50 protein-coding genes (2 of these 50 cut by a window edge) are annotated in these 57,671 nt (G+C 39.5%); 46 read left to right on the forward strand and 4 right to left on the reverse strand.

Annotation, left to right across the window (positions count from 1 at the left end):
* On the forward strand, nucleotides 1–135 hold the 3' end of the coding sequence (locus FFM67_RS06235) for an ECF transporter S component (RefSeq protein WP_137613716.1). 459 nt of this gene lie to the left of the window's left edge; 135 of the gene's 594 nt are visible here — the last part of the coding sequence; its start codon lies off the left edge, out of view; the stop codon is at nucleotides 133–135.
* A 121-nt stretch (nucleotides 136–256) separates the two neighbouring features.
* On the opposite strand, the gene FFM67_RS06240 is transcribed toward FFM67_RS06235, so the two are convergent.
* Nucleotides 257–460, reverse strand: coding sequence for a ferredoxin (locus FFM67_RS06240; RefSeq protein ID WP_137613717.1), 204 nt, complete (start codon nucleotides 458–460; stop codon nucleotides 257–259).
* Between the two features lie 31 nt (nucleotides 461–491).
* On the opposite strand from FFM67_RS06240, the gene FFM67_RS06245 reads away from it, so the two are divergent.
* The 11 genes from FFM67_RS06245 (at nucleotide 492) to FFM67_RS06295 (ending at nucleotide 11,889) form a co-directional block, all read left to right on the forward strand.
* Nucleotides 492–1,475 carry a helix-turn-helix domain-containing protein gene (locus FFM67_RS06245; protein ID WP_137613718.1) on the forward strand — a complete coding sequence of 328 codons (984 nt, stop codon included), beginning with the start codon at nucleotides 492–494 and terminating at the stop codon, nucleotides 1,473–1,475.
* Nucleotides 1,462–2,856, forward strand: a complete 1,395-nt coding sequence (locus FFM67_RS06250) for a RecQ family ATP-dependent DNA helicase (protein ID WP_137613719.1) — start codon at nucleotides 1,462–1,464, stop codon at nucleotides 2,854–2,856. Before FFM67_RS06245 ends, FFM67_RS06250 begins: the two co-directional genes overlap by 14 nt.
* 68 nt (nucleotides 2,857–2,924) lie before the next feature.
* Nucleotides 2,925–3,596 carry a LysM peptidoglycan-binding domain-containing protein gene (locus FFM67_RS06255; protein WP_137613720.1) on the forward strand — a complete coding sequence of 224 codons (672 nt, stop codon included), beginning with the start codon at nucleotides 2,925–2,927 and terminating at the stop codon, nucleotides 3,594–3,596.
* A gap of 60 nt (nucleotides 3,597–3,656) precedes the next feature.
* Nucleotides 3,657–4,328: a (d)CMP kinase gene (gene cmk, locus FFM67_RS06260; protein ID WP_137613721.1), complete on the forward strand. Its 672-nt coding sequence runs from the start codon at nucleotides 3,657–3,659 to the stop codon at nucleotides 4,326–4,328.
* A 146-nt stretch (nucleotides 4,329–4,474) separates the two neighbouring features.
* Nucleotides 4,475–5,698, forward strand: a complete 1,224-nt coding sequence (gene rpsA / locus FFM67_RS06265) for a 30S ribosomal protein S1 (protein WP_137613722.1) — start codon at nucleotides 4,475–4,477, stop codon at nucleotides 5,696–5,698.
* 381 nt (nucleotides 5,699–6,079) lie between these two features.
* Nucleotides 6,080–7,390, forward strand: coding sequence for a ribosome biogenesis GTPase Der (gene der / locus FFM67_RS06270; protein ID WP_137613723.1), 1,311 nt, complete (start codon nucleotides 6,080–6,082; stop codon nucleotides 7,388–7,390).
* Between the two features lie 236 nt (nucleotides 7,391–7,626).
* Complete coding sequence (gene hbs, locus FFM67_RS06275; RefSeq protein WP_010739427.1) at nucleotides 7,627–7,902, forward strand: non-specific DNA-binding protein Hbs; 276 nt, start codon at nucleotides 7,627–7,629, stop codon at nucleotides 7,900–7,902.
* A gap of 292 nt (nucleotides 7,903–8,194) precedes the next feature.
* A complete protein-coding gene (locus tag FFM67_RS06280) occupies nucleotides 8,195–8,902 on the forward strand; it encodes a hypothetical protein (RefSeq protein WP_137613724.1) in 708 nt (235 codons plus the stop codon).
* Between the two features lie 125 nt (nucleotides 8,903–9,027).
* On the forward strand, nucleotides 9,028–10,080 hold the full coding sequence (locus tag FFM67_RS06285; protein WP_137613725.1) for a hypothetical protein: 1,053 nt from the start codon (nucleotides 9,028–9,030) through the stop codon (nucleotides 10,078–10,080).
* Complete coding sequence (locus tag FFM67_RS06290; protein ID WP_137613726.1) at nucleotides 10,081–11,328, forward strand: tetratricopeptide repeat protein; 1,248 nt, start codon at nucleotides 10,081–10,083, stop codon at nucleotides 11,326–11,328. It begins immediately after the preceding gene.
* A gap of 12 nt (nucleotides 11,329–11,340) precedes the next feature.
* On the forward strand, nucleotides 11,341–11,889 hold the full coding sequence (locus FFM67_RS06295) for a YpiB family protein (protein WP_137613727.1): 549 nt from the start codon (nucleotides 11,341–11,343) through the stop codon (nucleotides 11,887–11,889).
* A 254-nt stretch (nucleotides 11,890–12,143) separates the two neighbouring features.
* On the opposite strand, the gene FFM67_RS06300 is transcribed toward FFM67_RS06295, so the two are convergent.
* Nucleotides 12,144–13,034, reverse strand: coding sequence for a YitT family protein (locus FFM67_RS06300; RefSeq protein WP_137613728.1), 891 nt, complete (start codon nucleotides 13,032–13,034; stop codon nucleotides 12,144–12,146).
* A gap of 114 nt (nucleotides 13,035–13,148) precedes the next feature.
* Here FFM67_RS06300 and FFM67_RS06305 point away from each other — a divergent pair, with 114 nt between their 5' ends.
* The 25 genes from FFM67_RS06305 to FFM67_RS06425 all read left to right on the forward strand — a co-directional run bounded on the left by FFM67_RS06305 (nucleotide 13,149) and on the right by FFM67_RS06425 (nucleotide 42,609).
* Nucleotides 13,149–13,499 (forward strand): nucleotide pyrophosphohydrolase, encoded by a 351-nt coding sequence (locus FFM67_RS06305; RefSeq protein WP_137613729.1) that lies wholly within the window; start codon nucleotides 13,149–13,151, stop codon nucleotides 13,497–13,499.
* Nucleotides 13,496–14,713, forward strand: a complete 1,218-nt coding sequence (locus tag FFM67_RS06310) for a CCA tRNA nucleotidyltransferase (RefSeq protein WP_137613730.1) — start codon at nucleotides 13,496–13,498, stop codon at nucleotides 14,711–14,713. Before FFM67_RS06305 ends, FFM67_RS06310 begins: the two co-directional genes overlap by 4 nt.
* Nucleotides 14,710–15,072 (forward strand): thioesterase family protein, encoded by a 363-nt coding sequence (locus FFM67_RS06315; RefSeq protein ID WP_137613731.1) that lies wholly within the window; start codon nucleotides 14,710–14,712, stop codon nucleotides 15,070–15,072. Before FFM67_RS06310 ends, FFM67_RS06315 begins: the two co-directional genes overlap by 4 nt.
* Nucleotides 15,073–15,143: 71 nt before the next feature.
* Nucleotides 15,144–15,596, forward strand: coding sequence for a hypothetical protein (locus FFM67_RS06320; RefSeq protein WP_071861190.1), 453 nt, complete (start codon nucleotides 15,144–15,146; stop codon nucleotides 15,594–15,596).
* A gap of 196 nt (nucleotides 15,597–15,792) precedes the next feature.
* Complete coding sequence (locus FFM67_RS06325; protein WP_137613732.1) at nucleotides 15,793–16,374, forward strand: MarR family winged helix-turn-helix transcriptional regulator; 582 nt, start codon at nucleotides 15,793–15,795, stop codon at nucleotides 16,372–16,374.
* 114 nt (nucleotides 16,375–16,488) lie between these two features.
* Nucleotides 16,489–18,369, forward strand: a complete 1,881-nt coding sequence (locus FFM67_RS06330) for an ABC-F family ATP-binding cassette domain-containing protein (protein ID WP_137613733.1) — start codon at nucleotides 16,489–16,491, stop codon at nucleotides 18,367–18,369.
* A gap of 37 nt (nucleotides 18,370–18,406) precedes the next feature.
* The gene (locus FFM67_RS06335; RefSeq protein WP_137613734.1) at nucleotides 18,407–18,901 is read left to right on the forward strand and encodes a dihydrofolate reductase; all 495 of its coding nucleotides are present in this window, start codon (nucleotides 18,407–18,409) and stop codon (nucleotides 18,899–18,901) included.
* Nucleotides 18,902–19,012: 111 nt separating this feature from the next.
* Complete coding sequence (locus FFM67_RS06340) at nucleotides 19,013–19,852, forward strand: DegV family protein (RefSeq protein WP_137613735.1); 840 nt, start codon at nucleotides 19,013–19,015, stop codon at nucleotides 19,850–19,852.
* A 50-nt stretch (nucleotides 19,853–19,902) separates the two neighbouring features.
* The gene (locus FFM67_RS06345) at nucleotides 19,903–20,763 is read left to right on the forward strand and encodes an SGNH/GDSL hydrolase family protein (protein ID WP_137613736.1); all 861 of its coding nucleotides are present in this window, start codon (nucleotides 19,903–19,905) and stop codon (nucleotides 20,761–20,763) included.
* Nucleotides 20,763–21,413, forward strand: a complete 651-nt coding sequence (locus FFM67_RS06350) for a YpmS family protein (protein WP_174784465.1) — start codon at nucleotides 20,763–20,765, stop codon at nucleotides 21,411–21,413. The genes FFM67_RS06345 and FFM67_RS06350 overlap by 1 nt, the downstream gene beginning before the upstream one ends.
* A 42-nt stretch (nucleotides 21,414–21,455) precedes the next feature.
* Entirely contained in the window at nucleotides 21,456–21,677 is a 222-nt protein-coding gene (locus tag FFM67_RS06355) for a YozE family protein (protein ID WP_137613738.1), read from the forward strand.
* A gap of 82 nt (nucleotides 21,678–21,759) precedes the next feature.
* Nucleotides 21,760–23,178, forward strand: a complete 1,419-nt coding sequence (locus FFM67_RS06360) for a S41 family peptidase (RefSeq protein ID WP_137613739.1) — start codon at nucleotides 21,760–21,762, stop codon at nucleotides 23,176–23,178.
* Between the two features lie 56 nt (nucleotides 23,179–23,234).
* On the forward strand, nucleotides 23,235–23,774 hold the full coding sequence (gene lepB / locus FFM67_RS06365; protein ID WP_170178000.1) for a signal peptidase I: 540 nt from the start codon (nucleotides 23,235–23,237) through the stop codon (nucleotides 23,772–23,774).
* Nucleotides 23,775–24,762: 988 nt separating this feature from the next.
* Complete coding sequence (locus tag FFM67_RS06370; RefSeq protein ID WP_137613741.1) at nucleotides 24,763–29,565, forward strand: InlB B-repeat-containing protein; 4,803 nt, start codon at nucleotides 24,763–24,765, stop codon at nucleotides 29,563–29,565.
* 148 nt (nucleotides 29,566–29,713) lie between these two features.
* Nucleotides 29,714–30,175, forward strand: a complete 462-nt coding sequence (locus FFM67_RS06375; protein WP_137613742.1) for a hypothetical protein — start codon at nucleotides 29,714–29,716, stop codon at nucleotides 30,173–30,175.
* A gap of 1,290 nt (nucleotides 30,176–31,465) precedes the next feature.
* Nucleotides 31,466–32,317: a ribosome biogenesis GTPase YlqF gene (gene ylqF, locus FFM67_RS06380; protein ID WP_137613743.1), complete on the forward strand. Its 852-nt coding sequence runs from the start codon at nucleotides 31,466–31,468 to the stop codon at nucleotides 32,315–32,317.
* Nucleotides 32,317–33,087, forward strand: coding sequence for a ribonuclease HII (gene rnhB / locus FFM67_RS06385; protein WP_137613744.1), 771 nt, complete (start codon nucleotides 32,317–32,319; stop codon nucleotides 33,085–33,087). The genes ylqF and rnhB overlap by 1 nt, the downstream gene beginning before the upstream one ends.
* 53 nt (nucleotides 33,088–33,140) lie before the next feature.
* Nucleotides 33,141–33,995, forward strand: a complete 855-nt coding sequence (dprA, locus tag FFM67_RS06390; protein WP_246042945.1) for a DNA-processing protein DprA — start codon at nucleotides 33,141–33,143, stop codon at nucleotides 33,993–33,995.
* Between the two features lie 100 nt (nucleotides 33,996–34,095).
* Nucleotides 34,096–36,174, forward strand: coding sequence for a type I DNA topoisomerase (gene topA, locus FFM67_RS06395; RefSeq protein WP_137613746.1), 2,079 nt, complete (start codon nucleotides 34,096–34,098; stop codon nucleotides 36,172–36,174).
* Nucleotides 36,175–36,195: 21 nt separating this feature from the next.
* Nucleotides 36,196–37,494, forward strand: a complete 1,299-nt coding sequence (trmFO, locus tag FFM67_RS06400) for an FADH(2)-oxidizing methylenetetrahydrofolate--tRNA-(uracil(54)-C(5))-methyltransferase TrmFO (protein WP_137613747.1) — start codon at nucleotides 36,196–36,198, stop codon at nucleotides 37,492–37,494.
* Between the two features lie 202 nt (nucleotides 37,495–37,696).
* Nucleotides 37,697–38,596 carry a tyrosine recombinase XerC gene (xerC, locus tag FFM67_RS06405; RefSeq protein ID WP_137613748.1) on the forward strand — a complete coding sequence of 300 codons (900 nt, stop codon included), beginning with the start codon at nucleotides 37,697–37,699 and terminating at the stop codon, nucleotides 38,594–38,596.
* A 276-nt stretch (nucleotides 38,597–38,872) separates the two neighbouring features.
* Nucleotides 38,873–39,418 (forward strand): ATP-dependent protease subunit HslV, encoded by a 546-nt coding sequence (gene hslV, locus FFM67_RS06410; protein ID WP_071861206.1) that lies wholly within the window; start codon nucleotides 38,873–38,875, stop codon nucleotides 39,416–39,418.
* Nucleotides 39,419–39,528: 110 nt separating this feature from the next.
* Nucleotides 39,529–40,920: an ATP-dependent protease ATPase subunit HslU gene (gene hslU / locus FFM67_RS06415; protein WP_137613749.1), complete on the forward strand. Its 1,392-nt coding sequence runs from the start codon at nucleotides 39,529–39,531 to the stop codon at nucleotides 40,918–40,920.
* 16 nt (nucleotides 40,921–40,936) lie between these two features.
* A complete protein-coding gene (gene codY, locus FFM67_RS06420) occupies nucleotides 40,937–41,725 on the forward strand; it encodes a GTP-sensing pleiotropic transcriptional regulator CodY (protein ID WP_137613750.1) in 789 nt (262 codons plus the stop codon).
* Nucleotides 41,726–41,739: 14 nt separating this feature from the next.
* The gene (locus FFM67_RS06425) at nucleotides 41,740–42,609 is read left to right on the forward strand and encodes an aldose 1-epimerase family protein (protein WP_137613751.1); all 870 of its coding nucleotides are present in this window, start codon (nucleotides 41,740–41,742) and stop codon (nucleotides 42,607–42,609) included.
* 103 nt (nucleotides 42,610–42,712) lie between these two features.
* Here the strand turns inward: FFM67_RS06425 and plsY are convergent, their stop codons facing one another.
* Nucleotides 42,713–43,342 carry a glycerol-3-phosphate 1-O-acyltransferase PlsY gene (gene plsY / locus FFM67_RS06430; RefSeq protein ID WP_137613752.1) on the reverse strand — a complete coding sequence of 210 codons (630 nt, stop codon included), beginning with the start codon at nucleotides 43,340–43,342 and terminating at the stop codon, nucleotides 42,713–42,715.
* A 122-nt stretch (nucleotides 43,343–43,464) separates the two neighbouring features.
* Between plsY and FFM67_RS06435 the strand changes: the two genes are divergently transcribed.
* From FFM67_RS06435 to FFM67_RS06470, 8 genes are all read left to right on the forward strand, one after another.
* Nucleotides 43,465–43,887 carry a CoA-binding protein gene (locus FFM67_RS06435; RefSeq protein WP_137613753.1) on the forward strand — a complete coding sequence of 141 codons (423 nt, stop codon included), beginning with the start codon at nucleotides 43,465–43,467 and terminating at the stop codon, nucleotides 43,885–43,887.
* A gap of 131 nt (nucleotides 43,888–44,018) precedes the next feature.
* Nucleotides 44,019–46,049 carry a DNA topoisomerase IV subunit B gene (gene parE, locus FFM67_RS06440; protein WP_137613785.1) on the forward strand — a complete coding sequence of 677 codons (2,031 nt, stop codon included), beginning with the start codon at nucleotides 44,019–44,021 and terminating at the stop codon, nucleotides 46,047–46,049.
* A 14-nt stretch (nucleotides 46,050–46,063) separates the two neighbouring features.
* Complete coding sequence (parC, locus tag FFM67_RS06445; protein ID WP_137613754.1) at nucleotides 46,064–48,514, forward strand: DNA topoisomerase IV subunit A; 2,451 nt, start codon at nucleotides 46,064–46,066, stop codon at nucleotides 48,512–48,514.
* A gap of 281 nt (nucleotides 48,515–48,795) precedes the next feature.
* Nucleotides 48,796–51,087: a formate C-acetyltransferase gene (gene pflB / locus FFM67_RS06450; protein ID WP_137613755.1), complete on the forward strand. Its 2,292-nt coding sequence runs from the start codon at nucleotides 48,796–48,798 to the stop codon at nucleotides 51,085–51,087.
* A gap of 191 nt (nucleotides 51,088–51,278) precedes the next feature.
* Complete coding sequence (gene pflA, locus FFM67_RS06455) at nucleotides 51,279–52,058, forward strand: pyruvate formate-lyase-activating protein (RefSeq protein ID WP_137613756.1); 780 nt, start codon at nucleotides 51,279–51,281, stop codon at nucleotides 52,056–52,058.
* An 88-nt stretch (nucleotides 52,059–52,146) separates the two neighbouring features.
* The gene (locus FFM67_RS06460; protein WP_137613757.1) at nucleotides 52,147–53,076 is read left to right on the forward strand and encodes a manganese-dependent inorganic pyrophosphatase; all 930 of its coding nucleotides are present in this window, start codon (nucleotides 52,147–52,149) and stop codon (nucleotides 53,074–53,076) included.
* Between the two features lie 89 nt (nucleotides 53,077–53,165).
* Nucleotides 53,166–53,969, forward strand: coding sequence for a DUF1803 domain-containing protein (locus tag FFM67_RS06465; RefSeq protein ID WP_137613758.1), 804 nt, complete (start codon nucleotides 53,166–53,168; stop codon nucleotides 53,967–53,969).
* A 4-nt stretch (nucleotides 53,970–53,973) separates the two neighbouring features.
* Nucleotides 53,974–54,837, forward strand: a complete 864-nt coding sequence (locus FFM67_RS06470) for an alpha/beta hydrolase (RefSeq protein WP_137613759.1) — start codon at nucleotides 53,974–53,976, stop codon at nucleotides 54,835–54,837.
* A gap of 2 nt (nucleotides 54,838–54,839) precedes the next feature.
* On the opposite strand, the gene FFM67_RS06475 is transcribed toward FFM67_RS06470, so the two are convergent.
* Nucleotides 54,840–55,394 (reverse strand): DUF2179 domain-containing protein, encoded by a 555-nt coding sequence (locus FFM67_RS06475; RefSeq protein ID WP_137613760.1) that lies wholly within the window; start codon nucleotides 55,392–55,394, stop codon nucleotides 54,840–54,842.
* A 382-nt stretch (nucleotides 55,395–55,776) separates the two neighbouring features.
* On the opposite strand from FFM67_RS06475, the gene glgB reads away from it, so the two are divergent.
* On the forward strand, nucleotides 55,777–57,671 hold the 5' portion of the coding sequence (gene glgB / locus FFM67_RS06480) for a 1,4-alpha-glucan branching protein GlgB (protein ID WP_137613761.1). 7 nt of this gene lie beyond the right edge of the window; 1,895 of the gene's 1,902 nt are visible here — the first part of the coding sequence; the start codon lies at nucleotides 55,777–55,779; the stop codon falls past the right edge of the window.

Raw genomic sequence — 57,671 nt, forward strand, 5'->3', positions numbered from 1 at the left:
TATATTTTAGTTGGAATCGTACCATTTAATATCATTAAAGGTCTCGTTGTCAGCGGTGTATTCTTAGTGTTGCATGCGAAGTTGCTTCCTTGGTTATCTAAAAAAACATTGACTTCACAACACCATTCAGTTTAAAAGAAAAAATCTCAGACAAAATTGTCTGAGATTTTTTTAGTTCATTCAAGCGGGTAGGGACAAATTTCGTAAGAAAGTCGTCCGTTTGCGAAGCCGTGCTTAAAATATGTTATTATGAATTCTAATATAAAATTGCATGAGATGGGCAACGTTTAGCGGCCTGGATGACAGCATCTTGCTGCTTGGATGGGATAAATTCATGAGTGGCCTCCTTCTCTCCGACAAATAACACCAGTCCATCGTCTGTATAATCAAAAATTTCTGGCGCAATCGTTTGGCATAAGCCACAGGCAATACAGCGCTCAGGAATGATTTCGCATTTCATTTTTTTCACCTTCCACAGGAGAATTATTCTTATGACTTTATTTATTTTAACGTTATTTCAGACTGGCTACAAGTTAAGAATCTCTACTTTATACCATTTATTAGTTGGAAAACGAACCAGTTCGGTCTTGCTTCATGGATTTTTTTACGATAATTTAGCCTACTTAGGTTCTTTTCCGCAACTCAAGGAAGAAGTCTTTCAAAAGGAATTGCAGCAATTAATGAATCAGCAACTAATCACCGTGAATGAAGGCTATGGTCGGCTAACTGAAGCTGGGAAGCAGCATTTGGCTAAAGGCTCAATGGATCTAAGCGGGTTAAACAATTTGCGTTATGGTCGGATGCGAGACAATATTTGGCAGCTGATTTTATTTGCTGTGCAAGTAACGAGCCATTGGTCTTTTGGTGAAAAAGAGTATTTGCCAATCGAGAATCGTCCCTATTATTTACAGCAGTTAAAAAAATGGTTAAGCACCTCTGATACTGGACTGGTAGAAAGGGTTCAACAGGAGCTTACGGAGACCTTGCAGCAATTGCCAACGGAAAACGCTAATTTCTTAGCCAATCAATTTTCCGGCCATCAATTTCAAGGAAAAGCGGCGTTTCAATTGCTTACAGACCAGACTGAGCCGTGGCGATCGTTGTATAATCAGTGTTCCATTGATCTTTTTTTAGCAAAACTTGGTCAGGGGGAGCTGAGCCGCTTGATTGCCGCTTTAGATCAGCAAAACATCAATCAAAGTATGCTGAAAACACGTGAGTTTTTTCTAGCTGGAAAAAGTTTGTCGAAAATCTTGGACTTACGACACTTGAAACAAGGCACAATCAATGATCATTTTATTGAATGGGCATTACTGGACCCAATGTTTCCTTTTGAAAATTTTGAGCTAGTAGCGTTTGCAGCACTAGAGGAAGAGCAGGTGATTGACGCTTATTATCAGGATTATGAAGTATCTTATTTGAATTTCCGTCTCTCACAAATTCACTTTTTAAGGAGTAATCATGGAACTGACTAAACTATTAAAAGAGAAATTTAATTACGATCAGTTTCGACCAGGGCAAAGAGAAATTATTGAAACACTGTTAAGCGGGGAATCGGTTTTAGGAATGCTGCCGACAGGAACAGGTAAGTCGCTGTGTTATCAGCTCCCCGGTTATTTACTGGATGGTACAGTAGTCGTTATTTCTCCTTTAATTTCCTTGATGGAGGATCAAGTCACTCAACTGCAGCGATTTGGTGAAAAGCGGGCAGTTGCTTTGAACAGTTTGCTTTCAACTTGGGAGCAACAATGGGTGTTAAGCCGGTTGCACCAATACAAATATATTTTTATGAGTCCGGAAATGTTTTTGAATCCAAATGTCCAAAAGACTTTGCAAAAAGCGCAACTGGCCCTGATCGTCGTGGATGAAGCTCACTGTATCTCACAATGGGGGATCGATTTTCGACCAGAATATTTGAAGCTTTCGGAGGGGATCGCCTTTATTGGCGGGTCGCTGGTGTTAGCCTTAACGGCGACAGCGACCCATGAGGTGCGAAAAGATATTCAGCGCCTGCTATTTACCACAAAACAAGCGGCTGAATTTATTTATTCAGTGGACCGACCGAATATTCGTTTTTTTGTCTATCAAACAGAAAAATTCAAAAAACTACAAGAGTTAGTCACTAATTTATCAGGCGCAGGAATCATCTATTGCGCGACGCGGAAAAAAGTGGAGGAGCTGTATCAAGCCTTTAAAGGCCAACAGGCGATTGCCTATTATCATGGTGGTCTGACCGGACAAGAACGGCGAATGCTGCAGCAACAGTTTTTAGCGGGCGAGTTACGAATTCTGATTGCAACCAATGCTTTTGGGATGGGGATTAACAAAGACAATATTCGTTTTGTGATCCATTATGATCTACCTGATTCGCCAGAAAATTATTTACAAGAGGTCGGTCGAGCTGGTAGAGATGGCGGGCCAAGCCAGGCGATTTTGTTATATGAGGATGGGGATGAATACATTCATCATTTTTTGCAAGAGCAGACCAACCAATCGAAAAAACTTTTTGAGATTAAACAAAAAATCAATGATCTGGTCCTCGAAGACCCACTGATCAAAAAGTGGGAGCAGTTTTTTCCCAATGAAGAACAGGAATTAATGGGTTTATTGAATCAGCGAGGCATGACGAAAAAGATCCAATTGCAAAAAATGTTGGATTATATCGCGACGACCAACTGTCGCCGTGAATTTTTGGTGGCTTATTTCGACGAAACACTAAAGCAGAAAAATCCTGATTGCTGTGACAATGACGGCGCGATTCTAACATTCAAAGAGGTGACGACCAACAATAATGTGGGACGACTTGAGTGGCAGGAGATAATTCAAAAAATTTATAAAATTAGTGCGAAAAATTAAAAAATGCCGCAAAATTTTTTTATGCTATGATATAATACATGACGATAGCATTTAGGAGGTTAGAGAAATTGAGTAGAAAAGATCGCTATAATGATACGAACAACGAACCGTGGGATCAACATATTTATGAATCTGATGGTGAAGAAGAATATTCACGCAGCCAATCTCGTCGTAGCAACGGTGGTGGCAACAAGGGTGGCGGGAATACGAAATTCTTAACGATTCTAGTCGCGTTATTGTTAGCCCTTATTTTGATTCCGGCTGGTGCCTATTTCTGGATTACTCGTGATAACGACAAACCAGCTGCCTCTCCAGAAAGCACAACTCAAGTATCAAAAGTTTCTTCAACAGAAAAAACAAGCACTAAAGAGAGCAGTACAGAAGAAAGTACAAGTTCAAGCGATTCAGCAGCAGCACAACAAGCGGCTGACCAACAAGCAGCGGATCAACAGGCAGCAGCACAATCTCAAGCGGCAGCTGAAGCAGCAGCATCGCAATCTCAAGCAGCAGCTTCTCAATCTGCGGCAGCAGCACAACAAACAACGCCGTCTTCATCAGCTGATCAAGGTCAACAAGATCAAAACACGATGAATGCGCAATATGGTGTTGTTGAAGCCGGAGAGGGTCCACGCCAAATTGCTGGACGCTATGGGTTAAGCGTGGATGAATTTTTAAGATTAAACGGAATGACAGTGGATAATTTCTATTTCAATCCAGGACAGCAAGTCCGTATTAAATAAGTTGAATACCTTGCCGTAATCGTTGACGATTACGGCTTATTTATTGAAAAGAGGCAGAAAATGGAAAATATTTCAATTGCAATCGACGGGCCGGCATCATCAGGAAAAAGTACGGTAGCCAAGCTTTTAGCCAGCGACTTCAATTTTATTTATGTGGATACTGGTGCGATGTATCGAGCGGTTACTTTTTTGGCGATCAAGCATCATGTGGCGTTCTCAGATGAAGCAGCTTTAGCTGAACTGACAAAAAAATACCCGATCACCTTCCAACAATCAGGACATGGTCAAATCGTTTTCGTAAATGATGAAGAGGTGACTGAAGCGATTCGTCAACCAGATGTCACAGCGGCAGTTTCTGAAGTATCCGCGCATGGAATGGTTCGAGAAGAATTAGTCGAAGCGCAACGTCAGCTAGCTAAAACTGGCGGAATCGTCATGGATGGACGTGATATTGGTACAACAGTCTTACCCCAAGCTGAAGTAAAAATATTTTTGGTAGCTAGTGTGGAAGAACGAGCACAGCGTCGCTATAAAGAAAACCAAGCCAAAGGCATTCAGATGGATTTTGAAGCGATTAAAGAAGCAATCGCAAAACGTGATTACTTAGATTCACATCGTGAAGTTTCGCCTTTGATCCAAGCACAAGACGCGCAGTTAGTTGATACGACTGGCATGTCAATCGAACAGGTAGTGACGAAGATTAAAGGCATCATCCAAGCAAAAGGTTTTTAATTTACTGAGAATGTTGTAAAATAGAGCGTAATTCTACTAATTTTTTTGAAAAAAAGAAGAAATCGCTTTATTTTTCATCTAGATTATTCTAAAATAGATGTTGTAGTGTATTTTACGTAGAATTGTTGGTAAGGAGGACAAACGACATGACAGATTTAGAACAAAATTCAATAGACAACGAAAATGTTTCCATGGAAGCAGCAATGGAGAGCGTGCATGAAGTAAAAGTTGGCGATATTGTTAAAGGTGAGGTGCTCGCCTTAGAAGATAAACAAGTGATCGTTGGTATTGAAGGTGCGGGAGTAGAAGGTGTAGTTCCGGCCAAAGAACTTTCAACATTGCCTGTTGAAGATCTCAATGATGAAGTCAAGGTTGGCGATATTCTTGATTTAGTCGTTATCTCTTCTATCGGAAAAGACAAAGAAAATGGAAGCTATCTTCTTTCTAAACGTCGCCTAGATGCGAAGAAAGTTTGGGAAGACATCGAGCAAGAATTCCAAGACGGAAAAATTATCGAAGCACCGGTTACAAGCAGCGTGAAAGGCGGTCTTGTTGTTGATGTGGGCGTTCGTGGTTTTGTTCCAGCATCAATGATCGATGATCATTTCGTTGATGATTTTTCAGTCTACACTGGAAAAACATTGAAATTTAAAATTATTGAAATCGAACCCTCTGAAAATCGTTTGATCTTGTCTCATAAAGCGGTGGTAGAAGCTGAAAGAGCTGAGAAGAAAAAAGAAATCTTGGCAGATCTATATGAAGGTCAAGTCATCAAAGGCCAAGTTGCCCGTTTGACAGACTTTGGGGCCTTCGTTGATCTTGGTGGAATCGATGGTTTAGTTCACGTATCAGAGATTTCTCACAGTCACGTAGCAAAACCAGCAGATGTCTTGAGCGTGGGTGATGAAGTTGAAGTACAAGTCTTGTCGGTTGATCCTGAAAAGGAACGGATCTCCTTGTCGATCAAAGCCAATTTACCTGGACCTTGGACCGACATCGAAGAAAAAGCTGCACCAGGTTCTGTGCTTGAAGGAACAGTGAAACGGTTGACAAGCTTTGGTGCCTTTGTTGAAATTTTCCCAGGGGTTGAAGGCTTAGTCCACATTTCTCAAATTTCACATAAACATATTGCCACTCCTCATGAGGTATTACACGAAGGGGATCAGGTCCAAGTAAAAGTCTTGGAAGTTCATCCTGAAGATCATCGTGTTGCTCTTTCTATCAAAGCTTTGGAAGAAAAACCAGAAGAAGCAAAAGAAGAGCCAGCTGAAGAAGAACATTATGAATTGCCAGAAGAAAATACTGGCTTCACCATGGGTGATATTTTAGGCGATGCATTGAAAAACGACGACTCAGAAGAACAAGAGTAAGTAACGAATGATTGAAGACGTGCCACGTGCACGTCTTTTTTTATTTTTAAGAAAATATGAATGAAAAAGCACTCCTTCCCTTGCAAGAAGGACTTTTCTTAGTTAAACTAAGGAGAATTTGAAAAAAGAGAGCCAGCTGCTAATTTTGCTCCTTATGTTTTATAGGAGAGCGAAAGGATAGGTAATGGAAGCGAAGAATAGATTTTGTGGAAATTTATGCCAATCATTTGATATTACACTAATTTTTAAAGTATGTTTTGCTAACGGAACGCCAAGTTGAAGCTTGGTGAATAGCTATACTAAAATAAGTAGTTACTATGAGCCTCCAGCTCATTTTTTTTGAACGAATCATTAGATTAATAGGAACGAGGGAATCAAATTATGTCAAATCCTACAATTGCCATCGTTGGGCGTCCCAATGTCGGTAAGTCAACGTTGTTTAATCGAATTGCCGGTGAACGTATTTCAATTGTTGAAGATACTCCCGGTGTTACCCGCGACCGCATCTATGCCAAAGGCGAATGGTTGGACCATGAATTTTCAATCATTGATACTGGCGGGATCGATATCGGTGACGAACCATTTATGGAACAAATCAAGCAACAAGCACAAATTGCGATTGATGAAGCCGATGTTATTTTACTAGTTGCTAGCGGTAAAGAAGGCGTGACTGATGCGGACGAAGCGGTTGCAAAAATCTTGTATCGTAGTAAAAAGCCAGTGATCTTAATGGTTAATAAAGTAGATAATCCGGAAATGCGGAATGAAATTTATGAATTCTATTCATTAGGCTTAGGTGAACCCTATCCTGTTTCAGGTAGTCATGGTCTTGGTCTTGGAGATGTTCTAGACGAAGCTGTGAAACATTTTCCAGCAGAAAATGACGAAGAGGAAGACGAGTCAATTAAATTTAGTTTGATTGGTCGTCCAAATGTTGGAAAATCTTCGTTGATCAATGCGATTCTAGGGGAAGATCGAGTGATCGTTTCTGATATCGAAGGAACGACGCGTGATGCGATCGATACGAAATTCGTCGGTGAGAATGGACAAGAATTTACAATGATCGATACTGCTGGTATGCGTAAACGCGGGAAAGTCTATGAAACTACCGAAAAGTATTCCGTCATGCGGGCGATGCGGGCAATTGATCGCTCTGATGTCGTACTTGTTGTTCTGAATGGTGAGGAAGGGATTCGTGAGCAGGACAAACGAATCGCCGGATACGCTCATGAAGCGGGACGTGGTGTGATCATCGTTGTTAATAAATGGGATCTAGTTAAAAAAGATACGAATACGATGAAAAAATTTGAAGAAGAGATTCGGGACGAATTTGCTTATTTAGACTATGCACCAATCGTATTTGTTTCAGCGATGACAAAACAGCGGTTAAATAAAATCCCGTTAATGATTGAAGAAGTTAGCATGAATCAAAACTTGCGTATTCCATCTTCTGTGTTGAATGACATTATTATGGATGCGGTAGCGATTAATCCGACTCCGACAGATAAAGGCAAACGCTTGAAGATTTTCTATGCGACACAAGTTGCAGTTAAGCCGCCGACTTTTGTGGTTTTCGTGAATGAAGAGGAATTGATGCATTTTTCTTACGCTCGCTTCTTAGAAAACCAAATTCGAAAGGCCTTTGAGTTTGAAGGAACACCGATTAAAATCATCCCTCGACGGAGAAAATAAAGCATTTTATCATACTTTTATTTTTGTGACAATCATTTTTCTTAAATGCTAAAACAACCATGAATTTTATGTCATTAATAGCTAAAAACCTTGCTATCACAAGGTTCATATGCTATCGTTATAACAGAATATTGACCAAATCAATATTTCAAAGCTGATGATTGGACCACTCAATTATCAGTCGATGTTTTAAACATCATTACTCATTACTCATTTCTCAGGAGGTGAATTCATTCATGGCAAACAAAGCAGAATTGATCGAAAAAGTTGCAGCAGCTACTGACTTAACTAAGAAAGACGCTACCGCTGCTGTCGATGCTGTATTTTCAACGATCCAAGGCGCATTAGCTGACGGTGAAAAAGTTCAGTTGATCGGCTTCGGTAACTTTGAAGTACGTGAACGTGCGGCCCGCAAAGGACGTAACCCACAAACTGGTGAAGAAATCGAAATTCCAGCTAGCAAAGTACCTGCATTCAAACCAGGTAAAGCGCTAAAAGATGCAGTTAAATAATTGCAACGATAAACCCGTTGGGGCTCTTGGGCTCTGACGGGTTTGTTTTGTTTTGAAAAGAAGAGAAACGGACCAAATAGCGACTGTTACAAATGCTTTTCTTCTAAGAGCGTTCACGCCATTTTGTTATCAATGAACCAGCTACTCGAATATGTAGCAATCCATTAATTATTGCTTATTTCTAAGTAAATGGGTTATTTAACAAGGTTTTTAACTTATATTTTATTTTACGAAAAGTTCTACATAGGATAAACTTGAATTAGGAGAAAAAGTAGCGAAAGAAGGGGAAGCGATGTCGGAGGAGCGACTATTTTATGTTGAACAGAATGATTCTTGGCATTCATATGAATTTCTAGCAAGAAGACAGCATGATCCTAAGTGGCGTCAAGCCTTTATAGAGGCGGATGCTTTATTAGAACAAGAAGAAAAGAAGAAGAAGCGGCGTAATTTTATTATATTGTTGTTCTCTGTTCCAGTGGTGATACTCGGAATGTTAGTGGGTTTCTATTTTTATGGCTCTGGTGGGGAAGAAGCAATTCCTCAACGAGCGCTATCATTGACGGAAGCGACCTCTTCTACCTCAAGTGCTTCGGCGGAACCAATAGAAACACAAGATACCTCAAGTGTTGGAGAGGTGTTAGTCACACCGTGGGGAGAACAGGTTACGGTGTTGCGGGTTTTATCAAACGGACAGCGGGTGATCCAGGAAGCCCCGTCACCTTCAGATTTGAATAATGATGGGGTACTGACATATGAGGAGTTGTCGCGTGTAGAAGAAGAGGCCAATCAACAATACCAACAGCCTGTGACGCAGCAAGACCAACACAATCAACAGCAAGTACCACAACAGACCGTACCAAGTCAAAGTCAACAGCAACCCAATTCACCACCTACTTCTAGTCAGCAAGGGACTCAGCCGGAAAACCAACCACAACAAAATCAGTCGCAAATTCAACAACCGGAAGCAAGTCCCCCGCAAGGTTCAACGGCAAATCAATAAATTGCTAAGTTCGAAGGTTTTTGAGCTTTTGAATCAGTAAAGAAATAAAACTTCACGAGCCTTTCGCAGATTTGTTGCGAGAGGTTTTTTTGTAGTATAAAATGAAAATAAGCGAGGTGTTGGAAATGGAAGTACGCTATCGAAACAGTAAATTTGAAATACCGGTTACTTATGGCGAGACAGTGGCCTCCATGATGCGAAAGAAGGACTTAACCAACAAACAGATCCTTTTTTGCGGCAACCAGCGTTATTATGATTTATTTGCGGAGAAGCTGCGACAATTTATTCCTAAAACTAGTGATCATGAATGGTATATCACACCGAACAATCGATATTGTAACACGATGAATAATTTTCAGGAATTGACTCGTTTTTTAGAGCGATTCCGTGGATCAAAGCAGGCGATTTTCTTCGGTATTGGAAATGAAGGAGTGATGGAGCTAGTGGCTTTCACTCAGCACGTTACACCAATCAAAGCTGAGTTATGTCTACTACCGGTCTCCTTACGTTCTTTTGCGCAGAGTTTATCTTTTGTGGACCAAATCGTTTCCGATAAGACGATGATGACAGTAATGGAAATCACTGAAGCACCTCAAAGTATTTTATTTGATCATACGTTGGCGGATCAGCAAACGACAGGTAAAATGGTCGATTTATTGACGTTGATCCGTTGCGGGATTGTTTGCGATTATTCCTTTTTACAAAGTTTATACCTGAACTTTCCAACAAGAGAGGAGCTACTGCAACAATCCTTTGCCGCCTTTAGTGAGACTTTATTAAATTATTATGGGACTCATAGTGAACAATTACGTCATTTTGGCAAGACCTTTGAGCGGGCTTTTTTTCAAACAGAAAACGGCTCCTTATTGTCGAATAGCATGAAGACAATGTTTGGGTTGCTCTTTGAATTGTCGTGGAATGTTGTTGCAGGTAATGTTCATTTCAATTTTAAAAATTTTATGATATGGTTGGTGCGATTAGGATTTCCAATCATTGTGCCAGCGGGAATCTCGTTGGCTGATTATGGTCAGCAGATTATTGTATTAGCCGAGGAGCAACCGTTGTTAGGGTTGAACCAAATCGGCGAAGTCGGGGCTGAAAAAATTCCGACACAAAGAGAATTGCTTCAGACCTTTGAAGTGTATCAAAAAATCGTCACAGAGATCAGGGGAGAATAGATGGCAAGTTATAGCGAAAAAATGCTAACAGCATTAAGAGAAGAAGAATTATCCGAAGCGAATTTGATGTTTGAAGAAGCATTAAAAAAAGATTCGCCAGAATTATTGGCGAGTTTAGCGGAGGAATTACAAAGTTTAGGCTTTTTAGCCGAGACACAACGGATTTTAGAAAAATTATTGACGGACTTTCCTGAGGAGGATATGTTTTATCTTTCATTAGCTGAAATTGCGATTGAAGAAGACGATATTGATAAGGCCTTTGAATATTTGGAACAGATCCAGCCAGATAGCGAAAATTATTTAGAGAGCTTATTAGTGACGGCTGATCTTTATCAAGTGTTGGGAATTCCAGAAGTCAGCGAAGCGAAATTATTACAAGCTAAAACATTAGCGCCAGAAGAACCATTGATTACTTTTGCTTTAGCGGAATTGCATTTTTCTACCAATCAATTAGGCGAGGCCATTAATGATTATGGACAACTGCAAAAGCAAGGGATCGATGAAATCGCCAATATATCGCTTGATGAACGAATTGGGTCAGCTTACAGTATGATGGGAGGCTTTGAAGAAGCAATTCCATTTCTAGAACGAGCCTTAGAAAAAGAGCATACTTCCGATCGTTTATTCCAACTAGGCTTCACCTATTATCAGCTCCATGATCATCAAAAAGCCATCAATTATTTACAAGAATTAGAAACCCTTGATCCGCAATATCAAAGTGTTTATTATTATTTGACAGACAGTTTGAAGGAAGAAGAGCTGTTGGAAGAAGCTTTAGCTGTTGCTGAAAAGGGCATCAAAGAAAATCCCTATCAAGTTGAATTGCTGCATTTAGCCTCCGAGATCGCCTATCGTTTACGAGACAGTAAAAAGGCGGAGGAATTATTACAGCAAGCACTTGAAACAGGTGAGAAGACTGATGAAACGCTGTTAACGTTAAGTAATCTTTATTTGAATGAAGAACAGCCGGATAAGGCAATCGAGATGATCAGTCAAATGGATGAAGAGGACAATCCTTATGCTGCTTGGAATCTGGCGCAAGCTTATAATGAATTAGAAGATTTTGAAGCGTCAGGTACGTATTACAAGCAAGCCTATGAAGAGTTGGCTCATGAGCCAGATTTCTTAAAAGCTTACGGCCTCTTTTTACGAGAAGACGGTCAAATAGAGTTGGCTCGCAAAGTTTTAACGAGTTACCTACAATTAGAGCCTGAAGATTTAGAGGTGCAATCCTTATTAGAAGAGTAGAGAGGTGAGAAGATGATCGAGGTAGCTGAAAAACGTGAATTTCTTGTTTGGTTGATCAATAATGTGTCTTTTCAACGACGAGAAGTGATTTGGATTTTGAACTACTTAATTAACCACGAAGCTATTTTACGGAATGTGCATATCGTTGAAGGGGCCTTAAATACGAAGCGCGGCATCGTTTTTCGTGATATCACCCAACGTGAAGATTCCATGGTGCTTACGGTAGAGGGTCAGCAGTTTACGAATAGTGATCAAATTTTTCATGAGATTCGGTTGCATTGGCAGCAGCCTTTGTACTTAGAGTGTGTTTTCCCAAATTCTTGGCAAAATGCTCAATATTTATTGGTCTTGGAGGATAATCCTGAAAACTCTTGGAACGATACTGTCAGCGAAGAGATCGTATTAGAGGTGGAGAATTATTTGAAGCGTCAAGAGAAAGAAGCGCAAGCAGACTTGCTGAAGAAGCAAATTGATCTCGCTTTAGAAGATGGAGATAAAGAGTCGTTTTTGATTCTATCCGATGAATTGAATCGATTGAAATTAGCGTTATTCGACAAATAAATGGTCTTAGCAAGTAGCGAGCAATCCTACTTGCTTTTTTTAATGACAACAGGAGTCGTTGAATGATGTTAAGTCCTAGTTAGGATTCTAGTGCCGTTGTATTGCGAAAAATCTTTGTCTTGTAAGCGGAGGAAAATGTTAAAAAAAACTACTCGAACGACAGAAGACGTACTTAACGGGGGACTAATAAAAGGAGACCATGATCAAAACAAAAAGGAATTTCCACGATGAGTGAAAATTCCTTTTTGTTTTGTTTAAGTCGTTCGTTTCAAGGTGAAGCGGCGGCGTTGCGGTCTCAAGTAGGTGAAACCTTCTCCTTCAACGTCATGAACATTGCTGATTAAGATAAACGCTTTTTCATCAACGGAGTGAACTAATTTTTTAACCTCGTTAATCTCCTGTTGTGAAACTACGATATAAACGATCCGTTTCATTTCAGAAGAAAAGCCGCCTTCACCATGAAGGTAGGTTACCCCACGCTCTAGATGAGACATTAATAGTTCTGCGATTACATTGCTTTCATTGGTGATAATCATGACACCCTTAGCTGCATACCCTCCAGAAGAAAGAATGTCTACGACGCGACTGAATACGAAAGAAACAATCAAGGTGTACATCATGCGTTTCAAATCTAGATAAGTCAATGAACAAATTAAAACAATAATATCAAAAACTAATAAAGATTTTCCCATCGTCAGGCCGAATTTCTGTTCCAAAATACGGGCAATCACGTCTGCTCCACCTGTTGTCCCACCGTATCGATAAACTAATCCGCTTCCAAATCCGGCGAATAAACCCGCTAAAATCGAGACGATAAACAAGTCATGGTCTAAATTGATTGTAAATGGCACACGTTGCCAAATCCATAAGAAAATGGATAAACAAACCGTACCTAAAATGGTGTAATAAAAAGAACGTTTCCCCAAAATTTTTCCACCGATTAAAATCAAAGGTATATTAATAATTAGTGTTGTATACGCAGGATCGATCCCAAACAAGGCGCGAATAATCAAGGTAATACCAGTAACGCCACCTTCTGCTAAATGGTTGGCAATATTCAAGTAAACCAATCCAAAGGCATATATGGCTGTACCCACCACAATAAATAAAATTTCCTTAATCCGTGTAGTCATAGTCGTTTCCATACGACACCCCCTTCAAATTTTGTCCTCATCCAACATAGCACGAATTATAGATTGTTACAACAACATGATAGGAAAGAAAACTGTTTTTTGATAAGATAGGTTTGAGGTGGTTTGATGAATCAAAAGACAATGAAAATCATGCAACAAGAAGTTGATGATTATATTCAACAGTTTAAGGCAGGTTATTTTTTCCCGTTAGGTCAAATGGCTCGTTTGACCGAAGAAGTCGGAGAACTAGCTCGTGAGATCAATCATTATTATGGCGAGAAAAGCAAAAAAGCATCAGAGAAACCGAAGACCGTTGAAGAAGAATTAGGCGATGTTTTATTTGTCACGATTATTATGGCTAACTCTTTAGGGATTGATTTAACGGAGGCTTTTGATCGGAATATGAATAAATTTAATCAGCGGGATCGTTACCGCTTTGAACGAAAAGATGGTCAGACGGAAGGTGACGAAGAATGAGACTAGAAGCCTTGCCATTAGAATTTCAAGGGGCGATGCCGATTTTACGTAAATTGCAAAATGCTGGCTACGAAGCCTATTATGTGGGAGGTAGCGTTCGTGATATTTTGCTGAACAAACCAATCCATGATGTCGACATCGCCACCAGTGCCTTTCCGGCTGAGGTCAAGGAATTGTTTCACAGAACGATCGATGTCGGTATTGATCATGGCACAGTGATGGTTGTCACAAAGGAGGCTACCTACGAAGTCACTACCTTTCGAACAGAATCAACGTATCAAGATTATCGTCGACCAGATCATGTTGAGTTTGTTCGTTCATTAAAGGAAGATTTGAAACGGCGAGATTTCACAATCAATGCATTGGCGGTAGGAATCGATGGGAATGTAATTGATTTATTTGACGGCTTAAGTGATTTGCGTAATAAGGTCTTGCGGGCAGTGGGGAATCCTTATGAACGTTTCCATGAAGATGCGCTGCGAATGATGCGGGCATTGCGCTTTGTCAGTCATTTAGGATTTACGTTGGAACCGGAAACTTTCGAAGCAATTCAAGAATACCATTCATTGTTGGCAAAGATTTCAGTGGAACGAATCAATGTTGAGTTTGTTAAATTGATGATGGGTTCGTTTCGTGAGGCAGGTCTGCGTTCGTTTGTTGAATCAGAGTGCTATATTTATTGTCCAGGGTTGCGAGAGCATGGTGATGCGCTATTGAATTTTGCTGAGTTGCGCGGGCCAGCAATCCCAACGGAACGCCAAGCCTGGACCTTATTAATGACGATGCTGAATTTTGGCGAAGAAGAGATTCGACAGTTTATGAAGGAGTGGAAATGTTCCAATCAGTTGATTCGTGAAGTTAGCCAGATGGTTCCAGCACTGCATTATCGGCTAATCCATGAGTGGGACAATTGGTCTTTGTACCAGCTTGGCCGAGAATTGGCTTTGTCGGTGGAGTATTTATTGTATTATTTTCAACAGGAACCGAATTTAGCGAAGGTTCGTTTACTGTATCAATATTTACCCATTTTTTCCTTGAAAGATCTCGCAGTAAAAGGGAACGATCTCATGAGTAACTTTGAGTATCCTCGTGGACCTTGGATCAGTACGACCTTGAAAGCAATGGAGCAAGAAGTAGTTGAAGGTCATTTAAACAATGAAAAAGCTGTACTTTTGGCCTATGCGACGGATTTTTTGAAAAGGAGAATGATATGAAGACATTGACCAAAAAATATCCAGTGGCAAAGAATCAAACGGCACGTTCAATGGGGTCTGGCGACTTAGAGGTCTTGGCGACCCCTGCGTTAGTGGCCATGATGGAAAATTGTGCAAAATGTTTGGTTGCTGAAGAGCTTTCAGCGGGACAAACAACGGTTGGATTCAAGATGGATTTGAAGCATCTTGCGCCCAGCGCCATTGGAGCTGAAATCAAGATAGAAGCCGAGATTACTGATGTTGACGATCAGAAGCTCTCTTTTTCTATTAATGCCTATGATCAAGCGGCATTGATTGGGATAGCCAGCCATCAACGAGTAATTGTCGAAACGGCAACTTTTTTGAAAAAATTGAAGTAGAAGCACAACATGTGACCGTTTACTCAAGGTGTGCTAAACTGATTCTAGATTAGTAGTGAGGAGAATGTAGAATGGCAAGAGAAATGACAGCTTTAAAGTTCTATTTCCGTAATGGGGAAACTTGGACGATTGATCGTCGATATATTGGTGATTTGTGGATCAAGCAAATTACGACAAGTTTTGGAAGAATTCACGGTAGTGAGTTTGTTGAAATCCATCCGTGTGCGGGCTTCAAGATCGAAATTTATCAAGAAGGCGACCATGTTCAAACTTCAGACATTAACTTAGGCGGTTTAGAAATGGGAATGTTCGAACGGGCACGTAAATTCGAAGACATCGAACGGATGGAAATTATTTACCGTGCAGGACATCCAGATTCCGTTTACTTCCCTTATAAAGACAAAGACACTGAAGGGTTAGACAACGTCTATCAATCAACGAAAGTCTCTGAAAAGACCAAGAGCCTTTACATCGTGATTGATCCAACCAAGACGGTTGATGAAGTCTATGGCGAATCATTCTAATAGCACGAAGACAAGTATTCTTTTTGAATACTTGTCTTTTTTTTTTAAGTAATTATTAAGGTGCCGTAATAAAAGTAACAATACTCTTGCTAATTTAAGAAGGTACCTGTATTATATATTTAAGTAAGGTGCCTTTCTAAATGCTTTGCTTCCAATTTCAATTGGAAAACGATTATTTTTAAAGAGGAGAGTTATTATGGAAAACCAAATGAATGAACAATTTATGAAATTACAACATGATTTGCATCGCTACTTGCGCAGTCGCGCAGCTAAAAACCATGCGATGGGGCCTCATCGTGGCCAAGGACGTATTTTAGCTTTGTTGAAATTGAATCCCGAAATTAGCCAAAAGGAATTAACCTTTGTCCTAGATATGCGTCCACAATCAGTGGGAGAACTATTACAAAAATTAGAAGATAAAGAATGGATCACTCGTGAAGCTTCTGAAGCGGATCGTCGCGTAATGATTGTTCGGTTAACTGAGTTAGGTAAAGAAGAAGCTGAAAAAGTTTCTAAACGCCCCGATTTTGGCGAAGAATTATTCGCAGACTTTACTGAAGAAGAGAAAATTGAATGGTCAAGGTTAGTAGAAAAATTGTCCAATACACTAAAAAGTCATTTTTCAGAGGAAGAGTCTGAAGAAACCTTTGGTGGTGGACGTGAGTTTACTGATCCGAGATTCTCTCACAGAGGAGGTCATCATGGATTTGGTGGCCCACATGGTCAGGGAACAAGAAAAGCGCATCATTTTTCTGAATTTGATGGCTTTAACTGGTAATTAATCTTTTTACAATGGATGATCACTTAATTCGAATAAAGTCGTAGAGGAAAAATTTCCTTTATGGCTTTTTTTTGTTACAATAACGAAGAGAAATTTTGAGGATGGTTCAAAATGAAAGAATTGAAAGTAACAGAATTATTAAAAACCTTTGGTGATAAAACGTTATTTGATCGAATCTCTTTTTTGATTCATGAAAAAGATCGGATTGGCTTGATCGGTGTTAATGGCACCGGAAAATCCAGCTTACTAGCCATCTTAGCTGGTCGTGACAGCGGAGATGGCGATATTTCCGCTATTGAAAAATCCAGCGATTATCGGATTGGCTATTTAGCACAGGATCAGCAATTTCCCGCTGAAACAATGGTTCTAGATGCGGTTTTTCAAGGCAATAATCCTTTGATGCAGACCGTGCGAGCGTATGAAAAGGCGTTGCTGCAATTAACTGAGGATAACAGCACTGCTGCTCAGCGTCAGTTTACTCTGGCGGAAGAAGCGATGAACAAACAAGATGCCTGGACGGCCGATAGTGAAGCGAAAGCGATTTTAAACAAACTAGGCATCGAAAGCTTGGATCAACAGATTGGCCAACTATCAGGTGGTCAGGTGAAGCGTGTGGCTTTGGCGCAAGTGCTGATTGATTCGCCAGATTTATTATTGCTGGATGAACCCACCAACCATTTAGATTATGAGGCAATCCAATGGTTGGAAAACTATTTGAAACATTACCAAGGGTCGTTATTAATGGTGACCCATGATCGGTACTTTTTAGATCGTGTAACCAATCGCATTTTTGAGCTATCATTTGGTAAGCTGTATGAATACCAGGGAAACTATGAAGCCTACCTTGTTGAAAAGTCCGAGCGAGATCGAGTGGCGGTTGAACAAGAAGGCAAACGAAAGCAGTTATATAAACAAGAGCTAGCTTGGATGCGAGCAGGGGTGCAAGCACGTAGCACCAAACAACAGGCGCGAATCAACCGTTTCGAGGATTTGAAGGAAACTCTTCATCAAGTGAAAAGCGATGGACAGATTGAAATGAACATCGCAACCACTCGGCTAGGAAAAAAAGTCTTAGAAATGAAGGATGCGTCGTTTACAATTGAAGACAAAAAAATTCTCAGTCATTTCGATTTGTTGGTTCAATCGAAAGAACGTTTAGGAATTACCGGGAAAAATGGCGCGGGAAAATCAACGTTGCTAAACCTATTAGCTGGTCGTCTAGCTTTAGATAGCGGTGTACTTGAAATCGGTGAAACCGTTCGCTTGGCCTATTATACGCAACAAAATGAAGCATTAGATCCAGAAAAACGGATGATCGCTTATTTGCAGGAAGCAGCGGAAGAAGTCAAACAACGTGACGGTTCACAAATTGGTGTCGCCGAACTGTTAGAACGTTTCTTATTTCCTCGATTTATGCATGGGACAAAGGTCGGTAAACTATCTGGTGGTGAGAAGCGGCGACTTTATTTATTAAAGCTGTTGATTCAGCAGCCCAATGTTTTACTATTGGATGAGCCAACAAATGATTTAGATATCGCCACTTTGACAATTTTAGAAGATTATTTGCAAGATTTTTCTGGTGCAGTCATCACGGTTTCTCATGATCGTTATTTCTTAGACAAAGTAGCTGAAAAATTGTTGATCTTTGAAGGTAATGGAGAAATTATTTCCTACTTCGGTTCAATTTTAGATTATTTGGCGCAGCAGACACCAACAAAAGAAGAAAAAACGGTTAAAGCAAAACCACAGCCGCACCCACAAGAACGGAAGAAAAAGCTTTCTTACAATGAGCAAAAAGAATGGTCCACGATCGAAGAAGATATCGCCGCTATGGAAAACAAGCTAGATGAGCTGACGGAAGCCATGAATCATCAAGGGGATGACTTTACCAAGCTGCAAACCTTGCAAAAAGAATTAGACGAAACAGAAGCCGCATTGGAAGAAAAAATGACTCGTTGGGAATATTTAAGTGAGATTGTCGAAGGAAGCTGAGTTTCGGCTAAACGAACAAACAGTTAGGAGGAACACTATGCTGGTTGCAATTTGGGCACAAGATAAAAATGGACTGATTGGAAAGAATAATCGGCTTCCTTGGCATTTGCCAAATGATTTGCGTTTCTTTAAAGAAACTACGTTAAATCACACGCTAGTGATGGGACGAAAAACTTTTGAGGGCATGGGTGGACGCCCATTGCCGAATCGTCAAACAATCGTCTTAACACATGATCAAAACTATCCAGCATCGAATGTGATCATCATGCATTCGTCAGCGGAGGTTCTGTCTTATGCTGAAAAAAATGACGGGATGACGTTTATTGCAGGCGGATCAGCAATCTATCAAGAATTTCTGCCGTATTGCCAAAAAATTTATCGGACAGTCATCGATGCTGATTTTGAAGGGGATGCCTATTTTCCCCCCATAGATTGGAAACAGTGGCAGCTAGCTGAAAGTACCGTAGGGCAGCAGGATGATAAGAACCTGTATCCCTATCACTTCGAAACCTATCAAAGAATAACTTCTTAATTGCGTAGTTCTTTCAAGATTTATAAAGAAACTAGCGTGAACCATGATTTATTTCTTCAGGTTTGATATACTGAATCTAATTTGAAAACTGGTGTGGAAAGAAGGATCAGAATGCCAAATGTTAAAATTGTAACAGACTCTTCGTGTACAATTGAAAAATCTGTACGTGAGGAATTAAATATCACGGTTATCCCGTTATCAGTGATGATCGACGATGTCGTTTATCCCGATGATGACGATTTGACTGGTGAAAAATTTATGGAAATGATGGCAAAGGCCAAAAATTTACCAAAAACAAGTCAGCCGCCAATTGGCTATTTTGCTGAACTTTATGATGAGCTAGGAAAGGATGGCAGTCCGATCGTTTCGATTCATATGTCTCATACGTTAAGTGGGACAGCAGAGGCCGCTCGTCAAGCAACGTTTTTAAGCAGCAGCGAGGTAAAGGTCATTGATTGTGGATTTATCGATCAATCACAAGCCTTCCAAGTGATTGAAGCTGCAAAATTAGCAGAAGCTGGCGCTACACTTGAAGAGGTTTTAGCCGGTGTGGAACGAGTGAAAAATAATAGTAAATTGTTCATCGGTATCTCATCACTTGATAATCTGGTCAAAGGCGGACGAATCAGTCGCGTTGCGGGTGTGATCTCAAGTGTATTGAATATGCGTGTAGTAATGGAACTTGAAGATGGTGAATTGTTACCGATTATGAAGGGCCGCGGAAAGAAAACCTTCAGTAAATGGTTTAGCGCCTTTAAAGATGAATTAAGCAAGGTTGATGTTAAGCAGATCGGCATTTCTTATGCTGGTAAATTAGACTTTGTTGATGAAGCTAAGCAAGCACTACAAGAAATGTTCCCAGATATGCACATTCCTGTTTTGCATACCAATCCGATTGTCGCAACTCATACCGGACCAGGGGCGTTTGCGATTATGTATTATACTGATTAGTTGTACCTGCCTCTAGTGATAGAGGCGTTTTTTTTAAAAGGAGCAGATAAATGAAACGATTTACGACAATATTAATTCCATTTGCAGCAGCAATAGTCACTTTGCTCCTGCTCTTTTTGACCATTCCTAAGGCGGAGTCACGAATTCGCGTCAGCCGTGATGACAGTCAAAACTATAAACAATCCGTTCATTTAGTAGCCGTTGGGGATTCATTAACGGAAGGCGTTGGGGACGAGACGAAACGCGGCGGTTATGTGCCTCTGGTGGCCGATTCGCTCCAGCAAAAATATGAACTGTCTTCGGTAGAAAAAGATAATTATGGTGTTTCTGGTGAGCGTAGCGATCAAATTTTAAAACGAGTGAAAAATGACTCTGATTTGCGAAACAGTTTAGCGAGTGCCGATCTCATCACGATGACGGTTGGTGGAAATGATCTGTTCCAAGCGTTTCAAAAAAATCTTACCGCTAAAAATGCTAAGCAATTTGATCGTCCAATAAAAAAATACGGGGAACACGTCGAAAAGATCTTAACAGAGATGCGCGAATTGAATTCAAAGGCGCCGATTTATGTGGTAGGTATTTACAACCCTTACTATTTAAATTTTCCGGATATTAAAGCGATGCAGACAGTGGTTGATAATTGGAACAAGGAGACAGAGAGAATTACGGAAAAAAATTCAAATAGCTTCTTTGTTCCAGTAAATGACTTGCTCTATAAAGGCGTTGCCACAAAGAAAAGCGGTGAGGCCACTGACAGTACCGAAAGTTCCAGTTCGGAAGTGAAGAATAACGTTTTATACGATGAAGACAATTTTCATCCCAACAACTTGGGGTATCAGTTAATGGCGACTGCGATCCGTGAAAAAATTATGGACACGAAAGATTTATGGTTACTAAAGGAGAACAATTAATGGAAGAGAATAAAGAAGAAAGACAACCAGAGAAGCGTTCTACTGTCAAAGGAAAAATCAACGGCTGGAAGATCGCCTTTCTCGTATTGATCGGTATCCTATTAGGTGGGCTAATTTTTACCACAGTTCGAGTCTTTACTGTTCGAGAAACCAACCTTCCCCCAAGCAGTGAAACGACAGTGCCGAAAGGCTCACCAGTTTTGACAATGAATACGAATAAAAAGAAATTAAATACCGTTATGGCATATTTTTTGAATGATCTACAAAAAGGCTCAGATGTAAAATATGAGTTTTACTTAGAAAATCAAGCGATGCTTAAGGGCGAGTTCAAAATATTAGGAGCGAACGTCGATTTTTATCTTTACTTTGATCCGTATGTTATGGATAATGGCAATGTTCAGCTAAAAGCGCGAGACCTATCAATCGGCTCGTTGAATTTACCAGTAAGTCAAGTAATGACAGCCATTAAACGAGGGTATAAAATCCCTAAATGGGTAGAAGTTGATCCAAAAGAGCAAACAATCGTCTTGAAATTAAACGAGTTCAAATTAAATAACGGAATGTTTATTAAGGCCAATCATATTGATTTGGTTGGCGATGATATTCAATTCAGTTTATATTTACCAAAAGAAAAGAAAGCTGATGACTAGACTTTTTTCAAATAGCAGTGAGAGTCATCGAGGTGAAAAGCATTGAGAAGAAGTTTTTATCATTACATTTTGACGCAACGAGGGCATAATTTACAAGATCCGGTGGAGGTTTTTGCTAATGATGTCAGTAGAGATATCATGTTCCCGAAACACTCTGAGGACTATCACGAAGTAGCCGATTATTTGGAATTGAACGTAAATTATCTAGCTTCAATGGATCTATTTGATCAAGTTTGGGAAAAGTATTTAGAAAACAACAAGTAATTAATAAGGAAAAGTCATTGAGGGCTTTCCCTTTTTTTTATAGCGTGCTATCATGAAAAAAAGGGTGAAAGGAAAATGCGCCTTGCAGAAAAGAACGTTGCCACTATCTATTTTTTTTATCGCAATTGCAGCGACTGCAATCATCACAGCAGTCGTCACTCACTTTGTTGAGCAAAAGCAAGCGTTAAACAATGAATCCGTTGTTAAAATAACAAGAAATGATTTAGATGAAGTTCAAGACCTATATGATTTGATCAGCACGAATTACGTAGATAAAGTAAGCCAAGAAGAGTTGATTCAAGGGGCATTAAAAGGGATGACGGATTCCTTAGATGATCCTGATTCTAAATTTTTAACGGCGAAAGAGACAAAGGAACTAAATGCCAAAGTGGCTGGAACTTTCGAAGGAATCGGTGCTAATTTGGAATTAGAAAATCGACTGCCGATCATTGATGAAGTACCTTTGAAAAATTCTCCCGCTGAAAAAGCCAAATTAAAAGCCAATGACATTATTTTAGAAGTGGACGGTAAATCTACGAAAGACAAGTCATTGGATCAGGTTGCGAGCTTAATCAGAGGAGAAAAAGGAACCCAAGTAAAATTATTGATTCAGCGTGAAACGGACAAATTTGAAGTGAGTCTAGAACGAGATGTTGTACCTGAGGATACGGTGAAAGGTACGATTGACGAAAAAAATCCAACGGTCGGTTCAATCCAGATTGATAATTTCCGGGAAACTACGGCGTTGGAATTTCGGACGATCATTGAAGAGCTAAGAAAACAAGGTGCAAAAACATTTGTAATTGATTTACGGCAAAATGCTGGCGGGGTACTAGCCGAAGCGGAAAGAGTCGCGAGTTATTTTTTACAAAATGGAGATACGATCGCCCAGTTTTCTAACAATGACAAAATCATTTCGATTGATAAAGCTGGGAAAAAGATTGATCAAGGTTTTAAAGTGAAGGAACCAACGGTCTTTTTAGTTGATCAAGAAAGTTCCTTTGGCTCTGAATTGTTAGCTGCTGCTGTAAAGAATAAAAACTACCCGATTATTGGTGTTCATACCTTTGGTAAGGGAACTGTTCAAAGTGTTCATTCAATCGGAAAAGACAACTATGTCCAGCTGACGGTTATGAAGTGGTTTATGCCGGATGGTAAATCAGTTGAAGGTAAAGGAGTAACGCCGACGATCGAAGCTGATTATCCTGAATATGGCAAGTTACCACCGATTTCGAAGGAGTCTAACTGGCGTATCGGGGATTCAGGCGATCCAATTAAAAATATCAATACAATCTTGAATGCATTAGGCTATCCGACGGATGGTTCTGTCTTCAATGAGGCTACCCGAGATGCGGTAACGAAGATTCAAAACGAGAACAATCTACCAGCGACCGGTGCCTTAGATGATAAAACTGTTGACGTTTTACAGGAAAAGCTGTTCCGGTTAGTAAAGGCTAATGATGCCGCATATGCCAAAGCAATCGAAACCTTGAAAAAATAAACAACAGAGATCTCTCTGTTGTTTTTGATTTACAAAGGAGGGACCGCGTGAAAAATATGTTAACAAAAAACCATCTTTTTTTAGGTCTTAAATATTTGCTGATCTCTCTTTTTGTTGGCGTTATCATTCGCGGGTTCCTATTGATTCCCGTACCGGTGACTGGCAATTCAATGGATCAGACGTTGCAGCAAAAAGACATGGTTCTGATGGAAAAATTCAGTAAAATAAAACGTTTTGATGTGATTGTATTTCAACAAGCGGATGGGACGATTTATATTAAGCGAGTCATTGGACTTCCGGGCGATCAAATTCGCTATGAGAAGGATCAGCTGTATATTAATAATAAAAAAATTGCAGAACCCTTTTTAACTAATAATCGCAGTCATGATCACCAAGTATCACCTTATACCACAGATTTTCAGCTACAAGAGCTGATTGGTAAGGAGCATCTGCCGAAAAATGAATATTTTGTGTTAGGTGACAACCGACGAATTTCGAAAGATAGCCGGTCTTTTGGTACCGTCGCTAGCAAAGATATATTAGGAAAGGCACGAGCGGTGTATTTTCCGTTGACTCATATTAAATTGATCAATTAATACAAATCGAAGAAAAGATGAGGTGGAAATCACCTCATCTTTTTTTATGTTTATCGTTTAGAAAGTGTTTTGACATTCAATACGAATAAAAACCGAAAGTGCAAGAAGTCCTTTTATGAATGATTTTAGGAAGAGAGTTTTTAAATCCAGCGCAGTTCTACTCTTAAATAGTTTATGCGTCTGAAAATCCCGTTATTGTAATAAATAGTTTGGTGTCATCTTCTTAGTGATCAATAAGCTTTATCTCTTGTGATAGAACAATTTTTGAAAAAAATTCATAAGTACAGATTTATTACGTAGGCTAGTATTAATGACAGTATATAGAAGAATCAATGGGGTATAGCCGATTGAAGATACAATCGAGTAACCAGAAAATTGACCCAAAACATGGACCAGTGGAACAAGTTAGTAGCAAGAAATTCGTTTAATGTTAAAGCCTGAAACTTCTACTCAAAGGCAGTTAAAAGAATAATTTCTATTCATTTAAAGGGATTATTCATCCAATAAAATTAAGTAATCGCAGAAAAACTGACACGATCAATCCGTCGTTTATCCGATTTTTTTGTGACGATACAAGTATTATTTTTGAAACTAGATCAGTACTAAATAGCAAAAAGTGATTTTATTTGATTGTAGATTACATAGTGCAGAAAAATAGCGTTGATTTTTATATTTTTACAAGAAATTAGAAATGAGCGTTTTAGGATATCGTTTCAAAAAGTTATTTTTTCTGTTAAAATTATATTTGTATAGATTTTCTATTCTAAAATATTTTTATATATTAATTTTAAGTAGCTTTTTACTTGGATATAAAAAAATGATATTATTTTAAATTTTTTAGAAATAGCGACTCTGTAAGAACACGTGGCAAATCGATTCTAAAAGGTGCAGTGATTGAATGAATATGTATCTATGTTAATCATTTAAATCCTTGGAAAATTGAATGGATTGTTCGGAAAGTAGGGTAAAAAGGGAGGAAGTTTAACGAATGAAAAGAAGTTGGTTGAGGTGTATGGTCTTGGTACTTTGTTTGTGTTCGTTCTATACAGCATCGGGACAACAGGAAGTATGGGCAGCAGAGGGTGACGAAAGGAGCAATGCAGTTCCTGATGTAGTCTATCAAAATTTTGGCCTGGAGCTTAAGGATCCAGCAGAATTTACAACAAGTACAGATCCTTTAGAAGGATTTGAGTCTTATCCTTTAAATGAACTATATGTTGGGTATATGAACCGTGATGGTGATGGTAAATACAAAGGAAAACGCCGGTTGTTAGAGACGTTAGGTACACCTATAAATGAATCGAAAATAGATATCGATAGTTGGGAAAAGGCAAAAAATACGCAAGAGAAATCCTACCATTATTTCAATGATAAAGAGGATTTTGAATATCAGTTTAATAACGCAGTGTCCTTTTATGGTGAAGGAAAAGACAAACCTGCATTATTATTAGAAACGTTTTATGGTGCAGGGAAAGCAAAAGATGTAGAAACTGAGAAAAATGAAACGCGCTATAACCGCATGATGATGCAGTTATCAAAAAGAGCTTCTTATACAAAGGATTTTGAATCCATTGGCTATAACGGGGGAAAAGTAACTAGACACAAAGTTTTGTTAGCGGATAGTGGTACAGATAAAAAATATGATTTACTGGAAGTTCCAGCAGATTATACCAGCGGATTAAGCGCAATGGTTGCCGGTGATTTTAATGGGGATGGACTTGAAGAAGTAGCTGTTTATTGTCCGAGCACAAGAAAAGATTCGGGTTTTGATCAAGGCGGTTATATTACATTTTTTGGGTACGATCCCAAATTAGGTTTGTTTGAACACGACGGAACTAAAGGGAATTTAACAAAAATCTATCTTAAAGATGTGGCCTCTTCGGCAAATGGGACAAATTGGAACAGTGATGTTAAAAAACAGGTAGAGCGCTCTCTAAATGGTGGGGCTTGGAAAAATCTACCGCTCATTCAATTATCTAAATCGACGTTGGCAAAAAAATATAGCCAGACAAATACGGGTGGGGAAATTGAAATAGAGGATTTGGTTATTAGTCTTTCTACCCCTGAAGGATCAGGAGGTGGAGACTCCACCTTATCAATTTATAGTTTTGCCAAGAATGGAAAAAAAGCAACCAAATTTCAAGAGATTTTTGCTCATCAATTTGAAGGCGACAATGAAAAATTTGAATACTTAGCTAGTCAAACCGGTGATTTAAATGGAGATACAATGGATGAATTAGTAGTTGCTGGCCGAAATGGGAAAAATCACGACGAAAATTTAGTTCAATTAATCACTTATGAACAGAATGCTGCCAATAACCAGAATGAACCAGAATACAATCTTATTTTGTCGAAACCAGCATCAGTAAAAAAACACAGTAAAATCGATTTGAGACAGCCGATTCCTTTGGCTTTAGGCAATTATCATGTCGGTACATTTAATGATAGTATTTTTTTGGGCGGACGAATAGTGGATATTGATTCCGGTAGTTTGAAATCGGATAGGGAAAAATCCCAAGCAACAATTTTCAAAGAAGCCAAACTTTTAGAGAAGAGTGAAATGAAGCTTTCTGGAACCAATAAACAACCCTTTATTCATTCGGCGTATTTTGCTCATTTAAACACACAAGAAGCAACAGAACAGTTAGTAACCGTGAGTGGTGACTTTGATGGTCAAATGAACGATGTTTATTTAGATATGGGCATTTCAATAGAATCGGAAGAGAAACTTAAAACAACCTATCATGACAATATCATAAATGAAAAAGACAAAGATGATCATGGTTCTTTCTTAACGGTTGTTCCAATCAATGTAGATGAGGATCAAATGAAAATCAAATACTTGGGTAAGCATACCGGCTGGTCGAAGCCACAAATATTAGCAGTCATGCAAGCCAATCCTTATTGGCGAGAGCTCTCCCGAGTAGATGATGATGATGCACTAGGCAGTACCCAGTTTTCAATTGCGACCGGACAAGGACATGAAAAGAGTGGTTCTTGGGGAGTAGGCGGTTCAATGGCGGCCAAATTTGCTTGGGGAGGGCCATTTAATAAAGGGGGATTTGGCTTTGAAGCTGCGGCTCATTATATTCATGAAACGTCTAAACAGAAGCAAACAACGGAAGAACGGAGTTTTACTTCCTTAGCCGAGGATAGTGTAGTGATGCAAACCCAACCAATTGTTACACATAAGTATCATATTATTGTTAATGAAGAGCTTGGTGGTGAAGGTGAAGTGGAGAATATGGAGATCCCCCAAATATTACCTGCCAATTTTGCTCATATTCCGGTGACAGACTATCAACAAGCGGCTAAAAAAGCAAAAGAACAAGCCATTAATTATCCTGATATTGATATGAATCAGTTACTTGGAACGACCAATTATCAGGTGGGGGATCCTTCCTCTTACCCAAAAGTTGGAGGTCAACAGAATATTCCGATTGCAAAAGAAGCGAATTATTTTGATGACAAAGAAAAAATTGGAACCTACCAAGAGTATGAAAAGACGATCGAGATCAATTCTAAGATGAGTAGTGTCGACGAATATGCATTGACAATCAACACTCAATCTAGTACTGGCGAAGGATGGGATGTCCAGGCGGGAATTGGAGTAGGCTATCAATACTCTGGAATCATTTTTGAATGTGATGTGGATGCGAGGGTTGAAGGATTTGGTAGTCAATTGTTTACCGATATTAAAACATCTGGCACCACTTTTTCTTATATGTATCCCAGTATAAAGACTGAAAGGGACAATATTTTTACGGATTCCAGCTATGATCAAAATCAATTCAATTATTCAGTGAAGCCAGCTGTTTGGCGGACAAGTGCGATTGAAAATGGTATCGATGACATTGAGTATGAAGACGGAGAAATCTATTTGGATAATCATCCATATGTCATTGGACATTTAGTGTCTCTAAAAGATGGGCAACCACTTTCACCGGATGTACCAAAAGAAACACATATTTCAAAAGTGGGCAGTAACGAAATCGAACTAAAATGGGAAAATGACTATCGAGAAAACCGAGAACCAGAAAAAATTGAGATCTATGAGGCGATGGGCGACAATATCGGCGATGTTTATAAAAAACGTGGGGAGGTCGATCTGAACACAGAGGATGAACCAACGAATCGTTTTATAGTAGGCGGCTTGAAATCAGGTACGGAATATCGTTACCGCATTCGGTCTATCTATACAGATAAACAAACGGGAAAACCGGTGTACAGTCCTTTACAGCCAATCGCTACTGGGGACAATCAATTGGAAAGTTATTTGAAAGTAACAACTTTAGCTGAAAGAGACGAGCTGACCTTTAATCCTCTTAAAGATGTCTCAGGATTGTTGGGGGAAAAAGCGCAATTTGAAGCAGATTTAACGAGTGCTGAAGAGGAAATTAGCTTTGGCTGGAGTCGTTATCAAATTAGTTCAAATAGTTACAACGGGAAATGGCTGATGCTAGAAGGGTCAGAAAAACACGAAATCGAGCAATTAGAAAATAGAACGATTTTAGGAATTAATTCAGTCACAGATGAGGATAACGGTTATTATCGCGCCATCGCTGCCCAAGGCAGTTCAGGAAAAGATGCAGTATCCAACTCGGCGCGGTTCACTTTGGCAACTGCAAGACGTCAAGTACACGACGATCCACATATTAAGGCAGAGTTGGTAGCATCAGCCGATCGGCTCAATCAATTTATACCATTCGACCGGCAAGATACTCGATATTATTTGAATCAAATGGGTGATTTGGAGGTCAAAGCGACGATAGAAAATTCCAGTGAAACTGGAAAAGTAGCTTTTTATCTTTACGATGAATCTGGAGTAGAACGCACGCATACCCAGCAACACCCCGTCAAAAATGGGGAAGTTACGGCGGTTCTTAAAGAGGTAGCTAAAGAGAATATGAATATTGTAGCAGTCTATTTTGATGAAACACATCCTGAGGGAATCCCTGCAGTCGCTCTAGAGTTACTTAAAACTTGGCCAGAGGATCAGACCTTAATAGAATGTTCAATGGCGCCATCACTTCATGCAATTACTAAAGATCAGCCGGAAAATTATCAAGTAGCCTACAATCTGAATGGCGGAATGGATCCAGGCAATCCGACAAGTCAGAATCCAGGTGAAGGTTTGAGTTTGAAAGATCCAACTAAAGAGGGTTATGAGTTCATCGGTTGGTATTATAGTCCTACAAGTACAGGGGATAAAAGCAGAAAAGCACCGACTGTACTAAAAGGATATACGAACAATTTAGAGCTAGAAGCAAGGTGGCAGATTAAGAAATATAATATTTTTTATCAATTAGGTAATTGGAAGCCGCTACAAGAAAACCCTGATAAGTTTACTTTGGAACAATTACGATTAGGTTTAGTAACAATTCATGAAGCCATTCAAGGAACAGAAAAAGGAATATGGTATGTGGATTATCAACGAACAACACCTTTAAGTATGTTGACAGAAGATAATTTTGGAAATGTCTTTTTAAATAGTCCAGAAAAAGTAGAAGAGAAGGGACTACCTGAAAAGACTGATCCAGATAGTGAAAAGGAAGAGGATAATTCACCAAACACAACAGAAGAATCGAAGGAAAATGCAAGTAATCTTCCTTCGACAGATGATAATACTAACGGAAATGCTGGCAAATATTCTGCTAATGCTGCTTCAAATAGAGCAAACAAGAATTTTCCGCAAACGAATGATCAATTAAATAATTGGATTTGGATAGGGATTATATTGGTTATCGGTGTGTTATCAAAGGTAGTACACAATCAAAAAAAATCGAACTAATTTTTGATCGCAATGAGTGAAAAAGGCCTTCTTTTGATTGCGTATAAAATGTTAATCAAAGACGCCAATTCAATTGTCTTTAAATGTTTCAATTTAATATACAGAAATAAATTGGATAAAATGAGAAGAGTAGAAAAGGAGAAAGTAGATGAAAAAATGGACAAACCTATTTTTATTACTTGTTAGTGTGATCGGTTTAGGTGCCTGTGGTAATGATGCAGAGCAAGGAACAGAATCTAGTACAGCTGTCAGTTCGACTAACCAGATGTCAGTTTCAACTGAAGCTCAGCAATCAGAATTTCAAAAAGAGACTGATAAAATCGTGGAAGAATCCGATGGAGAGGTGTTGGGAATTACTGTAACTGGACAAGAGGGATTTGACTCAATAAAAGTAAAGATGAAGGAATCTGTAAAAAATCTTAACAAAGAGGAACAATTGAGTATTTGTCAAAAATACCAACCTAAAATTATGGCAGCGTACCAAAAGTCTTACGTAAAAGAAAATAGCGGAGAACACAAGCCAATTACCAATTATTTTTCGGATGGCGCACCGATCGTTATGACCGAAAGGCAACAAGAAGATCCGGAAAAATTAGTGATTGTTGAATAAAACTGATTTTAAGTAGTTGTGGTGGTAATGAGTATCGGAGGTGCGACGGATTCCAGTTGTACCTCTTTAGCTTCAAATAAACGGAGCGAAGCAGCTTTATTGCGGTGAAATTCAGTGACTGTTTTAGCAGAAGTTAACGTGACGTTTTTTGGTCACTTGAAGTTAGCTATTTCTTGTCACCGCCTCGATAAATAGAATAGAAGAAAAGGGGAAACGCCACCAGTTACAAAGGCTTCCTCAGACGGATTGATTTTGTGAGAGCATTAATGACAGGTGTATAAAAAAGCGGAGGTGTGACTTACTATTGTTACACCTCTGCTTTTTGTTTATATCTTATGGTGGAGTAGTGATACCGAGTTTTCATTTTAGGACAATTGTCTGGATACTTGAATTTCAATACTCAGATATATCTATTTAATTTTGGTTATTGTCTTTAGGCATGTTAACACTGTTGTTTTTACGAAGAGAAGTTAAATAGAACGGTAAGATTGAAAAGAACAGTGTAAAAGAAATGTTGAAGATCAATAAATCAAAAGTATTTTTAGAAATGGAGGAAAAAGGTCATGTGGGAATTGGCTTCTTTTACAGAATGAGAAAAGAAACTGGTAATTCAAACCAATTAATATGAATTTGTAAGGAATAATTTGAATATCGAACACAAGTATCCTTAAAATTCTATCGTATGGCTATTCATAAAATTAGGAACTATTTGAAAGAAGGTTGAAAGGAGAATTGTAGAGTTATAGGGACCAAAAATATGACTCTACATATTTTCGGATTTTTCAAAATAACATAGTTGAAAGCTAGCGCTGAAGTCAGACTTAACCCAAATCGATCGTAGATAGGATAGAGAACTCCAAACTATTAGTAAACTCTACGTCGAATCTCTATTCAGGAACCAGATAGTATCAAAATTTCTTTTAAAACTTATCCTAAAGTATATGGCTGTAAGCTCTAAAAAGTAAATGGGTTTTTAAAGTAAAGAATAGAAGCAACTTTTATTTTTAGACTTTTAGAAGTCAAAACGCTCTATAAATTATTGCTGATTATAAAACAAGTTCAATAAAAATAACGTTGACAGGAAAGTAGTTAATGAGTTAAATGAAGAATGACTAGTACTTGATATTGAAATAATTTATGGTAAAATGCGGGAGACACATGGTTATAAGATAACGTATGGGAAGAATACATTATTAAAATAGAAATGGCAATTGTCCTATGCCACATATTTTACTTGAATTTTTCAGAAATTAGCTTCTTAAAACCTTGATATGAAAGGAGTTTTATATAATGAGTACGATCCAGTGGTTTCCTGGTCACATGGCGAAGGCGAGGCGTGAAGTCTCTGAAAAATTAAAATTTGTCGATATCGTTTTTGAATTAATTGACGCACGATTGCCATTATCCTCACGCAATCCGATGTTGGATCAAATTGTGCAACAAAAGCCACGGTTGATCCTATTGAATAAGTCCGATTTGGCAGACCCGATCCAAACAAATTTATGGGTAAATTATTTCAGGGAACAAGGTCATGCGGTATTAGCATTAACTGCTAAAGAAGATAAAAGTGTGAAGCAAATTGTTCCGGCTAGTAAGAAGGTTTTAGCGGAGAAAATCGCCCGGGATAAAGAACGGGGATTGAAACCGCGTGCGATTCGTGCAATGGTTTTAGGGATTCCCAATGTTGGAAAATCAACCTTGTTGAATCATTTAGCAGGTAAGAAAGTTGCTAGTACTGGTAATCGTCCAGGTGTGACAAAAGGGCAGCAATGGTTACGGTTTGGTTCACAGCTCGAGCTCCTAGATACTCCAGGGATTTTATGGCCAAAATTTGAAGACCCAGAGGTTGGTAAAAAATTGGCGTTGACTGGTGCAATTAAAGATGATTTGTTACATTTAGATGACTTAGCATTGTATCAATTGGATTTCTTTTCACGCTTTTATCCAGAACAATTGAAGGAACGATACAAATTATCAGATGATGAATTGTTTTTAGAATTGCCAAAGTTATTAATGGTGATCACGGAAAAACGTGGTTTCAAGGATGATTATGAACGGGCTAGTGAGATGTTGATTTTAGAATTGCGACAAGGACGACTAGGCCGCTTTACTTTGGATCGTTTTGAGGAGCTAAGTGAGTAATGGAAAAATTATCAATCAGCGCGATCAAAGAACAATTAAAGGGAATTACGGCAGCAGATGATATTCGACTAGCTAATTTTAGAGAAGATTCGCGAAAAGGTGTGCAGCAGGCCCTTTTGCAATGGCAAAGACAGCAAGATAAACAGCAAGCTCTAGTTGAAAAATATCAAGGGATGTCGGTCTTTGAAGCTACAAAAAAAGCGCAAGGTTTTCAAGCAATTTGCGGAATTGATGAAGTGGGTCGAGGTCCTTTGGCCGGACCGGTAGTAGCTGCCGCAGTTATTTTAAATGAGGACCATACGATTTTAGGATTAAACGATTCTAAGCAGCTTTCTGCTCATAAGCGGGAAGAATTGGTTGCGGAAATCAAGAAAAATGCCCGAGCGATCGGAATCGGAGAAGCAACTGCTGAAGAAATTGATCAGTTAAATATTTATCAAGCGACTAAAGTTGCGATGCAGCGTGCGATCGATCATTTAACAATTTCACCCGATTGTTTATTAATCGACGCAATGGTTTTAGAAAATGGACTGCCGCAAGAAAAAATCATTAAAGGGGATGCCCGCTCGGTCTCAATTGCGGCTGCTAGTATTATAGCAAAGGTTTATCGCGACGAATGGATGGCTCAGTACGGCGAACACTATCCCTCTTATGGCTTTGCCAAAAATGCGGGCTATGGCACGAAGGAGCATTTAATGGCGATCGAAGAACAAGGGATTTTACCAATTCATCGTAAAACCTTTGCCCCAATTAAAAATAAATTAAAATGAGATCCTTCTATTTTCAGTATCTTTTTAATAAAGAGCTGAAAAGAGGGATTTTTTTGAAAAATAAATTTTTATTGCGTTTGAGTCTGACTAAGGGCATCGGAGTTGTTGGCAAGCAACGAATCTATCAATTTGCTAAACGAAATCAACGGTGGCAGTTTGAAAGCTTAGAGCTTCGCTTACTTTCTCACTCAACAAAACCTAATAATTGGAATGACTGGAGCGAAGACCGACTTCAGGAGATTATCAATACGCATGATTTTATTACGATTGAAGACGCGGACTATCCCGAAGCGCTGCGCTATGTTTCCACACCGCCTTTGGTTTTATTTTATAAAGGAAATTTAAACTTATTAAAACGTGAAATGTTGGCGGTCGTTGGAGCCAGAGAAGCGACAAAGTATGGTTATCGAGTATTACAAGCCCTAATGCCGGATCTCACGAAGCGCGGTTTTGTAATTGTTAGTGGGTTAGCAAAAGGAATCGATAGCTTCGCCCATCAATTTGCGATCAGTAATCAAGGAAAAACTATCGGAATTGTTGGAACCGGTTTAGATATCTGTTATCCTAAAACTAGTGGGAATTTACAAATTGAGATGAGCCAACATCATCTGGTTCTTAGCGAATACCCTAATGGGACCATGCCCGCTAAATTTCATTTTCCCATGCGCAACCGAATCATCGCTGGTTTAAGCAGCGGTGTATTAGTAATAGAAGCTAAAAAACGCAGTGGTTCATTGATTACCGCGCAACAAGCCCTGGACTATGGCAAGGAAGTTTTTGTTGTTCCTGGATCGATTCTAGATGGTCGTTCCAGTGGTTGTCATCAGCTGATTCAAGACGGTGCAAATTGTGTAGAAAAAACACAGGATATTTTTGATTCCTACGATTTATTGAAAAAATTTCATTAGACCTGACTTGACAAATAAAAAATGAATAGCGTATTATAGGCTACGATTTGTCAGTAGTTGCCGATATATAATAGAAGAAAAAAATAAGGAGGCAAAACATTTGGCCTATAAATACCTAGTAATTGTAGAATCACCAGCAAAAGCAAAGACCATTGAAAAATATTTAGGAAGAAATTACAAAGTGGTAGCGAGTGTTGGACATGTTCGCGACTTGCCAAAAAGTAAAATGGGAATTGACGTAGAAAACAACTATGAACCCCATTATATCTCCATTCGTGGTAAGGGTGACGTCATTAAAAGTTTGAAACAAGCTGCAAAAAAAGCCCAAAAAGTTTATCTCGCAAGCGACCCGGATAGAGAAGGGGAAGCCATTGCTTGGCATTTGGCTTATTTGTTGGGACTTGATTTAGAAGATAAAAACCGGGTGGTCTTTAATGAAATCACAAAAGATGCAGTGAAGGCGGCTTTCAAAGAGCCGCGTAGCATCGATGTTTCATTGGTTGATGCCCAACAAGCACGCCGCGCATTAGACCGCTTGGTAGGCTACTCGATTTCGCCAATTCTTTGGAAAAAAGTCAAGAAAGGCTTGAGTGCAGGTCGTGTGCAATCGATCGCCTTAAAAATGATCATTGATCGCGAACAAGAAATCCGTGATTTTATTCCAGAAGAATACTGGAGTATTGACGGAAACTTCAAAAAGAAGACGAAAAAATTCAAAGCGAATTTTTGGGGTGTAGACGGCAAGAAGAAAAAATTGCCGAACGTAGAAGCAGTCAAAGAAGTAACTTCTAGAATTGACGGCAAGGACTATGAAGTGACTAAAGTTGAGAAAAAGGAACGCAAACGCAATCCAGCGTTGCCCTTTACCACTAGTAATATGCAACAGGAATCGGCTCGCAAACTGAACTTCCGAACCCGGAAAACCATGATGGTAGCTCAACAACTATACGAAGGAATCGCCCTTGGCAAACAAGGAACTGTCGGCTTGATTACGTATATGCGTACTGATTCGACCCGGATCTCTGATACTGCCAAAACAGAGGCGGCTGAATTCATCGAAAAGACTTACGGCAAAGAGTATTCGCAACACCATGCTCGTAAAGTGAAAAATCCACAAGGGTCTCAGGATGCCCATGAGGCAATCCGGCCAACTAGTGTTCAGCGGACCCCTGAAGTAATGAAGCAGTATTTAGACAAGGATCAATTAAAACTTTATACCTTGATCTGGTCACGTTTTGTTGCCAGTCAAATGACTGCTGCAATCCTGGATACGATGAAAGTGACTTTAGAACAAAATGGTGTAATCTTTATTGCTAATGGTTCAAAAATCAAATTTAAAGGGTTCATGCAAGTCTATATTGAAGGCCGCGATGATGGCAAAGAAGACAAAGAAAATATTTTGCCAGAAGTTGAAAAAGGCGACATCGTTCAATCGGTCGATATCGAACCAAAACAACATTTCACACAACCGCCAGCGCGTTTCAGTGAAGCAACGTTGATTAAGACATTAGAAGAAAACGGTGTGGGCCGCCCATCTACTTATGCGCCAACATTGGATACGATCCAACGTCGTTATTATGTGAAATTAACTCAAAAACGCTTTGAACCAACGGAATTAGGCGAGATTGTTAATACCTTGATTGTTGATTTCTTCCCACAAATTGTAGACGTCAACTTTACAGCGGAAATGGAAAACGATTTGGATAAGGTAGAAGACGGCAAAGAAGAATGGACTAAAGTTGTCGATCGTTTTTACCAGCCTTTCGCGGTGGAATTAGAAAAAGCCGAAGAAGGCATTGAAAAAATCCAAATCAAAGATGAACCAGCTGGCTTTGATTGTGATGTTTGTGGTCATCCAATGGTGATTAAATTAGGTCGTTACGGTAAGTTCTATGCATGTAGTAACTTTCCAGACTGTCGCAATACGAAACCGATCATTAAAGAAATCGGCGTAGAATGTCCGGTTTGTCATCAAGGTCAAGTCGTTGAGCGTAAATCGAAAAAGAATCGTTTATTCTATGGTTGTTCTCGTTATCCGGACTGTGATTTTACGTCTTGGGATAAACCAGTTGGTCGGAACTGTCCGAAATGTGACGGTTATTTAGTTGAGAAGAAAGTCAAAGGCGGCAAGCAAGTCGTCTGTATTAATGGTGATTACGAAGAAGTCGTCCAAAAATAAAAAAGTTTAAGTGAGGTATAAATGGTCAAAACAGTGAATGTGATTGGGGCAGGCTTGGCTGGCAGTGAAGCCGCTTGGCAGCTGGCGGAGGCTGGCGTCCCTGTGAATTTATATGAAATGCGTCCGGTGAAAACAACACCGGCACATCATACCGCCGATTTTGCGGAATTGGTTTGTAGTAATTCTCTACGAGGTAACGGGCTAACCAATGCGGTGGGTGTCTTGAAAGAAGAAATGCGCCGCTTAAATTCAGTAGTGATTGCATCAGCCGATGAGACGGCTGTACCAGCTGGCGGTGCGCTAGCGGTCGATCGCGATAATTTTTCTGCTTTAATTACGAAAAAAGTAAAAGAACATTCGTTAGTGACGGTGATTGCTGAAGAAGTGACAAAGATTCCTGAAGGGATCACGATTATTGCGACTGGTCCTTTGACCTCAGAGCCTTTAGCTGAAGAGATTGCAAGCTTCAACGGATCACATGGCTTTTATTTTTACGATGCTGCGGCACCAATCATTGATAGCTCAACGATTGATCGCGAAAAGGTCTATTTAAAATCACGTTACGATAAAGGTGAGGCTGCCTATTTAAATTGTCCCATGACGGAAGAAGAATTTATGCGTTTTTACAACGCCTTGATTGAAGCAGAAGTAGCGCCACAAAAAGAATTCGAGAAAGAAAAATTCTTTGAAGGGTGTATGCCAATTGAAGTGCTCGCCAAGCGGGGCGTTAAAACAATGCTGTTTGGCCCGATGAAACCAGTTGGTTTAGAAGATCCTAAGACTGGCAAACGTCCGTACGCAGTGATTCAATTGCGCCAAGATAATGCGGCGGCTTCGATGTACAATATCGTCGGCTTCCAAACTCATTTAAAATGGGGCGAACAAAAACGGGTCTTTCAAATGATTCCTGGCCTAGAAAAGGCTGAGTTCCTACGTTATGGTGTGATGCACCGCAATAGTTTTATGAATTCACCGGAATTGTTACGACCGACTTATCAAAGCAAGCAGCGTGAAGACTTATTCTTTGCCGGACAAATGACCGGAGTGGAGGGGTATGTCGAAAGCGCCGGCAGCGGTTTGGTTGCCGGCCTGAATGCCGCTCGTTTAGCAAAAGGCGAAGAGCTGATCGAATTTCCGCGAGAAACGGCGATCGGATCAATGGCCTATTATATCACTCATGCTGAGGGCAAACATTTCCAACCAATGAATGCCAATTTTGGTTTGTTCCCAAGTTTGCCGGAACGGATTCGCGATAAAAAATTACGCTACGAATCATTAGCGGAACGTGCGCTAAATAGTTTAGCAGAAATGAATACTTAGAAAAAAGTCTTGTTGCGTTCGCAACAAGACTTTTTTATTTAAACAAAAATAGGGGCAATCCTGTACTGTTTGACAGTAATTATGAAATTTCTGTAAACAATTGTTAGTATATTCGTGAAAAGTCAATAAATTCTGACAATTAAATTGTAATTAAAAAGTGCTTATGCTACATTTGTGATATGTTTGTGAGGTGAGAAGAACGTTGACAAATGATGCAGCGATAAATGAATTTATCAGTTATTTAATGACCGAGCGAGGTTATTCAGAAAAAACCAAAGAAGCGTATCAACGAGACTTAAATGATTTTTGCCGTTTCTTAGAAAATTCTGGTGAAGCGTCGTTACTGACAGTCGATCATTTAGATGTTCGGGTCTATCTAGCCTTTTTGAATGATCAAAAGTACAGTCGCAATACGATCAGCCGAAAGATCGCTAGTCTCCGATCTTTTTATCAATATCTTTTGAAACATAAACATATAAATGAAAATCCTTTTTCTTATGTTCATCTTAAAAAAAAGCAGGCACGCTTGCCGCGGTTCTTTTATGAAAAAGAAATCGAAATCCTCTTTGACAGCGTTGAGGGAGATAAGCCGCTGGAGCAACGAAATCGTGCACTACTAGAAGTGCTATACGGTTCCGGCCTACGGGTCAGTGAATGTGCTAACCTTACCTTGTCAGTGATTGATTTTGATAACAATGTGTTATTGATTCACGGAAAAGGCAACAAGGACCGCTATGTTCCATTAGGTTCTTACGCGGCGGATGCGATCCAAGAGTTTGTTCATGATGGTCGTAAATATTTGATGGATCATTTTGGCAAGGAACATGATTATCTGTTCATCAATCATCGAGGGGACCAGATTACTGCCACTGGAATTGAATACGTTTTAAATCAGATTATCAAAAAAAGCAGTCTCAATAGTGATATTCATCCCCATATGTTACGGCATACTTTTGCGACGCATTTGTTGAACAACGGCGCAGACCTACGAACAGTTCAAGAACTGTTGGGCCATGCAAATTTGTCCACAACTCAAATCTACACCCATGTAACCAAAGAAAGCTTACAAAAAAGTTACCGCTCGTTTCATCCACGAGCTTAAAAAGTATAAGAGCTACAATCAAGTGAATAATTAGGTTGCTAGGTAAGCTTGAAAATCAAACTTATTTTTCCTGAACTTGGAAAAATAAATTCTCTAAAATGAAAAAGGATGTCAGTTCCACTCTTCGCAGTTTTGTACCAGTAAAAGAAAAAGATGTAAAGAAGAGCTAGATTACTACAAAAGTATCTAGTGGAATGATATACGGCTTGAAAATCAAACTTATTTTTCCTGAACCTGGAAAAATAAATTCTTTAAAATGAAAAAGGAGCGAATCACATGTCTGAATCACAATTTCATTCAACAACGATCTGTGCGATCGAAAAAGACGGAAAATTAGCAATGGCTGGTGACGGTCAAGTAACTATGGGCGAGCAAGTCATCATGAAAGGAACTGCCCGCAAAGTTCGTCGTATTTATAACGGTAAAGTCGTTGTCGGATTTGCTGGAAGTGTTGCGGATGCATTTACGTTAGAAGAAAAATTTGAAGGCAAACTAAACGAGTACAATGGAAACCTACAACGAGCAGCAGTTGAATTGGCACAGGAATGGCGGACGCAACAAGCGATGAAAAATCTTGAAGCCTTGCTGATTGTTATGAATGAAGAAGAAATGCTACTTGTTTCTGGAAATGGGGAAGTCATTGCACCAGACGATGGTATTTTAGCAATCGGTTCGGGCGGTAATTATGCTTTGGCAGCTTCTCGAGCAATGAAAAAGCACAATCAAGAAATGACCGCCAAAGAAATTGCGGAAAGTGCCTTAAACATTGCAGCCGACATCTGTGTCTTTACCAACCATAATATTATTGTTGAAGAAATGTAAATAATTAGACCCTTCACAACGATACTCAGTGAGGCATAAAGTAAAAATAAGTATATTGGAATGATCTATGGACGAAAATAAGTTCATTAATCTTAGTAAGGAGAATCAACATGACTGAAGTGAATAAAACACCTAAGGAAATTGTAAGTGAATTGGACCAATACATCATCGGTCAAAATGATGCGAAACGCTCAGTGGCGATTGCTTTGCGGAATCGCTACCGTCGTATGCAACTGGAAGAATCGATGCAACAAGAAGTTACCCCTAAAAATATCTTAATGATTGGACCGACGGGTGTCGGTAAAACAGAAATTGCTCGCCGTTTGGCACGTATTGTCAAAGCGCCTTTCGTCAAAGTTGAAGCAACGAAATTCACAGAAGTCGGCTATGTAGGTCGCGATGTAGAATCAATGGTGCGAGACTTAGTAGAACATGCGATTACTATCGTTGAGAAGGAGAAATATTCAAAGGTTTACACACAAGCATTAAAACGAGCGAATAAACGGTTAGTGAAACTGTTAGTTCCGGGAATTAAAAAGGAACAAAAACAAAGTAATAATCCCTATGAGCAAATGATGACTATCTTCAATCAAACACAGAATGAACCAAAAGAAGAAGTGACCGAAGATATCAAAGTGAATCGCCAAACCGTTCTTGAACAATTAGAAAAAGGTTTATTGGATCAACGTGAGGTCACAATTGAGGTTAGCGAACCGAAAAAAGCGATGCCAATGAACAATGGCTTGGAACAAATGGGGATTGATTTGTCAGATACGCTAGGAGCCTTGACGCCGGATAAAAAAGTACAGCGGACGGTTACAGTGAAAGAGGCTCAAGAAATTTTAGTAAAAGAAGAACAAGCGAAATTAGTTAATGAAGGGGATATTTCCACAGCCGCAATCAAATTGGCTGAAAGCTCTGGGATTATCTTCATTGATGAAATTGATAAGATTACTTCGAAATCGCAGCAAAATTCTGGGGAAGTTTCTCGAGAAGGCGTTCAACGCGATATTTTACCGATTGTAGAAGGGTCTCAAGTTAACACGAAATACGGTGCGATTCAAACGGATCACATTTTGTTTATTGCCAGTGGCGCATTTAGTTTGTCGAAACCAAGCGATTTGATTCCTGAATTACAGGGACGCTTCCCAATTCGGGTGGAATTAAGCGATTTGACGGCGGAAGATTTCGTTCGGATCTTAACGGAACCAAACAATGCTTTAATCAAACAATATATCGCTTTAGTCGGAACAGAAAATGTTGACATTGTGTTCACTCAAGAAGCGATCGAACGAATTGCGCAAATTGCTTTTGATGTGAATCGGGAAACTGATAACATTGGGGCGCGTCGTCTCCATACAATCTTAGAAAAATTATTAGAAGATCTATTGTTCGAAGCACCGGATATGCAAATGGGAGAAATCACGATTACGGAAGCGTATGTTGATGAAAAATTAGTCTCAATTGCACAAAACAAAGATTTAAGCCGTTACATTCTTTAAAAATGGAGGGGAAAAAGTGGAAACATTATTAGAAAAAACACGCCAAATCAATAAGTTGATGCAGCAAAAAAATGCTTTCGAACCAACTGCCGAATTACCTTACAATAACATGGCGCGTATTTTAGGGGATGTGTTGGGGTCGCTGACTTATATTATCGGGGCCGAGGGGAAATTGTTGGGTTTAAATGAAAAGATTGATATCAATACAGATCGAGTGCGTTCGTTTTTAGTGGACCGCCAGTTTCCGGATCGTTATGTCTCTGAAATGAAGGAAGTTTTTAAGACCGAGGCAAATATTCCAATCGTCAATGAATTGACTGCTTTTCCAACCGAACGAGCTGAATTATATCCTAGCGGGTTAACCACCGTTGTACCAGTTTTTGGGTCCGGAGAACGTTTAGGAACGATTATCTTGGCTCGGACAGAAGGTGATTTTAACGACGATGATCTTGTTTTAGCGGAGTACGGTGCGACAGTTATCGGAATGGAAATATTGTATCAACAATTTCTGAATGTTGAAGCGAAAATCCGTAGTCAAACGGCGGTTCAAATGGCGATTAGTACCCTTTCTTACAGTGAGTTGAAAGCGGTCAAAGCAATTTTCGACGCATTAGAAGGAGACGAAGGTCGTTTGACGGCTTCGAATATCGCGGATAAAATTGGCATTACTCGTTCCGTAATTGTGAATGCGTTGCGTAAATTGGAATCTGCAGGTATCATTGAATCACGTTCACTTGGAATGAAGGGGACGTATTTGAAAGTCTTGAATCCATTGTTTAAAGAAGAGCTGGTACGCCATAAATAGGAAGTGGGATGTTTATGTCAGTAACAATTACAAATGATTTTTTGAAAGCAACGATCAATGAAAAAGGCGCAGAATTGGTTAGCCTACATGCTAATGAGATTGAGTATATCTGGCAGGCAGATCCCCAATATTGGGGTCGTCACGCGCCAATCTTATTTCCGTTTGTCGGACGCCTGAAAGACAATCACTATTCATATCAAGGTAAGACTTATCCTATGGGACAGCACGGGTTTGCTCGTGATAAAGAGTTTAAGGTGCTAGAACAAACGAAGGAAAAAGTCACACTGGTTTTAACCAGTGATGAGGAAACGAGAAAGGTTTATCCTTTTGACTTTTCTTTGACGGTCAGCTATGAGATTTGGGGTGAAGGTGTTCGGATTCGTTTTGATGTAGAAAATACTGGTGAAGAGGAAATGATTTTTGCATTAGGTGGGCATCCGGCGTTCAATATTCCATTGACGGACAAGTTGCAATTCGAGGATTATTTTATCGCCTTCTCACCACAAAAATCACGGGTAAAAATTCCTTTGGAGGGACCGTTTACGAATTTGGCTCAAAAGACCATTGGACAGACCAATACGAATATCCAATTAAGTCGTGAGTTGTTTAAAGAAGATGCATTGATTTATGAAACAAAAGGGTTAAACGCGTATACCTTGGGGAGTGAAGACTCTTCTCACAGTGTTACGGTGGCCTATAACCATATTCCTTATGTAGGCTTATGGTCGCCTTACCCGGCAGAAGCGCCTTTTGTCTGCATTGAACCTTGGTGGGGATTTGCGGATACGATCGACAGCAACGGTCGTTTAGAAGACAAAGAAGGCATGAATCGTTTAGCTGCAAAGGCGCATTTTAAAACAGAATTTTCGATTACCGTAAGCTAAAATAAGGAGCTAGGACATCATTATGTCCTGGCTCCTTTTGTGAATGAACAGTTTAAGCTAAGTTCTGTCATGCTATCGTTCAATCTACCAATTGTTTCTCCATTTATTTTTCCTTTTTATTTAAGCCAAAGGATACTCGATTTTCTGTACCAGCTTTGATGCGCTGGATATTTTCTTTGTGACGATAAATAATGTAACAAGTCAGTAGAAAACAAACCAAGGTTAGCAGCCAATTATGCGTCGGTAAAATAGCGGGCCAAATATACGGTAAAGCAATTGATGAAAGAGTAACAAAAATAGCGGAAAAAATACTTGCTACACTTACCATGCTGGATAGATAAAGAACAATCAAGAAAAACACGAGCGAGTAAAAAAAGAACAACGGTGAATAGCCTAAGATCATCCCGGCGCTAGTAGCGACTGCTTTACCACCTTTAAAGTCGGCAAAGACTGGTAAGGTATGACCGATGACTGCGATTAATCCAAACCATAAAGGGTTGACGTCTAAGTGGAAAATGATAGGCAGACAAGTAGCCAAGGTTCCTTTTAATAAATCCATCGCAAAAACAATCAGTCCAGCGGCTTTTCCTAAGACTCGAAAGGTATTCGTGGTTCCTGAATTTCCGCTGCCGAAATTTCGAATATCTTTTTTGAAGAAGATTTTTCCAATCCAAATGCCAGATGGAATGGAGCCTAAAAGATAAGCGAACACGATTAGTATAGCGATTTTCATATAAATCCTCATTTCTCTGTTAGTAAGGCTATTTTAACAGATTTCAAATCAGTGAACAAATTCAAAATCACGTGCTATACTACATGGAGTAATTAAAATGACGATCAAGTGAGGGAAAGCAGATGAGTTTTCAAAATCCGAAACAAAATAAAATTTTTCAATACTTAGACGATGCCAAAGTTATCGCAGTCGTAGGCTTAAGTGACAAGCCTGAAAAAACCAGTTATCAAATTGCCGAGGTGTTAAAAGGCCATGGTTATAAATTATATGGCGTTAACCCAAAACTAGCCGGTGAAACAGTTAACGACATTCCAGTAGTGGCTCGACTGACAGACGTACCAGAAACGATTGATATTGTCGATATTTTTCGCCGCAGTGAATTTTTACCAGCGGTGGCAGAAGAATTTTTACAAACAAATGCTAAAGTTTTTTGGGCACAGCTTGGCTTATACAGTGCTGAAGCAGCGGAAGTCTTACGTTCAAAGGGCCGCAGCGATATTGTGATGGACCGTTGTATCAAGATTGAATTAAATAAGCGCGTGTAAAAAGCGTGCCGAATTTATTAAAAAAGATAGAAAAACGCCTTTTCATGTTTAGGAGAGGCTTTTTTTTTATCGTCTTTTAGCGTATCATACAAATGATGTACTTTAGATAAGGAGTTGTAAGCTTGGCTAAGATGAACAACGAATACAATGACGCTTCGATCCAGGTTCTTGAAGGATTAGAAGCAGTTAGAAAAAGACCAGGGATGTATATTGGCTCGACCGATAGTCGTGGCTTGCATCATCTAGTATATGAAATCGTCGATAATGCGGTAGATGAAGCATTATCTGGCTACGGTAGTGAGATTGCTGTGACGCTGCATGCTGATAACAGCATAGAAGTTAGCGATAAAGGTCGGGGAATGCCGGTTGGAATGCATGCCTCAGGAATTCCTACAGTAGAAGTCATCTTTACCATCCTTCATGCGGGAGGAAAATTCGGACAAGAAGGCGGCTATAAAACTTCTGGTGGGTTGCATGGTGTCGGTGCTAGTGTGGTAAACGCACTCTCTGAATGGCTGACAGTTACGATTGTTCGCGATGGTATGGAATATCGCGAAGAATTCAAAAATGGCGGCAAACCGCAAGGAACGCTGAAAAAGATCGGCAAAACCCGAAAACCTAATGGAACAACTGTCCATTTTTTACCAGACGATCAAATTTTTACGACGATGCACTTCTCTTACGAAACGCTTTCTGAGCGGTTACGAGAATCAGCTTTCTTATTACGTGGGGTGAAGATCGTCCTAACTGATTTACGGGGAGAAGAAAAAGTAGAAGAAATCTTCCATTTTGAAGAAGGTATCAAAGAATTTGTTGAATATTTGAATGAAGACAAAGATACGCTGACACCAGTGGTTTATTTTTCCGGTGAACGAGAAGGAATCGAAGTTGAATTTTCTTATCAATACAATGACGGGTACTCTGAAAATGTTCTTTCCTTTGTTAACAATGTTCGAACAAAAGATGGTGGAACACACGAGTCAGGGATGAAAACGTCAATGACGAAAGCCTTTAATGAATACGCTCGTAAATCAGGTTTATTGAAAGAAAAGGATAAAAATTTAGAAGGATCAGACTTCCGAGAAGGCTTGTCTGCGGTACTTTCTGTTCGCATCCCAGAAAATCTTTTGCAGTTTGAAGGTCAAACAAAAGAAAAATTAGGAACACCAGCAGCTCGAGGGGCCGTCGATAATGTGATTGGCGAGCAAATGGGGTTTTATTTACAAGAAAATAGTGAAAACAGCCAGATGTTAGTTCGTAAGGCGATCAAAGCGCGTGAAGCGCGTGAAGCTGCCCGCAAAGCCCGTGAAGAAAGTCGTAATGGGAAAAAACGTAAAAAAGGTGAATCCTTACTTTCTGGTAAATTAACGCCCGCTCAATCTCGTAACGCCGCTCGAAATGAATTGTTCCTAGTCGAAGGAGATTCTGCCGGTGGTTCGGCCAAACAAGGCCGTGACCGGAAGTTCCAAGCAATCTTGCCGTTGCGAGGAAAAGTTATCAATACCGAAAAAGCGAAGATGCAAGACATCTTGAAAAATGAAGAAATCAACACAATGATCTATACGATTGGCTCAGGTGTTGGTCCGGAGTTTTCTATCGAGGATTGTAATTACGACAAAGTCATTATTATGACCGATGCGGATACTGACGGGGCCCATATTCAAGTGTTGTTATTGACTTTCTTCTATCGTTATATGAAACCATTGATTGAAGCAGGGAAAGTCTACATCGCCTTGCCGCCTTTATATAAAGTTTCAAAAGGTGCTGGAAAAAAACAAGTGGTGGAATATGCTTGGACAGATGAAGAATTAGAAGATGTAACTAAGCAAGTCGGTAAAGGCTATACGTTGCAACGTTATAAAGGTCTAGGAGAAATGAATGCGGAACAACTGTGGGAAACCACGATGGACCCAGAATATCGTACGTTGGTTCGCGTCCGGATTGATGATGCTGCTAAGGCAGAACGTCGGGTCACGACCTTAATGGGTGATAAAGTTGAGCCAAGACGTAAATGGATTGAAAGCCACGTTCAGTTTACGTTAGAAGAAGATGGCAGTCTGTTGGACAATAAAGAAGAAGTTCCAGCTGTTCCAGTGGCGGAGCAATCGGAAACAGAAGAAACAGCTGATGGTCAACGTGTTATCAGTTTGTTTGATGAGTAGGAGGTGGTCACACAATGGATGCAAAACATTCAATCCAAGAGTTAACGCTAGAAGAAGTAATGGGTGACCGCTTTGGCCGCTATTCAAAATATATTATTCAAGAACGGGCCTTGCCAGATATTCGTGATGGCCTGAAGCCTGTTCAGCGGCGGATTTTGTACGCTATGAATAAAGATGGCAATACCTATGACAAAGGCTTCCGTAAATCGGCAAAATCAGTCGGAAACATCATGGGGAATTACCATCCTCACGGAGACAGCTCGATCTACGAAGCAATGGTACGGATGAGTCAAGACTGGAAGTTACGTCAAGTCTTGATCGAAATGCACGGAAACAATGGTTCGATGGATGGTGATCCGCCAGCAGCAATGCGTTATACCGAAGCCCGCTTGTCACAATTAAGCGGCGAGATGCTGAAAGATATCGAAAAAGATACGGTTGATCTTGTCTGGAACTTTGACGATACTGAAAAAGAACCAACTGTTTTACCGGCGGCTTATCCGAACCTTTTAGTCAACGGTTCAACCGGTATCTCAGCTGGGTATGCAACGGAGATTCCGACGCATAATTTATCCGAAGTGATTGATGGTACGATCTATTTAATCGATCATCCAATGGCTTCTTTGGAAAAAATTATGGAGTATATCCCAGGGCCTGATTTTCCAACCGGTGGTATCCTACAAGGAAAAGCTGAGATCAAAAAGGCTTACGAAACCGGTAAAGGAAAAGTTATTCTACGCTCAAAAACTTCGATTGAACCATTAAAAGGCGGTAAACAGCAAATCGTGATTCATGAGATTCCTTATGAAGTCAATAAGGCTGTTTTAGTAAAGAAAATGGATGAAATCCGTTTGAACAAAAAAATCGACGGTATCGCTGAAGTCCGCGATGAATCTGACCGTACCGGATTACAAGTTGTGGTGGAATTGAAAAAAGATGCCAATGCAGAAGGAATCTTGAATTATTTATTCAAGAATACTGATTTGCAGATCAACTATAACTTCAATATGGTGGCCATCGATAATATGACGCCTCAGCAAGTTGGTTTGAAGCCTATTTTAGAAAGCTATGTTGCTCACCGCAAAGTAGTCATCACTAAACGGAGTCAATATGAACTAGCAAAAGCTCAAAAGCGTCAGCACATCGTTGAAGGCTTGAAGAAAGCTTTGTCGATCCTAGACGAAGTGATTGCCACGATCCGTGGAAGTAAGGATAAAAAAGATGCGAAAGCGAATTTAGTAGCGCGTTACGATTTTTCTGAAGAACAAGCTGAAGCTATCGTTACTTTGCAGTTGTACCGCTTGACGAACACAGATATTACGCAACTTGAAGAAGAAGCTGCGGAACTAGCTGCTGAGATCAAGGAGTTGCACTTGATTCTAGATAGCGAAAAAGAATTATACAAAGTTATGAAGCAAGAGCTTCGTCAAATTAAGAAGAATTACGGCAACGATCGGATGACGAAAATTGAGGATGAAATTTCTGAAATCAAGATCGAAACCGAAGTATTGATTGCTCAAGAAGATGTGATCGTAACCTTGACCAAAGAAGGTTACTTGAAACGTAGCAGTGTTCGCTCGTATAATGCTTCACGGCCGGATGAACATGGGATGAAAGATGGCGATTCGATTATTTTTATTGATAAATTGAATACGCTGGATCATTTATTGATCTTAACGAATCATGGAAATATGATCTATCGTCCCGTTCATGAAATCGCTGAATTGAAATGGAAGGATGTCGGTGAACATATCTCCCAAACAATCACCAACCTGTCCATGAGTGAAGAGATCATTGCGGCCTTTCCATACAAAGAAATTGATGCCAATAAAATTTTCCTTTTCATTAGTAAGGAAGGAATGATCAAACAAACACGAATGACTGAGTTTTCACCTTGGCGGACGTATCGTAGCCGTCCAACTAGTGCGATGAAGATGAAAAACGAGACCGATCAAATCGTCTCGGCGTACTTGACGAGTGAAGTGCGGAATGTCGATGTTTTCATTGCCTCTCATCGTGCTTTTGGATTGCGTTATCCACTAGAAGAAGTACCGGTAGTTGGTGCGAAAGCAGCGGGTGTTAAAGCAATCAATTTGAAAGACGGGGATTCTGTTGTTGCTGGTGCGCTGGTTCCTTCTGAAGGAGACTCCCCAATTCTGTTATTAAGTCAACGAGGAGCGGCTAAGCGAATGTTGGCACAAGAACTGCCACAGCTAGGTCGAGCAAAACGTGGCTTGATGATCTTCCGCGAATTGAAGAAAAATCCACATCGCTTGGTTTACTTAACAACTGAAACAGAAGGAAAACTTCTTTTGACGACCGAAAAAGGGATTACTAAAGAAATTGAAATTGCTAAAGTAGCAATCAGTGATCGCATTTCCAACGGGACTTTCGCAATTGATGAAAAAACAGAAGGGGAGCTTACTTCGGTTCTGAACCCACAAGAATTGATGGAAGAATCATAATTCTGTTTTATAAGATTAACGATATAAACGGCATCTGTGTTAATACAGATGCCGTTTTTTATATCACAAAATTTAAAAAATATGTCTTTTCAAAGAAAAATTATGCGTCTTAATGATTGCATAGAATCCTTTAATATCAAGGCTTTGTAAGCTGTATCAAAGGGTTTTAAAGCTCAAAGTAATCTTTCACAAGGAAAGGCTTGCATAATAGCATAAATGTGTTATACTGTGTTCGTGAAGCTGTAGTATTAAGTTTTATATTCTAAGGAGGTCCTTGTTAAATGGGAACTGCAACAAATGAACTAGAAAAGATGAAAAACACTGAAAAATCAGCTTGGAAAGGCTTTAAAGGCCATTTATGGAAAGGCGAGATCAATACTCGTGATTTCATCCAAGCAAACTACACACCTTATGAAGGCGCTTCGGATTTCTTAGCAGATCCAAGTGAGGCAACGAACGAACTATGGGGCAAATTACAACAATTACAAAAGCAAGAACGTGAAAACGGTGGCGTGTTGGACATGGAAGCAGATATTGTTTCTGCAGCTAATGCATACGGTGCTGGCTATATTGACGAAAGCATGAAAGACAAAGAAGCAATCGTTGGTATTCAAACGGACAAACCGTTAAAACGTGCGTTTATGCCTTATGGCGGTATCCGTATGGCGGAAGAAGCTTTAGAAAGCTATGGCTACACACCAAATCCTAAATACACTGAAATTTTTAACGATTATCATAAAACACACAACCAAGCAGTATTTGATGTTTATACACCAGAAATTCGGGCAGCACGTCGGAACAAGATCATCACTGGTCTTCCTGATACTTATGGCCGTGGCCGGATCGTTGGTGACTATCGTCGAATCGCATTATACGGTATCGATTACTTAATGGAACAAAAATTCAAAGATCATGAAAACTGTGGTCATGGACAATTCACAGACGAAGATCTCCGCTTACGTGAAGAAATCACAAACCAATACAATGCCTTAAAACGTATCAAAGAAATGGCTGCTGCGTATGGTTATGATATTTCTCGTCCAGCTGAAAATGCAAAAGAAGCAGTACAATGGACTTATTTCGGTTACTTAGCAGCTATCAAAGAACAAAATGGTGCCGCTATGTCTATCGGACGTGTTTCTACGTTCTTAGATATCTATATCCAACGTGATATCGAAAATGGTTCATTAACTGAAGACGAAGCACAAGAATTAATTGACCATTTAGTTATGAAATTACGTATGGTTAAATTTGCTCGTATCCCTTCATACAATGAATTGTTCTCAGGCGACCCAGTATGGGCAACTCTTTCAATCGCTGGTATGGGTATGGACGGACGTACATTAGTTACTAAGAATGATTTCCGTTTCTTACACACCTTAGAAAACATGGGACCTTCCCCAGAACCAAACTTGACTGTGTTATATTCTTCTCGTTTACCAGAAGGATTTAAAGATTATGCAGCGAAAATCTCAATCGATACTTCATCAATCCAATACGAAAATGACGATGTTATGCGTCCAGTATGGTTAGACGACTATGCGATCTGCTGCTGTGTGTCTGCAACACAAACAGGTAAAGAAATGCAATTCTTCGGTGCTCGTGCAAACTTAGCGAAAGCTTTGTTATATGCAATCAACGGTGGGGTTGATGAAAAATCTAAAGTTCAAGTCGGACCTGACTTCCGTCCAATCGATTCTGATGATGCGTTAGACTTCGATGCAGTAATGGCTAAATATGATGACATGTTAGAATGGTTAGCAGGTATGTACGTAAATACATTGAATGCCATCCACTACATGCACGACAAATATTACTATGAAGCTGCTGAACTAGCATTGATGGATACTGATTTGAAACGGACATTCGCGACTGGGATCGCTGGATTCTCTCACGTTGTCGATTCATTATCAGCAATCAAACATGCAAAAGTATTCCCAATTCGTGACGAAGACGGTATCGTAACTGACTTCAAGATCGAAGGCGAATTCCCTAAATATGGTAACGATGATGAACGTGCTGATGATATCGCTGTATGGTTATTGAAGACTTTCATGGAAAAATTGGAACATTATCATACTTACCGTAATTCAGAACCAACAACATCTATCCTAACTATCACTTCAAACGTGGTATATGGTAAAGCAACTGGAACTATGCCTGATGGACGTAAAGCAGGCGAACCATTATCACCAGGTGCGAACCCATCTTATGGCGCTGAACAAAATGGTTTGTTGGCTTCATTGAATTCATTGACTAAATTACCTTACGAATATGCGTTAGACGGTATTTCTAATACTCAAAGTATCAACCCTGATGCTTTAGGTCATGATGAAGACGAACGTATCGAAAACTTAACGAACGTGTTAGATGGCTACTTCAACCAAGGAGCTCATCACTTGAACGTGAACGTCTTCGGTAAAGAAAAATTAGTTGATGCAATGGAACATCCAGAAAAAGAAGAATATGCGAACTTCACTATTCGAGTTTCTGGCTATGCTGTTAAATTCATCGATTTAACTCGCGAACAACAAGAAGATGTTATTAGTCGTACATTCCACGCCAAAATGTAATAGTAATGACTGGTTTGTAAAGCTTAGTATCTAATTTTTAGCAACAATAAATAGTTATTTTCTAAGGCGGATGGATGGAGATCTATTCGCCTTAGTTTTTAAAATAATTTAATAAAAAATAACCTACATTCATGTAAAAGTTGCCGAAATTTATGCATGAAAATTTACATATAGAACTAGGGGGACTGATTATGTCTGCTGTGACTGAACAACCTATTGTCGGAAATGTCCATTCAATCGAAAGTTTTGGATCTGTTGATGGTCCGGGCGTCCGTTTCATCGTTTTCATGCAAGGCTGCCGGATGCGTTGTCAATTTTGCCACAATCCTGATACTTGGAAAATTAATGATCCAAAGGCCAAAAAACGTACGGCCGATGACGTTTTAAAAGAAGCGATAAATTACAAGAGTTACTGGGGTAAAAAAGGCGGGCTGACAGTTAGCGGTGGTGAACCGTTATTACAAATTGATTTCTTAATCGATCTATTCAAAAAAGCTAAAGCAATGGGGATTAATACAACGTTAGATAGTTGCGGAAATCCATTTACTTACAAAGAACCGTTTTTTTCAAAATTTGAAGAATTAATGAAATATACTGATTTGATTTTGTTTGATATTAAACAAATTGATGACCAAAAACACAGAGAACTGACTGGACAAAGTAATAGCAATATCTTGGAAATGGCGAAATACCTATCCGATATCAATAAACCCGTTTGGATTCGCCATGTATTGGTACCTTTTAGAAGCGACTATGACGAATTTTTAATTCGATTAAATACATTTATCCAATCATTGAACAACGTGGATAAAGTTGAAATTTTACCTTATCATACGATGGGCAAATACAAGTGGGAAGAGATGGATCTTGACTATCCATTGGAAGGAATTGAACCACCGACTGATGAGCGCGTTGAGAATGCAAAAAAACTATTGCATACCGAAGATTACAAAGGCTATTTAAAACGCTAAAACTTGAGGAAAAGAGCGGCATTGTGTTGCTCTTTTCCTTTTTTTTGATATGATAAAGAAGAACTTTATTTAAAGGAGCGAATCAACTATGACAAAAGTTTTAATTTTTGGCCATCAAAATCCTGATACCGATGCAATCGGAGCGGCGATTGCCTTTGCTAATTTACAAAAGGAATTAGGGGTTGATGCTGAAGCAGTTGCGTTAGGCACGCCTAATGAAGAAACCCAATTTGCTTTAGATCATTTTGGCGTATCTGCACCTCGCGTGGTAGAAACAATCGCTGGCGAAACAAGCGATGTCATGTTAGTCGATCATAATGAATTCCAACAAAGTGCGGCTGATATTGAAGACTTGAATATTTTGGCGGTTGTCGATCATCATCGAATTGCTAATTTCCAAACCGCAAATCCACTTTATTATCGGGCTGAACCAGTTGGCTGTACGTCAACGATCGTTTTGAAGCTTTATAAAGAAAACGACGTGACGATTCCTAAAGAAATCGCAGGTATGATGCTATCTGCTATCGTTTCAGATACGTTATTATTCAAATCACCTACTTGTACACCACAAGACGTTGATGCTGCCAATGCGCTAGCTGAACTTGCTGGGGTTGACTTGAATAGTTATGGCCTAGACTTATTGAAAGCTGGAACAAATCTAGGAGACAAATCAGAAGCTGAGTTATTGGATCTCGATGCGAAAACATTCCCTATGAATGGAAAAACGGTTCGTGTTGCACAAGTAAACACAGTGGATATCGAAGAAGTTTTTGCTCGTCAAGATGCGTTGCGGGATGCGATGTTGACTGAAAATGTAACGAATGGGTATGACTTATTCCTATTATTAGTAACGAATATTTTGGACTCTGATTCTGAATTATTAGTTGCTGGTGAACCACGTGAAAAAGTTACCGAAGCCTTTGACGTGGAGCTTAAGAATGATCGCGCCTCATTACCGGGTGTTGTATCACGGAAGAAACAGGTCGTTCCACAATTGACCGAAGCCTTCGAAAAATAATTGTGACGATTTTTTTAATGGACTCGTTTTTAGGAGTCCATTTTTTTGTGGATTTTTCTAAATGGGATTAAAATGCAAGAGGGGATAGTATGAAACTTATTACAAAAGACCGAAAACTACAACGATTGTTGAAGCGCCAGGAAATACAACAATTACTTGCTTATTTTGAAACAGTTGAAGAGCCGGTAATCTTACGGGAAATTCGCAAACAATTTCCAAATCAGAAACATTTGGATAAGGATTTAGAACAATTGATTGATCATGAGATTATTTCCCGTAATGAGCGACGCTATCAGTTCGCGTTGCCAATCATAACAGGATACCCAACGACAGCTTTAGCTGAGAAGACCATTCAAACAGTGTCACAAAAATTTTCGTCGGAACAAATTTTAATGCTAATCGCAGAAGACTATTGGCGTGAGGAGCTTGAAGAAGTTGTGGCGGTGGATTTTTCATTACCTACGTTAAATCGAATGGAAAATGATCAGTTCTCGTTAGTGACGATCAATCAAGGAGACGCACTTCCTGAGACACTACCTAACTATTTTGCAAATAACGAGCGACCGTTGGAATTTCCTAAGTTGTCCACTCTGTTAGGTGATGTTCAGCCGCAATTTTTTATGGATCAAATCGGGCTTGTTTTAGAACGAGCAATGGCTAATAAAACACCGAGACGTTCATCGATCTTTTTAGACAGTCTGATCCAAACGCAAGTCGTTAGTGAAAAAGGGCAACTGCAACTGCCTATCTATTCACAGAGTCCATCGCTTGATTTGAATTTAGACTTGGACGCTTTAGAAATGGAAACGCGCTTTTTTCTAGTGCGTCAAATAGCGGCAATTGCATTAGGTGAGCAGGCAAGTTTTAGTTATCTCAAGAAAAAGAAGGCATAAGCGGATGCAAAAAATAATCAAAGGGATCATTTTGATCATTAGTTTTTTATTAGTATTCGGTGGAATATTTTACGCCAAGGTTCGCTATTTTAGTCCAGGGGCCTTGACGAAGCAAAAGGACATTGTTTATTCGAATGTGCCAACGGTCTTTATTCACGGCTACGAAGGGAATTCTTTTTCTCTTGGACCGATGCTTAGGCGATTGGAAAAAGGCAATATTGCTAAGCGGGAAATGACTATTGTCGTTCAAGCGGATGGCAAGCTATCGGTTGAAGGGGAGTTGTCGGAGCAAAAGAACAATCCAACGATCATGGTCCTGTTTGCTAAAGATGTGACGGATGAGATCACGCAAAGCAAGTGGATTGATGCAGTGATGCGCTATCTTTATCAGCATAAGATTAGGCATGTGAATCTTGTCAGTCATTCTATGGGAGGGGTTTCGACTTTGCGCTATCTGCTAGAATATGCCGGGAATAAAACACCAGAGGCCGATCGTTTTGTGGCAATCGCAGCGCCTTTTAATGATTTAGAGATTGCGGAAGATACGGAGGAGATCTTTGCTTACGAATTGACAGAAGATGGCCCAAGTGGCGAGACACCGGTTTATCAGTATTTTGATCATTCGATGAATCGACTGCCTCCTGATATTCGAGTATTAGATGTGGCTGGGGATCTAGAGGATGGTACTGAAAGTGACGGCTCCGTCTCTACTCACAGTGCGTTTGCTTTACGTTGGCTGTTTCAGAAGCATGCGAAAAGCTATCAAGAACTGACAGTCAAGGGAAAAAGCGGGGGACACTCGGCGATTACTAAGAGCAGTCAATTAGAAGAAAAACTCATTCAATTTATATGGAAAAAAACAACTTGAAGTTAAGACTTCAAGTTGTTTTTTTGTCGTTTACGGATTTTTTTGGTCCAAAACCCGCCAGATATATATTTTGGTTCGTAGGAAATGATAAAAGCCCGTTCTTCTACTTCTTTAATCAGTCCATAAAGTGCACGCTCATTTTTTCTCGGTGACAAGATTTCCAATACAACTCGCTCACCTGAAAGTCCTTCGCCGTAAGATTGAGTAACCCCGTAGCCATGATCTCGTAAGATACGAGGCAAGCTTCGGTCTTGATCCGTATTGGTTGGCAGGATAGCAGTCACCATAGTATAGCCTAGTGCTAGTGCATCTTCGATCTTGATTCCGACACTAACTCCGACGCCATAACCTAAAGCATAAGTAAGTAGATTGATTGGGTTATCGAGCCGGTCCAGCACCATCGAAAGACCTAAAATGTAAATGGTGATCTCTATCATGCTCATGAGTGGAGCTAGGATTCGATAGCCTTTCATGGTTAACATAAAGCGGAGGGTATTTAGAGTGACATAGGCGAGGTTGATGAAAAATATCATTGCCAACATTTTTAAATCAATCATAAAAAAACTCCTAACTGTAAAAAAATAAATCTTTAGCAAAAATAAAAGCGTTGTTATCGCAGCTTTATTTGTTAGTTATGCCGCAAGATTTTTTTATCCATAGCGTTTTGATTTGTTTATTAATTCTTAGCCTAACGATTATATTGTCAAAATGCAAACAGAAGGGAACTACTTCGAACAAATTATTTTTAATAATTGTCAGAATACATAGATTTTGGAACGAGATTGTTATTTATCGGGGATAACATAAACTATTTAAAGAAAATAAGGATTTTATCTTCTATTTTAATTCTTACTATAATATAATATATATAAGAATATTTAATAATATTTAAATAGAACAGTAAAGCGTTTTTACGTTCTTTCCAAAAAGGTGGTTCTCATGAAAAATACTGAAAAATTAGAAATGCAGCAGATTGCTAATGACAAAAAGGCCTTCTTAACCGGTGAAAATTTTTATCTGCAGCATTTATTAGGCGCACATCGTGAAGAGCACGGGTATATTTTCCGAGTTTGGGCCCCGAATGCATTAGCGGTGTTTCTTGTAGGTGATTTTAATGATTGGCAAGACTGGGCAATGGAAAAAGACCCAGAAACTGGTATTTGGCAAATCTATTGTGAAGAGGCAAACGAAGGTGATTTGTATAAATTTAAGGTTAGACAAGCCGATGGGCGTGAGATTTTAAAAATTGATCCTTTTGCCGTTCGCTTTGAAAAACGTCCTGGTGATGCTGCCGAGTTGTACAATTTTCCGGACAAGAAATGGAAAGATGGACTATGGCGCGGGCGAAGCAAACGCTCGAATCCATTTAAGCGGCCGCTGAACATTTATGAGATGCATGCCAGTTCTTGGAAGCATCATGAAGATGGAACACCTTATCGTTTTGCAGAATTGAAAGATGAACTGATTCCTTACTTAGTAGAAATGAATTATACCCATGTTGAATTCATGCCGTTGATGGAGCATCCATTGGGGCGTTCTTGGGGTTACCAGTTGATTGGCTATTTTGCTTTGAGTTCTTATTTTGGGACACCTGCTGAATTTCAAGATTTTGTTGAGGAATGTCATTTAAATAATATTGGTGTTTTTGTCGATTGGGTCCCAGGACATTATTGCATCAATGATGATACGTTACCGTATTATGATGGGACACCGCAGTTTGAATATACGGATCCTGACCGGGCGAAGAACAATCGCTGGGGTTCGATTAATTTCGATCTAGGCAAGCCACAAGTTCAAAGCTTTTTGATTTCCAGTGCGATGTTTTGGATCGAGATGTTCCACATTGACGGAATTCGTGTTGATGCTGTTTCAAGTATGATTTATCGAGACTACGATGAGGGGCCTTGGACCCCAAATCACGAGGGTGGTAACCGTAATTACGAAGGGGTTTATTTCTTACAAAAATTGAATGCGGTCATTAAATTGGCCCATCCGAATATTTTGATGATTGCGGAAGAAAGTTCCTCTGACACGCAAATCACTGGCATGATTGAAAGTGGAGCCTTAGGTTTTGACTTTAAATGGAACATGGGGTGGATGAATGATGTACTGCGTTTTTACGAAATGGATCCGATCTTTCGGAAGGACCATTTCAATCTAATTACTTTTTCTTTTATGTATATGATGCAGGAGAATTTTATTTTACCATTGTCACATGATGAAGTTGTCCACGGCAAAAAGAGTTTGATGCATAAAATGTGGGGAGATCGGTACAAACAATTTGCCCAACTGCGGAATCTTTACACGTATTTCATGACGCATCCAGGAAAAAAATTGCTCTTTATGGGAAGCGAATGGGGACAATTTCTTGAATGGAAATTTGATGAAGGATTAGAGTGGGGAGATTTAGGGGACTCGCTTAATCAATCCATGCAGCACTTTACCGCGACACTGAATGATTTTTATAAAAATCAGCCTGCTTTGTGGGAATTGGAAGAATCCTATGACACGATTGAGATTATTGATGCGGATAATACAGCAGAGTCAATCTTGTCTTTTATTCGTCAGGGGAAACGAAAAAAAGATTTTCTAATTGTGATTTTAAATATGACACCTGTTGAACGACGTGATTTTCAAATTGGCGTTCCCTATCCAGGAACTTATAAAGAAGTGTGGAATACTGAAATGGAGGAATTTGGCGGAACATGGACGAAAGCCAATGTAGATTGCCAAACTGAGCTAGGTGATTTCAAGCAGTATCAGCAAGTTATTAAGACAACGGTTCCAGCTTTAGGAGCCCTTATTTTAAAACCAGAGTCAATCAACACACGTAA

It is taken from the genome of Enterococcus viikkiensis (assembly GCF_005405345.1).
Taxonomy (GTDB): domain Bacteria; phylum Bacillota; class Bacilli; order Lactobacillales; family Enterococcaceae; genus Enterococcus_A; species Enterococcus_A viikkiensis.

Coding starts and splice junctions, on each gene's coding strand:
- FFM67_RS06240 (WP_137613717.1), bottom strand. CDS start 460: ATGAAATGCGAAATCATTCCTGAGCGCTGTATTGCCTGTGGCTTATGC.
- FFM67_RS06245 (WP_137613718.1), top strand. CDS start 492: ATGACTTTATTTATTTTAACGTTATTTCAGACTGGCTACAAGTTAAGA.
- FFM67_RS06250 (WP_137613719.1), top strand. CDS start 1,462: ATGGAACTGACTAAACTATTAAAAGAGAAATTTAATTACGATCAGTTT.
- cmk (WP_137613721.1), top strand. CDS start 3,657: ATGGAAAATATTTCAATTGCAATCGACGGGCCGGCATCATCAGGAAAA.
- rpsA (WP_137613722.1), top strand. CDS start 4,475: ATGACAGATTTAGAACAAAATTCAATAGACAACGAAAATGTTTCCATG.
- der (WP_137613723.1), top strand. CDS start 6,080: ATGTCAAATCCTACAATTGCCATCGTTGGGCGTCCCAATGTCGGTAAG.
- hbs (WP_010739427.1), top strand. CDS start 7,627: ATGGCAAACAAAGCAGAATTGATCGAAAAAGTTGCAGCAGCTACTGAC.
- FFM67_RS06280 (WP_137613724.1), top strand. CDS start 8,195: ATGTCGGAGGAGCGACTATTTTATGTTGAACAGAATGATTCTTGGCAT.
- FFM67_RS06285 (WP_137613725.1), top strand. CDS start 9,028: ATGGAAGTACGCTATCGAAACAGTAAATTTGAAATACCGGTTACTTAT.
- FFM67_RS06290 (WP_137613726.1), top strand. CDS start 10,081: ATGGCAAGTTATAGCGAAAAAATGCTAACAGCATTAAGAGAAGAAGAA.
- FFM67_RS06295 (WP_137613727.1), top strand. CDS start 11,341: ATGATCGAGGTAGCTGAAAAACGTGAATTTCTTGTTTGGTTGATCAAT.
- FFM67_RS06300 (WP_137613728.1), bottom strand. CDS start 13,034: ATGGAAACGACTATGACTACACGGATTAAGGAAATTTTATTTATTGTG.
- FFM67_RS06305 (WP_137613729.1), top strand. CDS start 13,149: ATGAATCAAAAGACAATGAAAATCATGCAACAAGAAGTTGATGATTAT.
- FFM67_RS06310 (WP_137613730.1), top strand. CDS start 13,496: ATGAGACTAGAAGCCTTGCCATTAGAATTTCAAGGGGCGATGCCGATT.
- FFM67_RS06315 (WP_137613731.1), top strand. CDS start 14,710: ATGAAGACATTGACCAAAAAATATCCAGTGGCAAAGAATCAAACGGCA.
- FFM67_RS06320 (WP_071861190.1), top strand. CDS start 15,144: ATGGCAAGAGAAATGACAGCTTTAAAGTTCTATTTCCGTAATGGGGAA.
- FFM67_RS06325 (WP_137613732.1), top strand. CDS start 15,793: ATGGAAAACCAAATGAATGAACAATTTATGAAATTACAACATGATTTG.
- FFM67_RS06330 (WP_137613733.1), top strand. CDS start 16,489: ATGAAAGAATTGAAAGTAACAGAATTATTAAAAACCTTTGGTGATAAA.
- FFM67_RS06335 (WP_137613734.1), top strand. CDS start 18,407: ATGCTGGTTGCAATTTGGGCACAAGATAAAAATGGACTGATTGGAAAG.
- FFM67_RS06340 (WP_137613735.1), top strand. CDS start 19,013: ATGCCAAATGTTAAAATTGTAACAGACTCTTCGTGTACAATTGAAAAA.
- FFM67_RS06345 (WP_137613736.1), top strand. CDS start 19,903: ATGAAACGATTTACGACAATATTAATTCCATTTGCAGCAGCAATAGTC.
- FFM67_RS06350 (WP_174784465.1), top strand. CDS start 20,763: ATGGAAGAGAATAAAGAAGAAAGACAACCAGAGAAGCGTTCTACTGTC.
- lepB (WP_170178000.1), top strand. CDS start 23,235: ATGTTAACAAAAAACCATCTTTTTTTAGGTCTTAAATATTTGCTGATC.
- FFM67_RS06370 (WP_137613741.1), top strand. CDS start 24,763: ATGAAAAGAAGTTGGTTGAGGTGTATGGTCTTGGTACTTTGTTTGTGT.
- FFM67_RS06375 (WP_137613742.1), top strand. CDS start 29,714: ATGAAAAAATGGACAAACCTATTTTTATTACTTGTTAGTGTGATCGGT.
- ylqF (WP_137613743.1), top strand. CDS start 31,466: ATGAGTACGATCCAGTGGTTTCCTGGTCACATGGCGAAGGCGAGGCGT.
- rnhB (WP_137613744.1), top strand. CDS start 32,317: ATGGAAAAATTATCAATCAGCGCGATCAAAGAACAATTAAAGGGAATT.
- trmFO (WP_137613747.1), top strand. CDS start 36,196: ATGGTCAAAACAGTGAATGTGATTGGGGCAGGCTTGGCTGGCAGTGAA.
- hslV (WP_071861206.1), top strand. CDS start 38,873: ATGTCTGAATCACAATTTCATTCAACAACGATCTGTGCGATCGAAAAA.
- hslU (WP_137613749.1), top strand. CDS start 39,529: ATGACTGAAGTGAATAAAACACCTAAGGAAATTGTAAGTGAATTGGAC.
- FFM67_RS06425 (WP_137613751.1), top strand. CDS start 41,740: ATGTCAGTAACAATTACAAATGATTTTTTGAAAGCAACGATCAATGAA.
- plsY (WP_137613752.1), bottom strand. CDS start 43,342: ATGAAAATCGCTATACTAATCGTGTTCGCTTATCTTTTAGGCTCCATT.
- FFM67_RS06435 (WP_137613753.1), top strand. CDS start 43,465: ATGAGTTTTCAAAATCCGAAACAAAATAAAATTTTTCAATACTTAGAC.
- parE (WP_137613785.1), top strand. CDS start 44,019: ATGAACAACGAATACAATGACGCTTCGATCCAGGTTCTTGAAGGATTA.
- parC (WP_137613754.1), top strand. CDS start 46,064: ATGGATGCAAAACATTCAATCCAAGAGTTAACGCTAGAAGAAGTAATG.
- pflB (WP_137613755.1), top strand. CDS start 48,796: ATGGGAACTGCAACAAATGAACTAGAAAAGATGAAAAACACTGAAAAA.
- pflA (WP_137613756.1), top strand. CDS start 51,279: ATGTCTGCTGTGACTGAACAACCTATTGTCGGAAATGTCCATTCAATC.
- FFM67_RS06460 (WP_137613757.1), top strand. CDS start 52,147: ATGACAAAAGTTTTAATTTTTGGCCATCAAAATCCTGATACCGATGCA.
- FFM67_RS06465 (WP_137613758.1), top strand. CDS start 53,166: ATGAAACTTATTACAAAAGACCGAAAACTACAACGATTGTTGAAGCGC.
- FFM67_RS06470 (WP_137613759.1), top strand. CDS start 53,974: ATGCAAAAAATAATCAAAGGGATCATTTTGATCATTAGTTTTTTATTA.
- FFM67_RS06475 (WP_137613760.1), bottom strand. CDS start 55,394: ATGATTGATTTAAAAATGTTGGCAATGATATTTTTCATCAACCTCGCC.